45 protein-coding genes and 5 pseudogenes (2 of these 50 cut by a window edge) are annotated in these 57671 nt (G+C 35.6%); 12 read left to right on the top strand and 38 right to left on the bottom strand.

Going from position 1 to position 57671, the window contains the following annotated elements; all coding sequences use genetic code 11:
• The 4 genes and pseudogenes from NKG37_RS14025 to NKG37_RS14010 all read right to left on the bottom strand — a co-directional run.
• Positions 1-1048: the 5' portion of an iron-containing alcohol dehydrogenase gene (locus NKG37_RS14025; RefSeq protein WP_169188170.1), read on the bottom strand. The gene continues 104 nt to the left of window position 1, outside the view; 1048 of the gene's 1152 nt are visible here — the first part of the coding sequence; it begins with the start codon at positions 1046-1048; the stop codon falls past the left edge of the window.
• Between the two features lie 75 nt (positions 1049-1123).
• Complete coding sequence (gene rhaD / locus NKG37_RS14020) at positions 1124-1960, bottom strand: rhamnulose-1-phosphate aldolase (protein ID WP_169188169.1); 837 nt, start codon at positions 1958-1960, stop codon at positions 1124-1126.
• Between the two features lie 265 nt (positions 1961-2225).
• The gene (locus tag NKG37_RS14015) at positions 2226-2990 is read right to left on the bottom strand and encodes a DeoR/GlpR family DNA-binding transcription regulator (protein ID WP_101730280.1); all 765 of its coding nucleotides are present in this window, start codon (positions 2988-2990) and stop codon (positions 2226-2228) included.
• Positions 2991-3145: 155 nt separating this feature from the next.
• Positions 3146-3535: pseudogene (locus NKG37_RS14010) on the bottom strand (sugar ABC transporter permease); the annotation flags it as partial.
• Positions 3536-3741: 206 nt separating this feature from the next.
• On the opposite strand from NKG37_RS14010, the gene NKG37_RS14005 reads away from it, so the two are divergent.
• On the top strand, positions 3742-5058 hold the full coding sequence (locus tag NKG37_RS14005) for an ISLre2 family transposase (RefSeq protein ID WP_254414822.1): 1317 nt from the start codon (positions 3742-3744) through the stop codon (positions 5056-5058).
• A 117-nt stretch (positions 5059-5175) separates the two neighbouring features.
• Here NKG37_RS14005 and NKG37_RS14000 read toward each other — a convergent pair.
• The 16 genes and pseudogenes from NKG37_RS14000 to NKG37_RS13925 all read right to left on the bottom strand — a co-directional run.
• Positions 5176-6000 (bottom strand): annotated as a pseudogene (locus tag NKG37_RS14000) (sugar ABC transporter permease); the annotation flags it as partial.
• Positions 6001-6006: 6 nt separating this feature from the next.
• Positions 6007-7542, bottom strand: coding sequence for a multiple monosaccharide ABC transporter ATP-binding protein (gene mmsA, locus NKG37_RS13995; protein ID WP_169188167.1), 1536 nt, complete (start codon positions 7540-7542; stop codon positions 6007-6009).
• A gap of 32 nt (positions 7543-7574) precedes the next feature.
• Positions 7575-8657 carry a multiple monosaccharide ABC transporter substrate-binding protein gene (gene chvE / locus NKG37_RS13990; RefSeq protein ID WP_169188166.1) on the bottom strand — a complete coding sequence of 361 codons (1083 nt, stop codon included), beginning with the start codon at positions 8655-8657 and terminating at the stop codon, positions 7575-7577.
• A 216-nt stretch (positions 8658-8873) separates the two neighbouring features.
• Positions 8874-10103 (bottom strand): response regulator transcription factor, encoded by a 1230-nt coding sequence (locus NKG37_RS13985; protein ID WP_254414821.1) that lies wholly within the window; start codon positions 10101-10103, stop codon positions 8874-8876.
• Positions 10104-10109: 6 nt separating this feature from the next.
• On the bottom strand, positions 10110-11912 hold the full coding sequence (locus NKG37_RS13980) for a sensor histidine kinase (RefSeq protein ID WP_101730285.1): 1803 nt from the start codon (positions 11910-11912) through the stop codon (positions 10110-10112).
• Between the two features lie 19 nt (positions 11913-11931).
• Positions 11932-12933: a substrate-binding domain-containing protein gene (locus NKG37_RS13975; protein WP_254414820.1), complete on the bottom strand. Its 1002-nt coding sequence runs from the start codon at positions 12931-12933 to the stop codon at positions 11932-11934.
• Positions 12934-13350: 417 nt separating this feature from the next.
• Positions 13351-14604 carry an L-rhamnose isomerase gene (gene rhaA / locus NKG37_RS13970; protein WP_169188163.1) on the bottom strand — a complete coding sequence of 418 codons (1254 nt, stop codon included), beginning with the start codon at positions 14602-14604 and terminating at the stop codon, positions 13351-13353.
• Between the two features lie 15 nt (positions 14605-14619).
• Positions 14620-14814: a hypothetical protein gene (locus tag NKG37_RS13965; protein WP_254414819.1), complete on the bottom strand. Its 195-nt coding sequence runs from the start codon at positions 14812-14814 to the stop codon at positions 14620-14622.
• Between the two features lie 182 nt (positions 14815-14996).
• Positions 14997-15230, bottom strand: a complete 234-nt coding sequence (locus tag NKG37_RS13960) for a DUF5348 domain-containing protein (protein WP_254414818.1) — start codon at positions 15228-15230, stop codon at positions 14997-14999.
• Entirely contained in the window at positions 15227-16027 is an 801-nt protein-coding gene (locus NKG37_RS13955) for an ExeA family protein (RefSeq protein ID WP_367976433.1), read from the bottom strand. Before NKG37_RS13955 ends, NKG37_RS13960 begins: the two co-directional genes overlap by 4 nt.
• Positions 16020-17375 carry a DDE-type integrase/transposase/recombinase gene (locus NKG37_RS13950; RefSeq protein ID WP_254414816.1) on the bottom strand — a complete coding sequence of 452 codons (1356 nt, stop codon included), beginning with the start codon at positions 17373-17375 and terminating at the stop codon, positions 16020-16022. The genes NKG37_RS13955 and NKG37_RS13950 overlap by 8 nt, the downstream gene beginning before the upstream one ends.
• A 41-nt stretch (positions 17376-17416) precedes the next feature.
• The gene (locus tag NKG37_RS13945; RefSeq protein ID WP_254414815.1) at positions 17417-17881 is read right to left on the bottom strand and encodes a DUF6431 domain-containing protein; all 465 of its coding nucleotides are present in this window, start codon (positions 17879-17881) and stop codon (positions 17417-17419) included.
• A gap of 275 nt (positions 17882-18156) precedes the next feature.
• Positions 18157-19329: a rhamnulokinase gene (rhaB, locus tag NKG37_RS13940; RefSeq protein ID WP_254414814.1), complete on the bottom strand. Its 1173-nt coding sequence runs from the start codon at positions 19327-19329 to the stop codon at positions 18157-18159.
• Between the two features lie 513 nt (positions 19330-19842).
• Complete coding sequence (locus tag NKG37_RS13935) at positions 19843-20823, bottom strand: AraC family transcriptional regulator (protein WP_169188161.1); 981 nt, start codon at positions 20821-20823, stop codon at positions 19843-19845.
• Between the two features lie 220 nt (positions 20824-21043).
• Positions 21044-23113, bottom strand: coding sequence for a bifunctional aldolase/short-chain dehydrogenase (locus tag NKG37_RS13930; RefSeq protein ID WP_254414813.1), 2070 nt, complete (start codon positions 23111-23113; stop codon positions 21044-21046).
• Positions 23114-23608: 495 nt separating this feature from the next.
• Positions 23609-24214: a hypothetical protein gene (locus tag NKG37_RS13925; protein ID WP_101730291.1), complete on the bottom strand. Its 606-nt coding sequence runs from the start codon at positions 24212-24214 to the stop codon at positions 23609-23611.
• 223 nt (positions 24215-24437) lie between these two features.
• Here NKG37_RS13925 and pepT point away from each other — a divergent pair, with 223 nt between their 5' ends.
• The 4 genes from pepT (at position 24438) to NKG37_RS13905 (ending at position 29291) form a co-directional block, all read left to right on the top strand.
• Positions 24438-25673, top strand: coding sequence for a peptidase T (pepT, locus tag NKG37_RS13920; protein ID WP_101730292.1), 1236 nt, complete (start codon positions 24438-24440; stop codon positions 25671-25673).
• 547 nt (positions 25674-26220) lie between these two features.
• Positions 26221-26643, top strand: a complete 423-nt coding sequence (locus tag NKG37_RS13915; RefSeq protein ID WP_169188158.1) for a hypothetical protein — start codon at positions 26221-26223, stop codon at positions 26641-26643.
• Between the two features lie 210 nt (positions 26644-26853).
• Complete coding sequence (gene rpe / locus NKG37_RS13910) at positions 26854-27498, top strand: ribulose-phosphate 3-epimerase (protein ID WP_101730293.1); 645 nt, start codon at positions 26854-26856, stop codon at positions 27496-27498.
• A 299-nt stretch (positions 27499-27797) separates the two neighbouring features.
• Positions 27798-29291 (top strand): peptide MFS transporter, encoded by a 1494-nt coding sequence (locus tag NKG37_RS13905; protein ID WP_169189629.1) that lies wholly within the window; start codon positions 27798-27800, stop codon positions 29289-29291.
• A 142-nt stretch (positions 29292-29433) separates the two neighbouring features.
• On the opposite strand, the gene NKG37_RS13900 is transcribed toward NKG37_RS13905, so the two are convergent.
• The 8 genes from NKG37_RS13900 to NKG37_RS13865 all read right to left on the bottom strand — a co-directional run bounded on the left by NKG37_RS13900 (position 29434) and on the right by NKG37_RS13865 (position 38170).
• Positions 29434-29925 (bottom strand): RNA polymerase sigma factor, encoded by a 492-nt coding sequence (locus NKG37_RS13900; RefSeq protein WP_016204377.1) that lies wholly within the window; start codon positions 29923-29925, stop codon positions 29434-29436.
• Between the two features lie 426 nt (positions 29926-30351).
• Positions 30352-31161 carry a LamB/YcsF family protein gene (pxpA, locus tag NKG37_RS13895; protein ID WP_169188157.1) on the bottom strand — a complete coding sequence of 270 codons (810 nt, stop codon included), beginning with the start codon at positions 31159-31161 and terminating at the stop codon, positions 30352-30354.
• A 432-nt stretch (positions 31162-31593) separates the two neighbouring features.
• Positions 31594-33045, bottom strand: a complete 1452-nt coding sequence (gene nagE / locus NKG37_RS13890; RefSeq protein WP_016204375.1) for an N-acetylglucosamine-specific PTS transporter subunit IIBC — start codon at positions 33043-33045, stop codon at positions 31594-31596.
• 126 nt (positions 33046-33171) lie between these two features.
• Positions 33172-34080, bottom strand: a complete 909-nt coding sequence (gene murQ, locus NKG37_RS13885) for an N-acetylmuramic acid 6-phosphate etherase (protein WP_254414812.1) — start codon at positions 34078-34080, stop codon at positions 33172-33174.
• Complete coding sequence (locus NKG37_RS13880) at positions 34077-34802, bottom strand: GntR family transcriptional regulator (RefSeq protein WP_016204373.1); 726 nt, start codon at positions 34800-34802, stop codon at positions 34077-34079. The genes murQ and NKG37_RS13880 overlap by 4 nt, the downstream gene beginning before the upstream one ends.
• Positions 34799-35551, bottom strand: coding sequence for a glucosamine-6-phosphate deaminase (gene nagB, locus NKG37_RS13875; protein ID WP_169188155.1), 753 nt, complete (start codon positions 35549-35551; stop codon positions 34799-34801). The genes NKG37_RS13880 and nagB overlap by 4 nt, the downstream gene beginning before the upstream one ends.
• On the bottom strand, positions 35548-36756 hold the full coding sequence (gene nagA, locus NKG37_RS13870; protein WP_212120939.1) for an N-acetylglucosamine-6-phosphate deacetylase: 1209 nt from the start codon (positions 36754-36756) through the stop codon (positions 35548-35550). Before nagA ends, nagB begins: the two co-directional genes overlap by 4 nt.
• Positions 36757-37189: 433 nt before the next feature.
• Entirely contained in the window at positions 37190-38170 is a 981-nt protein-coding gene (locus tag NKG37_RS13865) for a LacI family DNA-binding transcriptional regulator (protein WP_254414811.1), read from the bottom strand.
• A gap of 290 nt (positions 38171-38460) precedes the next feature.
• Between NKG37_RS13865 and NKG37_RS13860 the strand changes: the two genes are divergently transcribed.
• Positions 38461-40011: a glycosyltransferase family 2 protein gene (locus NKG37_RS13860; RefSeq protein ID WP_101730302.1), complete on the top strand. Its 1551-nt coding sequence runs from the start codon at positions 38461-38463 to the stop codon at positions 40009-40011.
• Between the two features lie 118 nt (positions 40012-40129).
• Here NKG37_RS13860 and galT read toward each other — a convergent pair whose 3' ends face one another.
• The 3 genes from galT to NKG37_RS13845 are packed head-to-tail and all read right to left on the bottom strand — an operon-like array spanning position 40130 to position 43895.
• Positions 40130-41668, bottom strand: coding sequence for a UDP-glucose--hexose-1-phosphate uridylyltransferase (galT, locus tag NKG37_RS13855; RefSeq protein ID WP_016204369.1), 1539 nt, complete (start codon positions 41666-41668; stop codon positions 40130-40132).
• A 34-nt stretch (positions 41669-41702) separates the two neighbouring features.
• Positions 41703-42695 carry a UDP-glucose 4-epimerase GalE gene (galE, locus tag NKG37_RS13850; RefSeq protein WP_254414810.1) on the bottom strand — a complete coding sequence of 331 codons (993 nt, stop codon included), beginning with the start codon at positions 42693-42695 and terminating at the stop codon, positions 41703-41705.
• 24 nt (positions 42696-42719) lie between these two features.
• Complete coding sequence (locus NKG37_RS13845; RefSeq protein WP_254414809.1) at positions 42720-43895, bottom strand: galactokinase; 1176 nt, start codon at positions 43893-43895, stop codon at positions 42720-42722.
• 244 nt (positions 43896-44139) lie between these two features.
• On the opposite strand from NKG37_RS13845, the gene NKG37_RS13840 reads away from it, so the two are divergent.
• Positions 44140-45009 carry a helix-turn-helix domain-containing protein gene (locus NKG37_RS13840; RefSeq protein WP_101730304.1) on the top strand — a complete coding sequence of 290 codons (870 nt, stop codon included), beginning with the start codon at positions 44140-44142 and terminating at the stop codon, positions 45007-45009.
• Between the two features lie 3 nt (positions 45010-45012).
• On the opposite strand, the gene NKG37_RS13835 is transcribed toward NKG37_RS13840, so the two are convergent.
• Entirely contained in the window at positions 45013-45264 is a 252-nt protein-coding gene (locus NKG37_RS13835; protein ID WP_016204365.1) for a hypothetical protein, read from the bottom strand.
• 272 nt (positions 45265-45536) lie between these two features.
• Between NKG37_RS13835 and gntK the strand changes: the two genes are divergently transcribed.
• A complete protein-coding gene (gene gntK / locus NKG37_RS13830; protein ID WP_254414808.1) occupies positions 45537-47081 on the top strand; it encodes a gluconokinase in 1545 nt (514 codons plus the stop codon).
• 187 nt (positions 47082-47268) lie between these two features.
• Here gntK and NKG37_RS13825 read toward each other — a convergent pair whose 3' ends face one another.
• The 3 genes and pseudogenes from NKG37_RS13825 to gnd all read right to left on the bottom strand — a co-directional run bounded on the left by NKG37_RS13825 (position 47269) and on the right by gnd (position 49176).
• On the bottom strand, positions 47269-47712 hold the full coding sequence (locus tag NKG37_RS13825; protein WP_101730305.1) for a GyrI-like domain-containing protein: 444 nt from the start codon (positions 47710-47712) through the stop codon (positions 47269-47271).
• Positions 47713-47864: 152 nt separating this feature from the next.
• Positions 47865-48179, bottom strand: a pseudogene (locus NKG37_RS13820) (serine/threonine protein kinase); the annotation flags it as partial.
• Positions 48180-48279: 100 nt separating this feature from the next.
• Positions 48280-49176, bottom strand: coding sequence for a phosphogluconate dehydrogenase (NAD(+)-dependent, decarboxylating) (gene gnd / locus NKG37_RS13815; RefSeq protein ID WP_224427374.1), 897 nt, complete (start codon positions 49174-49176; stop codon positions 48280-48282).
• A gap of 180 nt (positions 49177-49356) precedes the next feature.
• On the opposite strand from gnd, the gene NKG37_RS13810 reads away from it, so the two are divergent.
• Entirely contained in the window at positions 49357-50202 is an 846-nt protein-coding gene (locus NKG37_RS13810) for a MurR/RpiR family transcriptional regulator (protein ID WP_016204359.1), read from the top strand.
• 99 nt (positions 50203-50301) lie between these two features.
• Here NKG37_RS13810 and NKG37_RS13805 read toward each other — a convergent pair whose 3' ends face one another.
• Positions 50302-51351, bottom strand: coding sequence for a C45 family autoproteolytic acyltransferase/hydrolase (locus NKG37_RS13805; RefSeq protein WP_254414807.1), 1050 nt, complete (start codon positions 51349-51351; stop codon positions 50302-50304).
• A gap of 197 nt (positions 51352-51548) precedes the next feature.
• On the opposite strand from NKG37_RS13805, the gene NKG37_RS13800 reads away from it, so the two are divergent.
• Positions 51549-52664 carry an IS4 family transposase gene (locus NKG37_RS13800; RefSeq protein WP_254414806.1) on the top strand — a complete coding sequence of 372 codons (1116 nt, stop codon included), beginning with the start codon at positions 51549-51551 and terminating at the stop codon, positions 52662-52664.
• A 305-nt stretch (positions 52665-52969) separates the two neighbouring features.
• Here NKG37_RS13800 and NKG37_RS13795 read toward each other — a convergent pair.
• Positions 52970-53428 (bottom strand): annotated as a pseudogene (locus tag NKG37_RS13795) (2-keto-3-deoxygluconate permease); the annotation flags it as partial.
• 152 nt (positions 53429-53580) lie between these two features.
• On the opposite strand from NKG37_RS13795, the gene NKG37_RS13790 reads away from it, so the two are divergent.
• A complete protein-coding gene (locus NKG37_RS13790) occupies positions 53581-54897 on the top strand; it encodes an IS1380 family transposase (RefSeq protein ID WP_254416399.1) in 1317 nt (438 codons plus the stop codon).
• A 178-nt stretch (positions 54898-55075) separates the two neighbouring features.
• Here the strand turns inward: NKG37_RS13790 and NKG37_RS13785 are convergent.
• A pseudogene (locus tag NKG37_RS13785) lies at positions 55076-55954 on the bottom strand (2-keto-3-deoxygluconate permease); the annotation flags it as partial.
• Between the two features lie 416 nt (positions 55955-56370).
• Here NKG37_RS13785 and NKG37_RS13780 point away from each other — a divergent pair.
• Positions 56371-57671 carry the 5' portion of a polysaccharide deacetylase family protein gene (locus NKG37_RS13780; RefSeq protein ID WP_254414805.1) on the top strand. It continues 124 nt past the right edge of the window, so only the first 1301 of its 1425 coding nucleotides appear in the window; its start codon is at positions 56371-56373; its stop codon lies beyond the right edge, outside the window.

Genomic DNA, 57671 nt, shown 5'->3' with positions numbered 1-57671 from the left:
AATCAACCTCTTCTACTCCTAACTCTGATAATCTTGCTGGAATTTCTACCGTTTGGCAAAGCTCTATAATTGCTGCAATGACTTCTTCTGCACACTGGCTATCTGTCTTTCCTTCAATGGAAATACCGATTGCTTTTGCTATTGCTGGAAATTTATGCGGGTCTCGCTTCGCATTTTCTCTTTCCACAATAGGCAAGAGCATTGCATTGCACACACCATGAGGTAAATCATATACACCCCCAAGTTGATGAGCCATAGCATGAACAAATCCTAATCCTGCATTATTAAATGACATACCAGCTAAAAACATTACATATACCATTTGTTCACGTGCTTCTATATCATATCCATCCTTCACTGCACGAGGTAAATAGGTGAATATTTTTTCTACCGCAGCTAATGCAGTAGCATCTGTTACTGCGTATGCTCCTGGAGTAACAATTGCTTCTATCGCATGTGTTAAAGCATCTATTCCTGTTGCAGCTGTTAATGCAGCAGGCTTATCCACCATTAGCTCGGGATCATTCACTGATATTGTTACAAGACAATTTTTATCAACCATTACCATTTTGACATGGCGTTCTTCATCGGTAATGACATAGTTAATAGTAAATTCACTTGAGGTTCCGGCAGTTGTATTTATCGCTACAATTGGTACTGATTTTTTTGATGTTTTTCCTACACCTTCATAGTCTTTAATATCCCCACCATTCGTTACATAAAGACCCATTGCCTTTGCTGTATCTTGAGGAGATCCACCGCCAACAGATACAATAAAGTCGCATCCATTTTCTTTATATACTTCTACTCCTCTATATACATTTGCTGTAGTCGGATTAGGATTTACTCCTGCATAAACAGCATAGTCTATTTGCCTATCATCCAATACTTTTTTCACTTTCCTCACAATCCCGCTTTCATTTAGGAAAGTATCTGTTACCACCAACGCTTTTTTTAATCCTAATTCTTCTATTTGTGGTCCTACTTCCTGTAAACAACCTCTTCCCATTAAATTTGTACTTGGAACATAAAAGACATGTGCACTCATTTTTATTTACCTCCTCTTATTTGTTCAACATTTCACATAATAATTTATAAAGAAAGGGCAATATGCCCACCTCTTTTATACACTTAATATACCTTCTCTAGGTACTACCTGAAATGCATCTGCTAAATCTTTAAGCTGCTGGTCCGTAATCGTTTGTTTTATCTTGGAGGCATCTCCGATAATCGTATAAATTTGTGCAGCTTTTTCTGCTGTTTCAATTAAACCAAATGTTTCGTCCATTGTGGAACCAGCACCGAAGATACCGTGATGCGGCCAAACTACTAAACGATGCTCCAACATTTTCTCCGCTGTTTTTTCGCCAATTGCATCTGTTCCAGGAACCATCCAAGGCAATATGCCGATCGCATCAGGAAAAACAACAATACATTCCGTACACATTTGCCAAAGGGTTTTCGTAAAGCTTGCTTCATCTAAGTCATGAATAAATGTCATGGCAAGTATATTAGTCGCATGATTGTGCATGATAATCCGATGATTAGGATCTACTCGTAAACGCACAATATGACTCATAAAATGGGAAGGTAACTCACTAGTAGGATTGGAACCATCCTCAAATCCCCATAGTAAGTGTACTTTTTCTCCACTTTCATCTACTTTTAAAATCCCAAGTGTATTAGAAGGATCTTCTTTCACATTTTTAAAATACTTGCCAGAACCTGTAACAATAAAATATTTTCCTGCTAATTCTGATACTGGAAACTTCAATGAAATGGAACGGATAATTTGCTTAACATCTAAATATTGTTCCACTACTTCCTCATCTAAAAGATAACTGATATTTCCCCCATTTCTTTCATCCCATCCCATATTCCACATGTTAAAAGTTGCTTCACACATTTCTTTTAAAAACGGTGCTTCGATAATATCTTTCTTTTGCATAGTCGCTACCATTCTTTCTCACTCCTTCATTCTCTAATTTTCTAGTATTTTATATTCTTGTTTTCTTATCTTTATATTACGCTCGAAACAAAAGTAAGTCAACAAAAACAAAAATAAAAACAGGGGATAAATGTGGAGTTTTTGTGAATTTTATTTGATTTGTTTTTGATTTTCTTTATTAACCCCATCATTCAAAACAAAAAAAAGATAGCGCCAACATTTTTTATCAATGTCAGTACTATCTTTTATTATTATAAATCTATACACTGCATTTCCTTTATGATTGAACAATTTGAAAGGATATATTCTTTTCTTGAAACCAATTTTCATATTCTGATGGAATCTGCTCATCTGTAATAACATGCTGTATTTGATCAAGGTTTGCAATATGAGCAAAAGTTTTTACTCCAAATTTACTTGAATCTACAAGGAGAGTAACCTCAGATGAAATATTCATCATCTGTTTCTTTAATAGTGCCTGCCATTCATTCGCATCACTTAAACCGCTTACCACATCTACCCCTTTACAGGATAAAAACAACTTGTTCACATAATATCTCTCAAGGGAGCGCTCAGCTAGCGGTCCTACATAAGATAAAGATTTTGACAGAAGCATTCCACCTGTCGATATTACTTTAATCTGTTCTTTCTTACTTAATTCCAATGCTACCTTAATAGAATTAGTGATAACAGTAAGAGGCATATCAGGTAATTGGGCTGCCATATACCAAGCAGTTGTACTGCCATCCAATATAATTTGTTCTCCTGGTTGAATATGTTTTACTGCTTCTCGAGCTATTGCTCTCTTTTGATCCGCATTCGTAACCTCTCTTACGATAAAAGGAGTATCTGCAGGTTCTTTTTCGACACTCACCGCACCACCATGACTCCTCATCAAGAGTTTTTCCTGTTCTAGCTTTTCTAAATCTCTTCTAATGGTTTCCTCTGTTACAGAGAAAATCTCACTAAGCTCTGTTACGCGAATGCTTAGTCTTTCATTTACAAGCTCCACAATTTTTCGTCGTCTTTCCGCTACAAGCACGTTTAAAGTTCTCCCTCCATTTTTGTTTTCTTGGGATTATGTTGTTATATGCTTATTACTATAGCATATTTGTCGTTTTATTTTCTATAAAGATTTTTTCCTCATAAAAAAAGACAAACTAGGTTTGACCTACTTCATCTTTTTATCCCCAAAATTTATTGAGCTTTGTTTTTGTTATAAATATCAAAGGCTACAGCAGCTAAAAGTACCAATCCTTTAATTCCTTGCTGCCAGTCTACTCCAAGTCCCATTAATGACATTCCATTATTCATGATTCCCATTACTAAACCACCAATAATTGCTCCAGGTATGGTCCCAATACCACCGTATGCGGACGCGCCACCAATGAAACATGCTGCAATAGCATCAAGTTCAAATAGATTACCCGCTTTTGGTGTGGCTGCATTTAATCGTGCCGCGAATAATAGACCCGATAATGCGGACAGCACACCCATATTAACAAACACCATAAAGGTCATCTTTTTCGTTTTTATTCCAGAAAGCAATGCTGCCTTCTCATTTCCACCGATAGCATAGATATGTCTTGTATGAGTAAAATGTTTGTGGGAGAATAAATATCCTTTTTGTCTAGTTGGGGGACGAGTCCCCCAACTAGACAAAAAGGCCACCAAGCGAAAGCGCGGTAGCTGGAAAAAATTAAGTATTAAAAAAGAGAGCTTCCTTTTGTAAAGTAGAGTTTGACTGAACACTACGAAAAGGAGAGGCTCTCATGAATCAATGTAACACAAAAATGCCATCATTAAAAGAATTGGAAAAAACTTTATTTCGAACACTACAAATGACGTTTCAAGAAATCCTTGTTCAAACGTTAGAAAATTGGGATCAAGAGATTGCCAAGCAACGAGACAAAAGAAGATTTGCTTTACGTGATAAACGAGAAATACGATTAGATACAGCGTTTGGAGCTGTGGAGCTGAAGCGTAATTATTATTTTGATCGTGTGACTAAAAAATATATTTGTCTATTAGATCACTATTTACAGTTTCAGGGGAATAAGGGATTTAGTCCGCTACTAGAAGAATGGGGGCTAGAACTAGCGACGAATGGCTCCTCCTATCGAAAGGCGGTGGAAACGTTCGAACAATTTTTAGGCTATTCGGCGATGAGCCACGAAGCATTACGGCAACATCTTCTTCAAACAAGCGTACTTCCCGCTAAGGAAAAACGCCCTTTTCAAAAGGTATTGTTTGTCGAAGTAGATGGATTATATGTGAAGAGTCAAGAAAAGAAAAAGCGTGGATGGGAGTTGAAATTCGCCGCTGTACACGAGGGATGGAAAGAAAACGGAAAGCGAATCAGGCTCCGAAATAAAAGGCATTTTCTTTATGAAGGAAAAGAACCCTTTTGGGAAGCCTTTGAAACGTTCTTACAGAATAATTATGCGTATGATCCTACCCAAACCTTGCTTATTATTAATGGTGATGGAGCAGGCTGGATAACGGCATGTCGGGAGTATTTTCGGGAACGCGCCTTTTTCACCATGGACCGTTTTCATGTCGCTCGTTCGATGAAGCAACTAATGAAGAGCCATCCTCGATACCGCTACATGAAAAGAGCGTTAAAAAACTACCAGGTAGAAACATTACTTCTAGAGTTGAATAGCGCAGTAGGAACAATGGATACACCAGAAAAAGAAGAAAAACTAGAGCATTTCCTTGCCTTTTTAACGCATCATCAGGAAACCATAAAAGATTACCGTAGTTGGTTACAGGAGAAAGGCGTGGACACGACAGCGTATCGTCCAATGGGAAGTGCAGAAGCAATGATGAATCAATTAGCCAAACGATTAAAAAATGGAAGAGCATGGAGCAAAAAAGGCGTCATGAGCATGGCGCGCTTGTGGATTGGATTGAAGGATGACCTATCCATCCAAACGATATATGGGAAATGGGAAAAAGCCACGGAAAAATCAAAGAAAGAGCATCGACCGAAAAGAAAAATACCCACAAAATTAGTAACAGAAACCGTGCGTCAGAACATGCCATACTTAAATCAAGCGATTGGAAAACCCGTTCACTTTGCCTTACAGGGATTAAAAGGTTTTTAAAAAATGAGAGAATCAACAGTTGGAAGAACAAAACCAATTGGAAAGCGGATACAAACTTAGAGGTTTTACTTTATAAAAAAGGGAGCTAAAAAAACTCCCACAAAAACTTGACTCAATCATATGTCTTCCGGCTTTTGTTTTATTTGTCACAAATGTATAAATTACAATAAGAACACCTAATACAATTAATATATTGGGGATTCCTTCATAGGTTGCTAGTACAAATGTAAAGATATTTAGAATGACTATCATACCTACTAACTTTAATACAAATAGCCCAAATGGTTGAACCTCAAATTGATGCTTTAATTGATTTCGTCTATTTTTCCATTGGAAGAAAATAATAACGATTGATAGAGCTATCCCAATTAATATTGTTAAGAGGTGTAAAGAACCACCACTAGTGAGGTCGGGAATAAATCCAGAACTGATTTTTTGAAAGGATTCGGGAAAAGGAGCAATTGATTTCCCTTCTAAAACAATCATTGTTAATCCCCTAAACAACAGCATACCTGCTAATGTCACAATAAATGCTGGGATTCGAACATATGCAATCCAAAACCCTTGCCATGCTCCAATAACTGCTCCAAGTACTAAAGAAATAACAATTGCCAAAAATGGTGACATTTCATAATTCACCATCATAATCGCCGAGATAGCACCAACAAACGCAGCAACCGAACCTACTGATAAATCAATATGCCCTGTAACGATAACAAGCAACATCCCAACAGCTAAGACCAATATATAACTATTTTGTAAGATTAAGTTTGTAATATTTAATGGTTTTAATAAAAGTCCATCTGTAGTAATTTGAAAAAATACCATAATAAATACTAAGGCGATAATCATACTATATTGACGGAAATTAATTTGAATAAGTGATTTACTGGAATTCTTTTTTTGTGAACCTATCGGATTCGTTTTTAATGGTGATTGTATGTATACTTACCCCCTTACTTTACTTTTGGTCATGTATTTCATTAATTTCTCTTGATCTGCTTCTTCTTTCAGAACTTCCCCTGTTATGCGACCTTCATTCATCACATATATGCGGTCACACATCCCTAATAACTCTGGTAATTCAGAAGAAATCATGAGAATGCTTTTTCCTTCTTTTACTAGTTCATTAATGATGGTATAAATTTCATACTTTGATCCAACATCAATTCCTCTTGTAGGTTCATCTAATATTAAAATATCTGGTTCTGAAAACACCCATTTACTTAAAACTATTTTTTGTTGATTTCCGCCACTTAAATTCCCTGCTTTTTGGAAGACACTCGGCGTCTTTATTCTAAATTTTTGACGATATTCTTCTGCTACCTTTATTTCTTGGTTCTTATTTAAAACAGATCGTTTGGAAATTCGGTCAAGGGTTGCCAGCGTAATGTTTTGCTTGATATCTTCCATTAAAATTAAGCCATCGCCCTTTCGATCTTCCGAAACATACGCTAATCCATTATTAATCGCTGATGCTACATCCTTTAATTTCAATTCTTTTCCATTTTTTACGATGTTACCAGTTATATTTTTTCCGTATGCTCTCCCGAATAAGCTCATTGCTAATTCCGTACGACCAGCACCCATAAGCCCAGCAATTCCAACTATTTCCCCTTTACGTATCGTAATGCTCACATTATCAATGACTTTTCTATCGATATGTTTTGGGTGGTATACATTCCAGTCTTTTACTTCAAATACAATTTCACCAATTTTAGGAATACGTTCGGGATAACGATTTGTAAGATCTCTTCCAACCATGCCTTTAATAATGCGATTTTCATCCACTTGATCGTTCTTGACATCCAATGTCTCAATTGTTTTTCCGTCCCTTAAAATGGTGATCGAATCTGCAACCTTTTCAATCTCATTTAATTTATGGGAAATGATAATGGCAGACATTCCTTGTTTTTTAAATTCTAATAATAAATTCAATAAGTTTTCACTATCGTCCTCATTTAATGAAGCTGTCGGTTCATCCAAAATAAGTAATTTAACATCCTTTGACAATGCTTTTGCTATTTCAACTAATTGCTGTTTTCCTACTCCAATTTCACTTACCTTCACATTGGGTGATTCCTTTAAACCAACCTTTTGCAGTAAAGCTTTGGCACGAAGAAACGTTTCATTCCAATTAATCACACCATTGTTAACGATTTCATTTCCTAAAAAAAGATTTTCTGCTATTGCCAATTCCGGAACTAATGCTAATTCTTGATGAATAATTACAATTCCAAGCTCTTCACTTTGCTTAATATTTTTAAATTCACAAATCTCATTTTGAAAAAGAATATCACCAGAATAGGCGCCATAAGGGTAAACACCACTAAGCACTTTCATCAATGTAGACTTTCCAGCTCCATTTTCGCCACATAGTGCATGTATTTCTCCTGCTTTTACCTTTAATTTAACTTCTTCTAATGCCTTAACCCCAGGGAATTCTTTTGTAATATTACGCATTTCGAGAATTATATTTGCCATATTCTTCACCACCAATATATTATTTCAATTATTCATTGGCCTAACTGTTCTTTCGTATAATAATTTGTATCTACTAACACCGATTGATAATTATCAATATCTACAGAAACTGGTTTTAAAAGATAGGCAGGAACAATTTTTTTCCCGTTATTATATGTTTCTTCATCATTTACTTCTGCTTCTTCTTCATTCAATAAAGCTCTTGCCATTTCTACCGCTTTTTTTGCTAATTCCCTTGTATCTTTAAAAATCGTTTGCGTTTGTCTTCCATTTATAATTGCTTTTATAGAAGCAAGCTCTGCATCTTGTCCTGTTATTATCGGCATCGGCTTATCTTTACTTCCATATCCAACACCTCTTAAGGAAGAGATTACGCCAATACTAATTCCATCGTATGGAGACAATACTGCATCAATTTGTTCTGTTGAATAATAAGCACTCAATAAATTATCCATTCTTGATTGAGCTAATGCACCATCCCAACGAAGTGTTGCTCCCTGGCTAAATTTTGTTTGTTTACTTCTTACTACTAGTTTTCCAGAATCTATATATGGCTGAAGGACGGACATTGCTCCATCAAAGAAAAAGTAAGCATTATTATCATCAGGAGACCCTGCAAAAATCTCGATATTAAATGGGCCCTCAGAATTTTTTAACTCCAGCTTTTCCTCAATGTACTGTCCTTGTAATTCTCCTACTTTAAAGTTATCAAATGTTGCATAGTAATCTACATATTCACTATGTTGAATTAAACGGTCATACGAAATGATTTTTATCCCATTATTATGTGCTCTTTCCAAAACACCAGTTAATCCAGAACGGTCATCAATAGGTGCAATGACTAAAATATCAACACCTTTGGTTATCATATTTTCAATCTGTGCTGTTTGGTTCTCAATTATATCCTCTGCATATTGTAAATCCGTACTATATCCAAGATCTTCAAACAGTTTTTTCATATTTTCTCCATCGTTTACCCATCTTTCAGATGATTTGGTAGGCATAGAGATCCCAATAAACCCCTTTGTCTCTGCACCTGTTTTTTGCACTCCACAAGCAGTTGTAATAAGTATTAAAACTACTACACTAATTATTGTAAGCGTTTTTTTAAACAAACAAACTTCCCCCTTCCCATATTTATTAGGTGGTTTTCTTTTTCTAAAACTAATATAGCATTCGCTATAAATCTGGTCTTTTTAAATAATTTACTATTTTTATACTTTTTTAACTTAATATAAAACGCTTTCATTTCTCTATAAAATTAAGTATTTGTTGCTAATTAACCCACAGCCAAATAAAAAAAGAAGCCCGAATATAACAGAGCTCCTGCTTTAACTATTTACGTTATTTGAATCATCTATGATATTTCTACGGTATTTATTTGGAGATAAGCCCATTACTTTTTTAAAGGCTGTACTGAAATAATGCTGAGTTTCATACCCCACTAATTCTGATATCGAAATAATTGGATAATCTGTTGATTGAAGTAAGTATACGGCCTGCTTCATTCTTCTGTGTGTGAGAAGTTGTACAAAGCTGACTCCTAACTCTTGTTTTATTAGCCGACTTAAATAAACCGGAGAAACCTGTAAAGCTACTGCAACCTTTTCAAGGGAAAGCGTTGAATCTGCATATTGATGTTCAATCATACTTTTTGCCCTTCTTACTATAGGTGAAATATTAATTTCTTTTTGTATAATTTCTTTGCACTTTTTATATAACAAGGAAAGATGCTTGTAGTCCTTTTCATTACTTTCCATGTAAACTGCTATAGACATTTTTAATTCATTCTTGATAATTTCCTCCAGTTGCACAAGACGATCATTTGTTATCTCATGCCAACTTATAAGAAAGATAAGCCCAGAGTCATCATAAAAGTAACCAACTTCTTCCGTTTCAAAGAACAAAAGAATGTGATATTTTAGTGATTCTTGGATTTCTTCTCTTTCCTTTTCCTTTAGCATTGATTTATTTTTAAGAAATTCTAAACAAGATATAACTATTAAGTTTTTGGGAATATTTTCATTTAAATAATATAACGCTAATTGACTCCTGATTTCTTCGTTATTTAACTTCCCTTCTACCCACTCTTGAAAAAAAGTATTTTTAAAAGTTGGCAAATTTTTAGTAAATTGTTCAGACGTTCTATCCAATAAATCCTTTTGATTATTATCATTCACTAATTCATTTTCCAACTTGTTTAGTAATTCTAATAAGTGATTAGGGTCAATAGGCTTTAACAAATAATCGGAAACATTGAGTCTGATTGCTTCTTGAGCATACTTAAATTCATCGTAACCAGTAATAATAATGATTCGACAGTCTGGTAGTTTTTCCTTAACATGCTTAATAACGTTTAAGCCATTTACAATCGGCATATTTATATCGACAAGAAGAATATCAACAGAATACATAAGTGAAAGTTCTATTGCCTCCTCCCCGTCTTCTGCTTCTGCAACGACATTCATCTGTAGAGACGGCCAATCAATTGAATTTCGAATGCCGTCACGAATAATGGGTTCATCATCAGCAATTAATACATTCCAGTTTTGTTTATTCATCCATTCTCACTCCTTACTTCCCCCTAAGTTCAATGGAAGTTTTATTACCACTACGGTTCCTTTATGTAGTTGACTATCGATCGATAATCCAAATGCCTCGCCATATGTTAGTTTAATTCTTGCTTGTACATTCATCATTCCATAGCCAAAATTTATTTGTTCTTTTTTATCCTTATTCAAAATGACAAGGCTGTTTAGTTCTTCTCTTAAACAACTTAAATCTTCTTCCCTTATGCCTATACCATCATCGATAATTTTTAACACAAGACAATTACTGTCTTGTTCTGCACTTATAAGAATTTCACCTGGTCCTCTTCTCTCTTTAATCCCGTGATAAATCGCATTTTCTACTATTGGTTGAAGGACTAATTTAAGTATTTTCACCTCTTCCAACCCGTGCTCAAAAATAATCTCATAATTTAATTTATCCTGATATCTTGCTTTTTGAATCGCCAAATAGCTTTGTATATGCTTCATTTCGTCTTTCAATGGAATAAAATCATTTCCCTTGCTTAAGCCAATTCTAAAAAAAGAAGACAGGGACGACACTACCTCAGCGACATCTTTTGCTCCATGCTTTCTTGCCATCCAATTAATAGTATCTAGTGTATTGTATAAGAAATGTGGTTTAATATGAGCCTGTAAGCTTCTTAGTTCCGCTTCTCGTTTTTGCCTCTCTTGTATTTCTGTTAATTTTATCAAGCTATTAAGCTTTGTAATCATATGATTAAACGTTTTCCCCAGTCTACCTATCTCATCCTTCCGATTCCCTACATATTGTATATCCATATTGCCATCTTCCAGTTTTCTCATCATCATCATTAATTTGATAATTGGATTGGAAATGGAGTTTGAAAAATAATAGGAAGCGCTTATACCAACGAAGCACAGAAAAAAAACAAAAAGGAATAGATATAACTGAATTTCCCTTACTTCTGCTACTGATTCTTCCACGTGAAAGATTCCCACTGTTGTCCAATTGGTAAAAGGTGTTCTCTGATAAATAAACTCCATTTTTTCCCCATTAATCACCTTTTTATAAGAGCCCCAATCATTCTCCAATAAGATTGCTTCTGGAATGGCTAACGATTCCTTATGAGAAGTCGAATATATCTCCTTTCCGCTTTCATCGATAACGGTTAAAAATCCAGATAGTCCAATTTGAACATTATTTATTGCTTCTCCTATTACTCTTAGTTTCAAATCTATTAAGATTACGCCTGAGATTTCTTGTGTATCTCTATTAACAATTGCCCTTACAACCGTAACCACATCATTGTCTTTGTAATTAATTTGACTAATAATATTGCGTTTTTGAGGTTTGCCGATTATTTTGAAGATCCCTTTGTTTTTTACTGCTTCTTCATACCATGCTTCCTTCGTTAAGTCCACATCCTCTTTGGCATAAAGCTCATTGCTAATATATTGTCCATCTCTATTGATGAGTAAAATTCCTGCAATTTCTGGGTACAAAGATGTAAACCCTTGCATTTTTTGACGAATCGAATAAATCTGTTCTTTCTCTTTATCTTCACTCAGTCCATGAGAAAAAAACGAATTAATTTGTGAATCCATTGAAATTAGATAACTAACATTTTGTACATTTGTAATAGATGATTCCAATGTTGTGTTCACTTGATCAATCAACTGCAGGGTATTTTTCGTAGCTTGCTCCCCTAAAATTTTCTCAACCGTAACACCTACTAGCAATCCTAATCCAATAGCTGGGAGAATACTAATTAGCAAAAACAAAGCAATCAGCTTATCTCTAATGGAGAAATCATTGATTTTATCTAATTTCGGAAACATTTGTCATAGCCTTTCTTCTTTATTTAGTATATTCTGCATAATATTCTTTTACATTCTCCTTTGTAACGATTGTTATTCCTGTGTCTACATACGGGGGAAGAGAATGATCATCATTTTTCGTTTTCTCATTATCTAATTTAAATAAGAACTGCATCGACCAATATCCCATATTCCAAGTCCCTTGAGCCATTGTCGCAGAAATAGATCCGTTCTCTATATGATCTAATGTTTTCCTATCAACATCAAAACTAATAATCTTTAAATCTACCTTTTTGTTTTTGGTAGCAGCATCAGCCACTCCGACTCCGCCGTTTGCTTCTGTTACAAATATCCCTTTTATATCTGGATACTTTTGTATAATCTCGTTCGCTACTTTTTCCGATTTAAGTTGATCACCTTCACCATCAAGAACTTGTACAACGTTTATTTTCGGATATTTTGTTTTCATTGTTTCCATAAAGCCTTTAGTTCTTTCTTGATGGTTTAACTGCTCTGGTAAAGTAATAGCAGCTACTTTTCCTTGGTTATTAATTAAGGAAGCCATTTTATCTGCTGCTTCTGCCCCTGCAAGATAATTATTCGTTCCTAAAAATGATGACGCATTACTTAACGGGGCATCTGAATCAAATAAAACAATAGGTATTCCCATATCAACCGCTTTATTAATAGTAGCATTTAAATCATTCGGATTTATGGCAGAAATCGCAATCCCAGCAGGCTTCTTCGCTATAACTTGCTCTAGAATTGTAATTTGTTCATGTAAGTCATATAAAGCTCCACCTCTATATACAACGGAAACATTTAATTCATTAGCGGCATCCTCAAATCCTTTTAAAACAGACTTCCAATAATCGATACCATCCATAAAGGTTACCATTACATATTCATCATTCACCACACCTTGTAACCGCTCTCTTTTTATTCCATTCGTATTCTCCAATGCAGCATTTAAATGGGAATGATAAAAATAAATACCAAATAATAAAAACACACTTATATACACATACAGTAACTTCTTCATACAGACACCTCCTAAAGGAAAAAACTGTATGTTCCATTATACATGGAAATACTTATAGTGAAAAGAAAAATTCAAGTTTCTCTTTTCCATGTGCTATTAAAAAAGCAATCACTCAAAATAGATAGAGTGATTGCTTCAGTTTGTCGACAAAAATGGAATTTTCATGCGTTGCTTGGAGTGGAAGAGGTGAGACTCCTGTGGGATTAGCGAGACAGCTGAGACCCTGCAGGCCAAAGGCCGAAGCGGCTCAGCGCGAGCCCCACGGAAAGCGAACCCCTGAAGCGGAAAGCAACATCCCTATTCAAAGAGACTAATAAATATACTATAGACAAACCTCTATATCTAAAATTCAGGGATTTGTCTACGGTCTGAAGCAATCACTCAAAATAGATAGAGTGATTGCTTTTTATATTTCCCTTATCTCTTTAAAAGGACTTCTTCTTCATAAATTTTCACTTCATTTAGCCAAGATTCACGCACTGGTACATTCATTTGTTCACAATAATAATCCCAAATAGCTCCAAATGGATATGTTTTAAATTCTTCCATTAATGCTAATCTCTCTGTGAAATTCCCTTCCTCTTGTAATTGTTTTAATTTTTCATTTGGAAGTAATAATGCATTCAAAAGTGCTTTAATCATATTTCTTGTACCAATTGTCCATGCAGCTACTCGATTAATACTAGCGTCAAAGAAATCTAGACCGATGATTACTTTATCTAATGCATCATTCCGGACGATTTCTACGGCAATTTCTTTTAGTTCATCATCTAAAATAACGACATGATCGCTATCCCATCTCACTGGTCTAGATACATGCAATGCTAATTTATCACTAAATAAAAGCATGGAAGAAATTTTATTAGAAACAGTTTCTGTTGGATGATAGTGACCAGTATCCATTAAGCACAATTTATTATTTTTCAATGCATAACCTAAGTAAAATTCATGGGAGCCGACTACATAAGATTCTGACCCAATTCCGAAAACTTTGCTTTCTACAGCGTCTAAGTTATATCTTTCATCTGTTTCTACAGCATAAATTTCATCTAATGAATCCTTTAATCTTTTTCTTGGTGTTAAGCGGTCGCTTGGAATATCTTTATAGCCGTCTGGAATCCAAATATTTGTTAGGGCTGGTGAACCAAGCTCCTTACCAAAATATTCAGCAATTTTTCTACTTGCGATGCAATGTTGAATCCAAAAATCACGAATTTCCTTATTTGGATGTGCTAATGTTAAACCATCTGCTGCTTTTTCATGGGAGAATAAAGTAGGATTAAAATCTAACCCTAATCCATTTTCTTTTGCCCATTGTACCCAATTTTCAAAATGCTTCGGTTCTAGCTCATCTCTCTCTACTGCTACCCCATTTGTTTCTGCATATATAGCATGTAGATTGACACGATGTTTACCAGGGATAAGCGAGAGTGCTTTCTCTAAATCGCTTCTTAATTCTTCTGGATTCGTTGCTTTCCCAGGATAATTTCCTGTTACATCAATTCCCCCGGATAACTCTCTTTGATTCACTTCAAATCCAGCGATATCATCTCCTTGCCAGCAATGAATCGAAATGGGAATATTTTTTAGCTTTTCTAATGCTTCTTGTACATTTACTCCCCATTGTTCATATTGCTTTTTTGCTAACTCAAAATTTTCTCTAACAGACATAATTATTTCCTCCTTTTATTTGGTTACATCTTCGGTTGCTTTAAACGTTTTAATTTCAAAAGATTTCTTTATCATTTGTCTTGCTTCCGATAAATTTTCCACTTCTACTAATGCAATAAATTGAGAAACGATATTCCCAATAGCTGTCGCTTCTATTGGTCCAGCATATACATCTTTCTTAGTAGCTTCTGCAAGTAATTGGTTTAACATTTCATTTTGGCAGCCACCGCCAATAATATTAATACTTGGAAAAGATTTTTCAAAAATTTCTTCTATTTCTGTTAATGCTAAACTATATTGTCCAGAAATTGACGGTATACTTTGTCCCGATTTTGATGGAGAAAATGACCAAAAAATGGAGGCTGCGAATCACTAAGCCTCCATTTTCAATATCAAATTCCAATTTTATATATCTCATTTTCCTTTAAATCAAGCTTTACACCTTCAGATCCCATTACAATATACCACTGCCTATCTAATTCCAACCGACAAGGAATTCCAATGTCTCCTTCAATACAAAGTTCAAAAAACTCACCACAATGTATCATGTAGTTATCATCATCCATTACCACTGACCAGCAATCTAAATCCTTCTCATAGATCATATTCAACCACAGTCTGCTCATGACAGTTCCCCCTGAATGACATGCTTAACCATATGATCATCAATGATACGACGTCCATTTTGGGCTCCATACAGGAGACTGTGTGTGCATAATTTATTTATAAGTCTTGGCGTTCCACCAGAAAACCGATGAATTTCCTCCAAAGCACCGTCTGAAAAGATTTGTTGGTCTACCCCAGCATAATCTAGATGTCGTGAGACATATTCATTAACCTGAGCCTGATCATAGTGACTTAATCTAAATTGAATATCAATTCTTTGGCGAATGGCTGCGTATGATTGAAGACGCAGACGGTCCCATAATTCACTTTGTCCCACAAGGATAAGAGCCATCGGACTTTGCGCATCCATTTTAAAATTCAGTAAAAATCTAACCTCCTCAAGCATCTCACGGTCTAACAGGTGGGATTCATCTATTACAACTACGGGTTGGATCCCATGAATGCCTCTCATTAACTCAATTTCCCGATGTAGCTGCCGTTTTGCATCCCCTCGATAAAATTTCGCTTCCGACCCCAACTGCTCTAATAATCCTTTATAAAAATGCCGGGGAGTTAGTTTTGAATCGGATAAATATAGTACTTGAAATTTGCCGCCATCAAGGCCATCGACAAATTTCCGAATTGTTGTGGTTTTCCCAGTGCCACAATCTCCGGTTAATACGGCAAATAACTGTCTTTCTGCCGCATACTTTAACCGGCCCAAAACTTCTTGCATCGTAAACGATTCATAAAGTTGAGTTGGAGGAACATCCCGAGTAAAAGGGGTATGTTTCATTCCATAAAAGTCCTCAAACATCTTCGCCATCCTCCTTCCAAATAGCACGGAAAGAAACGGCTGGAGCTTGCTCAATTTTTCGTTCTTGATGCTTCTGTTCGGCTGCTTTAAGAAGTCTGGAAGAATCAGTTTTATGTGATTGGAGATGTGAAGGCAATGTTGGACGTTTCCCAGCTCTTTCACCAATCACAAGCTTTTTGGCTTTCCACGGGGAATGCCCCTCGTATTCAATTGTTAGCTCATCCAAGTACGCAGGGTCATAAACAACATCTACTTGACGACCAATAAAGGATAGGCCAACCTCATATTTCTGATCCATAAAACTAATGCATCCCGACTTATCTACTTTCCGCGTCTCACAATGCAAGAATGCATTCGCTAGTTTGTCAGGATCAATAAATCGAAGGGCTTTTTTATCGCTTCGAAAAGCAGTTTCAGGGCTAATGTTCTCCCCAAGACCGGAATGTGGTTTATTTTGATAACACTCTGATAACCATACTTGAAAGAGCTCATTCAAGCGATCTAATGAATTGGGCTTTTCAAGCGCTGCTTCACCTAAGAAAGAGTCTACCACTCTATTAAAGCGTTCAACCTTTCCTTTTGACTCAGCCGCATACGGTTTTGCATAGATTAGCCTTGTGCCTAATTTGGAACAAGTACGAGACATCCACCTAGTTCTGTACTGTTTACCGTTATCAAAATAAACAGCATCAGGGACGCCGTATTTTTGTATAGCGTTTCGAAAAGCATCTTCTATAATCCTGGAATCTAGGGTAGGATAGAAGGCACCATGCAGAATAAATCGGGTTGCGTCGTCTATTATAGCTACTAAATAGACCTGCTTCTTCGTGCCGTTTGGTCCAATGGGCAAATAAGGTCCATATTTAATATCCGATTGCCACAGCTGGTTACGATGACGCTTTTGAAATCGTCTAGCCGCTACTCCTGTTTGAGAGTAGAGCCTCATTTGCCTAGAACTATATCCTCTTTCAGTTAACTTTTCTTGAAGGGTTGAACGTTTTAGCTGCCCTGGTTTAGCCAAGCCCTCCCACTCTAGTATTTGAATAATTTGGGCAACACTTCTAGTAGGGGCTTCTTTTCGAAGAAGAATCGCTTGATCCAATAAATGCGAGGGAATGCCCTCTTTTTTCATTTGTTCTGAGATTCCTTTTGGCTTTAGCCCTTCAAAACTTTCATTACGATACTGCTCAAGGTAACGTCTGATTGTCCTTTCAGAAAGACCGCTGGTCTTACATATATGGTTTTTCAATTCCTTTGCTTTTCCAGCATCTAGCCCTTCCGCCAACAAAGGGGCAATGAGTTGGAACCTTTGTACTGCAATCTCTTCTGCCTTTTTTTGATTTCTCATGATAACACTCCTTTTACAAATGTGATTATCATGAGTGTAAATCAGCTTTCTTCGGACAAGAATGCAGAACGGGTATGTAGCCACAAATTAAAATTCACAATTGGCCGGACAATTCTCTCCAGCCATCTGGGGGCATTCCCCACCAGCCGTCCTATTCTTTGAAGTGCAGGCTCTGAATTTGCGGACGTCAAATTCAAAGGGACCTCGCCTTGTTTAGTTCGAAGCACAATAGACATAAGACAATTAGCCCAGTAATCTACAAAATAATTAAACCAATTTAACCAACGAAATAGGGTAGACTCATCAGCTGGAACATCATGTGAAGAAGGGTTCGAAAGAACCGACTCAATACACTCTGCCTTATACCTCTTATATGGAACTAAGAAATCTGGTAATTCATGATGAATCCGGCCGCATTGATCACAACCTAATCGCCGAATGTTGTATACTTTTGTCTCTCCAGAACTTTCTCTTGATTTTCTATCTCTAGTACCAATTACGCTCATGCTTTTCCCGCAACAGGGAGAAGGAATCCTCCCCGCACCTCTAACTAAAAACTCCTTTGTTTTCAATTAGTTTATAATCTGATACAATAATCATATGGTTTTTTAGGGGACGTCTCCCGTATATCTGTTGGCGCAGGTATACATAATGGGAGGCGTCTTTTCCTTTCTCCAGAATCATAATCATAAATGTCGAAATGTTTCGAATCATGTACATATGGACATTATAACCGTCTAATTCTGGACAGGCAACACCGTCAACTTTCGGTCATTTTGAATTAGCAAAAACATATTTCATCTATAGCTGTAATATAGCTTTCTACTAAACTATCATAAACACATTTTGCTATCTCACCTGGTGTTGCTGGAACTTGTTGGCCTGTTTCTACACAATAGTGCTGAATTTCTTCCACCATATTGTCAGGCTTTAAAAAACGATTATCATTTACATTTACAGTGCTTGAAAAATCATGTGCTGCTTTTGCTAATTCAACAAACTCACTAAAAGAGTATTGATTCTGATAATTACGTCTCACTTCCTGTATCATCCAAAGCCCCATAATATTTTTCAAGAAACGAAAACGATAATCAATTCCTCCTTCATTCGTAAAGTTATAATCTAACGCCTTCGTTACACAAATAGGAAAACTATTTTCAACACCAATCAATGACCATGTCCCAGAACTGATATAAATCGTCTCATTTAACTCTGGAACAGAAATGACTGCAGAACCTGTATCATGTGTTGCCGGAAGGATTATTTTCATATCAAAACCAAATTCCTCTACCAATTCTGGCTTCAAATTTCCAAGAATCGTATTTGGCTTTTTAATTTCTTGGAACATTTCCCTGTTTATTCCTAATGTATCGAGAATCGTTTTGTCCCATTTTTTTGTAAAAGCATTTAATAATTGTGTGGAAGAAGCATTGGTATATTCATTTGCCGATATACCTGAAAGTAAATAATGTAAATAATCAGGAATCATCAAAAAGGTTTTCGCCTTTTCTAATACTTCTGGCTGCGTCTTTTTTAAAGAATATAATTGATAGATCGTATTAAATTTTTGGAATTGAATACCCGTTTCTAAGTATAATCTTTCCTTTATGATATTTTGGAAAACTTCTTCCATCATCCCATCCGTACGATCATCCCGATAAGCAACGGCATCTGTTAAAAGTTCTCCATTTTCATCTAGTAAAACAAAATCTACCGCCCATGTATCAATGCCAATACTTTCTGGCTTAATACCTAGATCGTTGCACTTTTTTATTCCTTTTTTTATTTCAGAAAAAAGCCGATTAATATCCCAACAATAATGCTGTCCTTTTTTGATCATCTTATTTTCAAAACGATGAATTTCATTGAGCTCTAATTTTTCTTGCTGAACAGACCCAAGAATAAGCCTTCCACTTGAGGCTCCGATATCTACTGCTAATGCATATCTTGTCATTTCCACCTCTCCTTAAAAAGGAATTAGAAAACGTTTCCTTGAATTCATTGTAATGGGTTTCATTCTTCAATAAAATAACGTAATTTTTCTTTTTTATTGTCCTTATTTTCCAAGCATATAACAGCTATTTTCTAATTTTTCTACTGTATTAACAAAAGAAAAGTGTTATGACAAAGAAAAAGAGACAAAACAAAATATCTAATGGGTAAAGACGAACAATCTCTCATTTAGTAGCGAAACCAATAAGTTGCCTGATTCTTTTCAAAAAAAAATATAATTAGTAGAAAAAATGGAGCAGACTGAATACACGTAGACTCCTATGGGAGCTGCGAGAAAGTCCGAGACCCCGCAGGAACGTAGTGACGAGGAGGCTTGGCGCTCGCCCCATGGAAAGCGAAGTGTATTCAGTCTGCGGGTAATAAGCACAAATTTTCTTTTTTAAAATTAATAAAAAACCCAAACAATTATACGGAAGTTTTATCAACATCTACGTATAATTGTTCGGATTTATATTTAGTTGGAATACTTTTGTCCCAGCCTCTTCGACCGAAATGCTTTCGGTGTCATTCCATATTTTTCTTTAAATATCCGATAAAAATAGCTAATATTATCATATCCTACTTCTTCAATAATCCACTTAATCGAAAGATCTGTGGTTTCCAATAAGTTTTTTGACTTACTTAGCCGCTTCTCTTGAAGCAATTCCTTAAAAGTATAGCCTGTTGCTTTCTTAATATTTTTGCTCAAAGAGGATACGGATTGATGGAGCTGCTCGGCTAATTCATTTAGCGTTCCATTTTTATAATTCTCTTCAATATAGGTCAAAGCCTCGATAACGAGATACTGATTTTGCAACACACCTTCATTTTGTTGAATTTTATCTGTATTTTTTATTAGTTCGATAATCAATAACCCCATATACAACTTCATCGTCGATTCTGATAAAAGAGAGTTATTTGCTTCTTCCTTTAATAATTTCCCGATTATGTCCTGAATTTCTGTCACATCAGAGACCTTATAATATAAATATTGGCCACTTTCCGTATGGTTAAACAAACTATTAATTAGAAAATCTGTTAGTTTATTTTCTTCATGTAAATATTGAAAAATAAATTGAAAAAAAGGTGGCTGAATGATGAAATTAACTACGATATCTTCCCTATCACATGCCTGAATTTCATGCTCCATATGCTGATTTAAAAATAAAAGTTCCCCTTTTTTTAACGAAATCTGGTCATTGCCAACCTTTTGCTTCAATCCCCCATTCACTACATAATTAATCTCAATATAATTATGTTTATGTTTCGGAAAGTCAATAAAGCGAGTGTGCTTTCTCACCGTTATCATTTTATCTTTACGCAAAAATTTTTCACTTTCTATAATAAAATTACTTTGACTAGTATAGATATCTTTTATTACACCTTGCTTTTGCTGGACAATGCTTTTTTCTTCTTCTGTTAACTCCATTAATTGTTTTAATAAATTTTTATCCAAGAAGGTCAGCCCCCCTGCTTCAACTATCTATTATTATGAGAGGGAAAGGGTTGTTTAGCAAACATAGTATATAATACGGAGAAATAGTTTTTTCTCTTAACTATTCTTTCACTCTTCAAAAGTTAATTTTAATTTAGAATCGGTCTCTACTCTTTTCCGCTTTTATTCTATTAACACAAAAAGCGGGGATAAAATAATCCCCGCAACTCGAAAGTTAGCTTTATCTAGTGAAGGCAGCAGGAACTCCTCCATCAACTGTCAGCATGCATCCTGTTGTTTTCTCTGCTTTCGAAGAAGAGAAATAGCAAATCGCTTCGGCAATATCCTTAGGAAAAATATTTACTAATAAAGTAGTACGTTTTCGATAGTGTTCTTCTAATTGGTCTGGTTCTATTCCATAATTAGCTGCTCGCTCTTCACGCCACTTTGATCCCCAGATTGCCGAGCCTTGTAACACAGCATCTGGTAATACAGTATTAACACGAATACCAAATTCTCCACCTTCTGCAGCAATACATCTTGCAAGATGTGCTTCCATTGCTTTCACAGAGCTATAAGCCGTAACATTTTTCCCTGCGTATACAGAGTTTTTAGATCCAATGAATACCATGCTTCCGCCTAATCCTTGTTCTTTCATTTGTTTGAATGCTTCTCTTGCAACTAGAAAATATCCTGTCCCAAGAACGTTTAAGTTTAGATTCCATTCTTGTAAAGACGTTTCATCAAATGGACTAGAGGTGGCGAGCCCTGCATTATTTACAATGATATCTACACCTCCAAAAGTAAGAGCAGTTTTCTTATAAGCTTCTTTTACAGCTTCTTCTTTCGTTACGTCCATTTTCACCGCTAGCGCTCTATTGGAACCATACTTTTCATTTATTTCCAGTGCTACTTTTTCTGCACCTTCTATATTTAAATCTGCAATAACAACATGTGCACCTTGCTCTGCAAATAGTCGGCATGTTTCACTACCTATACCTCCAGCGCCTCCCGTAACAAAGGCAATTTTACGAGAAAATTCTGCTTCTGTTGGAGCAAGAGATAATTTATATAATTCTAGTGGCCAATACTCTATTTTAAATGATTCATTTTCATTTAAAGAGACGAAATTACCTAGTGTTGTAGCGCCCTTCATTACAGAGATAGCGCGATGATATAAAGCACCGCTCACCTTAGCCATAGCAAGGGTTTTCCCTGTGTTAACCATACCAATTCCAGGTATTAAAATAACCCTCGGAGCCGTTTCAGAAATCTGATCTCCAGCCTCTTTATTTCTTTCAAAATAAGCTGTATATTCCTTTTTAAAGTTCTCTATACCTAATTTTATCTTTTCTTTCAAACTAGCAATATCTTTTGTTACCGGATCCCATTCAATATATAAAGGTTGCCTTTTCGTATGTACAAGATGATCTGGGCACGCTGCACCTATTTGTGATAAGCTCTGAGCATCTTTACTATTTACAAATTGAAGTACATCTTCTTCTCGATCGTAAGTTAGCAGCATTTGTTTTTCTCCACTAACCGCTCCCCGGATTACTGGCATCACTTGACTTAAAATCTCTTCAGCCTCTTCTTCTTTTAAAGCAGGATATTTTTCCCCGCCAAAAACCTTCTCTTCTTCTATTTTATTATGAATATAGCTTTCCGCTTCATTAATGATTGCGATTGTTTTGTCATAGCTTTCTTGTGCTGTATCTCCCCAAACGACAAGGCCATGCTTTTCCATCAATACTAATTCTGCATTAGGATTATTCTGTACACCTTCTGCGATCATTTTCGATAAAGTAAAGCCTGGTCTAATATAAGGAACCCAAACAAAACGATTACCATAGATTTCTTCGGCAAGTTGTTTCCCATTATCTGCACAACAAATGCTAATAATGGCATCCGGATGAGTATGATCGACATGTTTATATGGTAAAAATGCGTGTAATAAGGTTTCAATAGACGCTCTAGGGTGGTTACTATCAATCATACAATGAGAGAGATAGGCAACCATTTCCTCATCAGACATTTCTTCTCTTTCAATCAATGGTTTAATATCTTCTAGCTTAAGACCAGTGAAATTATGCGCTTTCATTGTTGCTAAGTCTGAACCGCTTCCTTTCACCCACATTACTTCTATATCTCGTCCGCGGAAGTCTTTTTCGATTGTTTTCATGGACGTATTTCCGCCACCCCAATTACATACAGCTCGATCTGTACCGATTAAATTGGATCGATAAACCAATTCATCTAAACCTTTATTTAATTGTGAAGCCTTTTCATTATTCCATAAATTCTGTACCATCATAATTCTCCCTTCACAAACTGTTTTTTTATACCCCAAATACATTATATAATATGTTTGTTTATTTTTGAAATAGTTTATTTGTTTTTATTTATAGTTATTTTGCAAAGATTAATCCAAATCACGACAGTTTATATCGGCTACCATTGCAAAGAATGTGAGGTGCTCCTTTGTTACGCTTACCTTTAATCTTTTGTGGTTCGCTTTATGAAAATTTTTTTTACCTATGCAGTAGCTTTTTCAGTTTTCATTTGCTTAATGAACGCCTCTTTTCGCTTAGGAGCTCTCCTTTTTGGTTTTCATTTCCTCGATGAACGCCTCTTTTCGCTTAGGAGCTCTCCTTTTCGGTTTTCATGTCCCCCATGAACGCCTCTTTTTGCTTAGGAGCTCTCCTTTTCGGTTTTCATCCACTTAATGAATGCCTCTTCAGCTTTGTCCGTTTTCATCAAAAAAAAAAGCCTAGACAGGTCTCCCTATCTTCAGCTTCTATCCCTTTTATTTCCCTAGCATGTCTAATGTTTCTTCTACACCAACGGCATAATCATCAAACTGGCCATTTTTAATTTTTATCATCGTTGGTGTTCCAGTAATTTCGATTTCTTCTGCGTTTTCTGGTGCTTCATTTCCATATGCTGTATTATGTGTTGCGATAATTTGGTTTTCTTCGTTCGCAACAATTCCCCAAGCAATATCTTTATCATTTTGGAAATTTTCTATGTTTATTCCCTCATTCCATACTTCTTTACCGTCTTCTATTTTACCAATTACTTGATCATACTTTTTATGGTGTGCTTCCCAGTCATACCAGCTAGATTCATTCTTTTCCTCCTGCATATCTACAACATAAAGAGGAATGTCTCCACTATTGCTAAATGAAATAACATCTTTCTCAATTTGTTTACAGTATGTACAAGTAGATTGCCAAAAATAAACAATATATTCTTCCTCTTGCTGATCAAACGTATCGGATGCATTTATTTTTTTTATGTCTTCAATCGCGTTAATACTCTTACTATTTAACCACCATATTGCTGCAATGCAAATAATAATAATTACCGCAATAGTACTAAACAAAATCATTGCTCTATTCTTTTTTTTCATTCCAAATCTCCTTTTTTTAACATTATTACCTCTATTCTATCTAAAATCCTCTCCAAATAAAGCAACAATCCTGCACCAAATCCAACATAATTGTGAACATACCTTTTCGCTTTATAACTAAAAACGCTGAAATTGTAGACTTTATCGTTTTAAATTCACTATATTCGTATTATTCATTCTTCCTATGATAAAATCAAAATATCTGATAAAGGAGTTGAATAGTGTGAAAGAAAATATGATAAATCGTTTTGTGTCGTATGCTGTTGTCGATACACAATCAAATGAAAATAACTTAGAATGCCCGTCTACTCCAGGACAGTTAATATTAGCCAATTTATTAGTGGAAGAACTAAAAGAAATTGGGATGGAAGAAGTTTCTATTGATGAATATGGTTACGTAATGGCCACTTTGCCGGCAAATACAGATAAAAAGGTGCCAACAGTCGGCTTTCTTGCGCATTTAGATACTGCTACTGATTTTACAGGCAAAAATGTACGTCCGCAAAAGGTAGAAAACTATGATGGACAGGATATTGTATTAAACGAATCGTTACATATCGTATTATCTCCTAAGGATTTTCCCGAATTAAAGAATTATGTAGGGCATACTTTGCTAACTACCGATGGTACAACCTTACTTGGGGCAGACAACAAAGCAGGTATTGCTGAAATTGTCACTGCTCTTATTTACCTAAAAGAAAATCCAGACATTAAACATGGAAAAATTAGAGTGGCCTTTACTCCTGATGAGGAAATCGGCAGAGGACCTCATAAATTTAATGTAGAAGCCTTTAATGCTGATTTTGCTTACACTGTTGATGGTGGGCCATTAGGTGAACTACAATATGAAAGCTTCAACGCTGCTGGAGCAAAAATTACGATAAGTGGAACAAATGTACATCCAGGTACGGCAAAAGGAAAAATGGTCAATAGTATCAAAATTGCGATGGAACTACAAAGCCGCTTACCTGCAAGTGAGTCACCTGAATTTACAGAAGGCTACGAGGGATTTTATCATCTACTTTCCTTTGAAGGGGATGTAGAAGAAACAAAACTATCTTATATTATCCGTGATTTTGATCGTGCTTCTTTTGAAGAAAGAAAAAGTATTCTTCAAACAATTGTAGTAGAGTTAAATGAGAAGTATGGTACCGACACAGTGAAGCTCGACTTAAACGACCAATACTACAATATGCGTGAAAAAATTGAACCAGTAAAAGAAATCGTGGACGTTGCATATCACGCAATGGAAAATCTCGGTATTACACCAATTGTCCAACCAATTCGTGGTGGTACAGACGGATCTCAGCTTTCCTATATGGGACTGCCAACTCCAAATATCTTTACTGGTGGAGAAAATTTCCACGGTAAGTATGAGTACATTTCTGTGGATAACATGGTAAAAGCAACAAATGTAATCGTAGAAATTGTTCGCTTGTTTGAAGAGCGCGGGGAATAAGAAAAGAAGGCTGTGACATAACTAAATAGATACTTTGTGAAGACGAACAATCTCTCATTTAGCTAGTAAATAGCGTCTGCTTTCGCATACTTTTTACAATAGAAAATATAATTAGTTGGGAAAACAGAGCAGCCGGAATACACGTAGACTCCTGTGGGATTAGTGAGACAGTCTGAGACCCTGCAGGCCAAAGGCCGAAGCGGCTCAGCGCGAGCCCCACGGAAAGCGAAGTGTATTCCGGCTGCGGATAACAGCAACAAACTTCGTAGAGCATCCTTTTTTAAAATGAAAAAAAACCTAAATAATTATACGAACTTTCCATTAACGTTTTCGTATAATTGTTCGGATTTAACTTTAGCTGGAATACTTATGGCCCAGTCTCTTTAAAAGTTTACTAGTTATTAAACATCGCTTTTTTCTCTAAAATTAATTTTGATACACGAAACAAATTTTGTGCTTTTAACAGTTTAGTATATAATGATTCAGTGCCAAAATCCCTATATTCCATGGATTTAGTGGTGAATGAAAAGATTAGAGGAGTTTTGCAATGGATACAATCAGTAAAATGCAAGAAGAAGTTACACAAAATACAGAATTACATCACTATATATTAGAAACATTTGGACTTCAATCGAAGAAAAAAAGAGTTCGTAAAAAACTTTTTAAACAAGTAATCTCGCAAGAAAAAGTCCTAAAAAAAGTAGTGAAAGAATTTAAGCAAACAGATCAAGAACAGACTATTCCTTCTGGGCAACAAGTAGAAAGCACATTTTCCTTTGATAAACTACCAATTACTACCCTATTAAAAATTGGGAAAGAATTCTTTAAAGAAGAAGAAAGTGTTCGTTTTTACTATAATAAAAATAAAGAACCTTTTTATAAGAATAAAGAGATGCTGATTGCATGTATTTCAACAAATTATGCAGGTGCACCAGCTGATATCCAAAAAGAAATCATAACTAAACTATAATTCTTCTACATGACGAAACTCATTTGTGGATAGCCACTTCTATTAATCCTCTTGTTTTTACGAAGTGGCTACTTTTTTATCTTGCCATCTACTACAAAATAAGCAAGCGCATTCAACTCGCTTGTTCGCTATCTCACATTCTGCTATAATTTTGATGTAATACATATCAAATACTATTATTTTAATCGATTAAGAAAGGGAGGCATACAAATGATTAAAGTTGCACCCTCCATTCTCTCCGCTGATTTTGCTAAGCTTGGGGATGAAGTGAAAGATGTAGAATTAGGTGGCGCAGATTACATCCACGTTGATGTAATGGATGGTCATTTTGTACCAAATATAACTATCGGCCCGCTTATTGTTGAAGCAATCCGTCCAGTTACAACATTACCTTTAGATGTTCATTTGATGATTGAAAATCCAGATGCTTACATTCCACAATTTGCTAAGGCTGGTGCGGATATCATTACCGTACATGTGGAAGCATGTCGCCACTTACACCGTACGATTCAATTAATTAAAGAACATGGGGTAAAACCTGGGGTGGTATTAAATCCAAGTACTCCGGTTGAAATGATTAAGCATATTATCGAAGATATTGAGATGGTTCTATTGATGACCGTTAATCCTGGATTTGGTGGACAAGCTTTCATCCCTAATGTACTTCCAAAAATAAGAGAAGTTCGTCAATTAGCAGATCAATTAAATCCAACACTTGAGATTGAAGTAGATGGTGGCATTAATGCCGAAACTGCAGTATTAGTAAAAGAGGCAGGAGCAAATGTGCTAGTTGCCGGGTCATTTATTTATAATAATTCCAATCGCGAAGAGGCCATTAAAGCGGTACGAGGATAATATGGGTAGTTAGGAGTCTAAAATACATTTAGATTCCTTTTTTATTTCCCATAATTTAAACAAAGTCCATAAAACAATGCTGATGGCTTTATCAACTCCCATAAAACGACTTATTCACCTATAATCTACCAAAAAAATAATTATATTAAAAACATTTAAATTTTTCTTAAAATATTCAAAATTATGAACTCAGGCTCAAAATTTCAACATTTTTGCTGTTTTTTATAGGAAACAAAAATTTTTTTGACAAGTCTAGCATCTTTTCAGTATTATATTAAAATACTAGAGGAGGTTTCATGATGTCAGAATTAAATAAACAGAAAATTGTGGACAGTGTTCCCCAAAAGGGATTCTTTGGGCACCCTAAAGGATTATTCACACTTTTCTTTACAGAATTTTGGGAGAGGTTTTCCTATTATGGAATGAGAGCCATCCTGGTTTACTATATGTACTACGAAGTATCTAAAGGCGGATTAGGTATCTCAGAAGGAACGGCAATTGCCATTGTATCTATCTACGGTTCGCTTGTTTATATGTCCGGTATCATCGGTGGATGGTTTGCGGATAGAATTTTGGGAACTTCGAAGGCCGTTTTCTATGGTGGTATATTCATTATGCTCGGGCATATTGTATTAGCCATCCCAGGTAGCATTTCCATGTTCTTTGTTTCCATGTTTTTAATTGTTATCGGAACAGGATTATTAAAACCGAATGTATCAAGTATTGTTGGTGAAATGTATAGTGAAGAGGATGCTCGTCGTGACGCAGGTTTTAGTATCTTCTACATGGGTATCAACCTTGGTGGATTCTTAGCACCAATTATCGTCGGAGAAATTGGAATGAATTATAGCTTCCATCTTGGTTTCGGTCTTGCAGCAGTTGGTATGTTATTAGGACTAATTGTATTTATGATGACAAAGAAGAAAAATTTAGGACTTGCTGGTACGGTTGTGCCAAATCCATTATCTAAAGAAGAAAAGAAAAAAGTATATTCTTCCATAGGTATTGCTATCGTTGTCCTTGCCATTATTCTAGCAATTACTATACCTTTAGGATTTTTAACATTTGAATCATTTATTACAATTGTCGGAATTCTCGGTTTCTTAATTCCAGCTATTTATTTCACTGTTATGTACCGCAGTCCAAAAACAACTCGTGATGAGCGTTCTAGATTGATTGCGTATATTCCATTATTCTTAGCTGCAGTTATGTTTTGGGCTATTCAAGAACAAGGTTCAACTATTCTAGCTACCTATGCTGATAAACGAACTCAATTAGAGTTTGCTGGATTCCATCTTTCACCAACAATTTTCCAATCCATCAATCCGTTGTTCATCATTATTTTTGCACCAGTATTTGCATGGATTTGGGTGAAACTAGGTAATCGTCAGCCTTCTGTTTCTAAGAAATTTTCGATTGCTTTATTATTTGCCGGTTTATCCTTTATTATTATGATGTTACCTGCTTATTTAGGCGGAGAAAATACATTAGTAAGTCCGTTATGGTTAGTATTGAGCTATTTCCTTGTCGTAGTTGGGGAGCTATGTTTATCTCCAGTCGGCCTATCTGCAACAACAAAACTTGCACCTAAAGCCTTTTCGGCACAGACGATGAGTCTTTGGTTTTTATCAAGTGCCGCTGCTCAAGCACTAAATGCACAAATTGCTCCATTATTTACAAAAATATCTGAGGTTGCCTACTTCGGTATTTTAGGTGGAGTAGCTATTCTCTTAAGTATTATCCTTTTCTTGTTATCACCAATGATTCAAAACAAGATGAAGGGGATTAAATAATCATTAAGACAAGTGGGGGTTCATCCTCCACTTTTTTATGCTGAAAATTCTATTCACAACTCAACTAGGGAAACTAATATCAATTAGTTCCACCTCTATCCAAAAATCCTCACCTCTCCTTTTATTTCTCATAAAAGTTGTTTTACGAACTTACTAGACTTCTTTTTAATAACTTTAACGCCCGATGCTGTGTCGTCTTCACTTTGCTTTCAGACCATCCTAAATTCATCGCTGTCTCATCAATAGACATTTCTTTCAAGTATCTGCAGTAAATGACTTTTTTCTGATCTGCTGTACAGCATCGTAATATTTGATGAATCCAATCCAGCTGTTCTTTCTGCATTGCAACTTCGTCAGGAAGTGCCTGTTCATCCTTTATATGAATCGGAATTTCACTATTGAATGAATACGAATTCTTTTGCTTTCGAAAATGATCAATAGCAATATTTTTAGCAATTGTATATAACCAAGTTCTTTCACTGCTCTCTCCCTTAAAAAGGCACTTAGTTTTTAGAACTCTAATAAAGACTTCTTGAACTAAATCTTCTGCTTCCCCCTTCTTCACTCCTAAATATATTAGAAAATGATTTAACTCTTGATGATATTTTTGATAGAGCTCTTCAATCGAACCCATTTCCCCCACTCCTAACAAAAACCAGTGAATCAATGAAAGGATAGTACTCTCAAAGACTTCTATACTCAAATAATGAAAAGCCTTTTTTACTAAGAAATAGTAATGGAACAAATCTTAAAGTATTTAAGTTATTACTACGTTTATAGTGTTTTTTCGTTAGATTTGTTACAAATCAGTTACGAGCATACGATTTGTAACATTAATGAAATATATTATACATCTTAATGTAATAAAAGTCCCATTTTTTTCTTTAAATTTCTGTTGTTTTTCTATTTTCTTAGAAAATCTTATTTGAGTGTTTGTTATGATAAATCTCTTCCAGTCTTTAGGGAATCCTTTTTATATCAAAACCTAGTATAAACATTTGGTTTATTTGACCTGTATAAGGAGAACTTCCAGCAGTGAAGTTTTTTCCTTATCCCCCACTTAGCTTCCTCGATTTTCCAAGCTTGAGGTGGGGGTTTTACTGCTCGTTAAGAGTGGGATAAAATTTTGGATATTTATATTGGCTTGTAATAACGTGGATGAAATTTCCTTAACGATGGCTAAACTATTATTTGAATCTCCATGGATACATACTGTATCTGCTTTAATCGGTACTTCTTGTCCTTGGACAGAGATAACCTTTTTCTCTTTAACCATTTGGAGTATCTGCTCGGCTGCTTGTTTTGGACAATGGATAATCGCTTGCTCCTGTGTGCGTGATGTTAAGCTACCGTCTGATTGATAGGTGCGATCTGCAAATACCTCATTAGCGGTTTTTAAACCATAATGTTTACCAGCTTTAATCAATTCACTGTTTGCTAAACCAAAAAGAATATACTCTGGATTTACTTTATAAACAGCTTTAGCAATCATATCTGCTAATTGGCTATCTTTTGCCGCCATATTATATAATGCACCATGGGGCTTAACATGCTGTAAGATTCCCCCCTCCGCCTTTACAAATGCTTCTAAGGCTCCAATTTGATAAATAACCATATCGTATACTTCATTAGCAGCTATTTTTATTTCTCTTCTTCCGAAACCAAGTACATCATTAAATCCTGGATGTGCTCCAATAGCCACTTTATTTTCGAGCGCTAGATTAACCGTGTTTCTCATTGTTGTTGGATCGCCTGCATGAAAGCCACAGGCAATATTAACACTTGTTACAAAGGGAATAATGGCCTCATCATTCCCTATATGATAGGGACCATAACTTTCTCCTAAATCACAATTTATATCAATAGACATATAACTCCTCCCAGTAAATCAACACTTTTTAAATGGCGCTTCTCATACCTTCAATTAAACTTTAAAGCTCTTATTATCTTACCAGCAGTTCCAAGTCCTTTTTCTTATGTATAATGATTCTAGATAACGAATAGATAAACCTGCTCCCTTATTCTATTTTCTTTCTATATAAAAATGCGGCATCCCCTGAAGAGTGGACTACCGCATTTCTCAATAAAATTATTGTTTTCCTTTAGATTATGGTTACAAGTTATCTGAAACATAATAATTTCTTATAAAAAAACTTTCATCAGCGGGAGTTTTCCTCCTCCCCCATTGACGGTTAGTTCCACTTATCAGACCTTTACGAGAGAGTTTGAACACCTAGAGCTTTCTCGATTTTCTTCAGCTTGTGGTTGGGTCTTGCTATCCGTTAAGTGTGGGATAAATTTGTTACACCTTTCTAATCTTTTCAATTTCGTCTGCAACAAATTGAACTTGAGTTCCTACAATTACTTGGATGCTTGTTTTGCCAATAACATTAATTCCAGGTACGCCTGTTGCTTTAATTTTTTGTTGGTCTACCACATCCATATCCTTTACTTCAATTCGTAAACGTGTAACACAGTTATCGACAGATGTAACATTATCGTCTCCGCCAAGACCTGCATAAATTTCAGAGGCCATTACTGCAAATTTATTATCCGTTGTAACCGCAACTTGATCTAATGATTCATCAACGATTTCATCATCTTCTCTTCCAGGTGTTTTAAAATTAAATTTAGTAATAAGGAAACGGAATAAAGTATAGTATATGACAGCAAATACTAACCCTTGAACTATTAGCATATATGGATTATTTGCTAATGGTAAACGAGAACTTAATACAAAATCAATTAATCCACCACTAAATCCGAAGCCTGCCGTCCAATGAAAACTTGCTGCAAGGAAAAGGGAAATACCGGTTAATAATGCATGCACAACATAAAGGGCTGGCGCTGCAAACATAAAGGCAAATTCAATTGGTTCCGTAACCCCTGTTATAAATGCTGCAATCCCTGCTGCAAGCATTAAGGAAGCCACTTGTTTTTTACGTTTTGTTTTTGCTGTATGATACATCGCTAGTGCTGCTGCTGGAAGACCAAACATCATCACAGGGAAGAAGCCTGCCTGATACATTCCAGTTACTCCTTTTACCCCATTATTAGACCAGAAATTATTGATGTCGTTTATCCCTGCAATATCAAACCAGAATACAGCATTTAGAGCATGGTGCAGACCGGTTGGAATCAACAAACGGTTAAAGAAACCATATATTCCCGCACCAACTGCTCCTAGTTTACTGATTCCTTCGCCAAAGCTAACAAGTCCTGAGAAAATAGCCGGCCAAACAAACAATAAGATAACAGAAATTAAGAGCATGGAAACAGCACTGAGAATTGGTACGAGCCTTTTCCCACTAAAGAAAGCAAATGCCGTTGGAAGCTGAGTCTTACTAAAACGATTGTATAGTGCTGCTGCAACAGCACCTGCTAAAATACCAATAAATGCATTCTCAATCTTAGAGAACGCCAAACTTACATCTTCTACGTTAATTCCTTGCAACATGGCAACAGAAGCAGGAGATAATAATGTTTTAACAACTAAATATGATACCAATCCACTAATCGCTGAAGCGCCGTCTTTATCTTTTGACAAGCCTAATGCGACTCCTACTGCAAATAAGATTGCTATATTGTCTAATATTGAAGACCCTGCTTTAATAAAAAACGAAGCAATTGGACTTCCTTCTCCCCATCCACTTGGATCAATTGCATAGCCAATCCCCATCAGTAATGCTGCAGCTGGTAAAACAGCTACCGGTAGCATCAATGCACGCCCTAGCTTTTGTAAGTACGATTTCATTTAACTTCCCCCTATAAGATAAAATAAATTAAAAAAAATGCCATCCTCAACCTGCTAACATATATAAGAAACCATATATTCATCTCTTCTTTTTGGGCATCCCTCCTTTTAAGATTCTTAAGAATGTTACTCATTTTTTTGAAAATACAGTTGAACCGCACGCTTTATATGACCATCTGCCTTACGAAGTGATTGAATCGCATCCTCTATTGTCCCACCCGTTAGAACGCGAAAAATAGATACTTTCAAATCATGATTATTCTCTTTAAGTACTTTTATAGCTTCTGCCTCACTAATTCTTGTAGCATTTATCAATGTTTGTACAGCTCGTTGTACAAGTTTTTTATTAATTAACTTCATATCTACCATTTCATTACTATAAACCTTCCCAAGTTTCACCATAGAGGCAGTAGATAGCATATTTAACACCATTTTTTGGGCTGTTCCTGCTTTCAAACGCGTAGATCCCCTGATAACTTCTGCTCCTGTTATTGCTTCAATTCCATAATCACAGATAGAGGAAAGCTTCGTACTTTCATTATTACTTATCCCTATTGTCAATCCATTTCTTTCTTTTCCATAATGAATAGCTGAAAGAACGAACGGAGTGGAACCACTTGCTGTAACACCAATGATCACATCAGTCGCTGAAAAGTCAGCTTTCTCCAATGTGGCTTGTATTAGCTGTTCATCATCTTCCGTCTCCTCTAAAGAAGTCCACATGGCATCATATCCCCCTGCAAGGATTCCATTCCATCTATCCTGTTCAATGGAAAAAGTAGGACCAAGCTCAACAGCATCCACGATTCCTAGTCTCCCACTAGTACCCGCTCCAACCACAAACACTCTACCGCCCTGTTTCCATCGGTTGACAATGCCATCAACGGCTAAGGAAATGGTTGGTAATGCCTCTTTTACCGCATTTGCGATTCCTGCATCTTCTTGGTTCATAAATCGGACTATTTCTAATGAACTCCATTCATCTAACTTCCTGCTTTTTTCATTACCATTTTCTGTTGTTCTCTGTTTTTTCATGATTCGGACCTCTTCATATCAATAACAAATTTATAGCGATCTCCACGATAAATAGATTTAACGTATTCAAAAGGAGTTCCATTTTCTAAATAACTAAATCGCTCCATCAGTAACACTGGCGCACCATCTTTAATCCCAAGAGATGTGCTTTCATTTTTCTGTGATAAGGTCGATTCAATAGTTTGTGTAGCATGACTAATCTTTAGATGTAAGTTTTGCTCTACATACTCGTAGATAGAACCATGTAAGGTCTCCTCCTGAAGCTCTTTTACCAATGCAGTTGGGAGATATGAGGTTTCAAGCGCCATTGGGATTTCATCCGCAATGCGCAAACGACTAACCTCATAAACCAGCTCTCCCTCTTCTATCTTTAATTTAGTGGCAATTCCTCTTGGACAAGGAATTGTCTTAAAATCCAAAATTTTTGTTTTTGGTGTTAACCCTCTTGATCGCATATCTTCTGAGAAACCAGTAAGTCCAGAAAGTTCTTGCTCTACTTTTGGTGCAGCCACAAAGGTTCCTTTGCCCCGCTGGCGAACCAGTACTCCTTCTGCTACTAAATTGTTAATTGCTTGGCGTACCGTCATCCTACTAATACCATATTTTTCGGAGAATTCCCGTTCTGAACTAATTGGATCGCCAGGTTTTAGTTCTTTAATGATTTCTTTTATCTCCATCTCCAATTGATAATAAATAGGAATATGTGAATCTTTAATGATCAACTATACACACTCCCTTTATTTTCTTTTAAAATAGATAAAGCTTCTTGATCAGCTATAATCGTAACATTAGGATGCTTTTTCAAAATGGATGCAGGTAGATCCTCGTTTATATCTGAATGAAATAGCTGATTTAATACAGACGCTTTTTTCACCCCAGAAACTAGCAATACAATTTTTCGACTTTTCATTATTGTAGCTATCCCCATAGAAATAGCGTGTGTTGGTACCTCATCCATCGTAGCAAAATATCGTGCATTTGCTTCTCTCGTAGAATCCGTTAATTTCACAATTCCTGTTGTAGAATGGAAAGAAGTACCTGGTTCATTAAAACCGATATGTCCATTTTCACCTATTCCTAATATTTGCAAATCCATTCCACCTAATGAATCAATGAGTTTTTCATAATTTCTTCCTGCCTCTTCATCATCTATGTTTTTAGCTGATGGCAAATAAGTGTGGTTTTCTGGAATATCAATATGGTTAAATAACTGTTCTTTCATATAGTAACTATAACTTTGTGGATTATCTTTTTCTAAACCAACGTATTCATCTAAGTTGACCGTAATAACTTTTTCATAGGAAGTTTGATTTTTAGTAAAATCTGCAATTAAATACTGATAGGTTCCTATCGGTGTCCCTCCAGTTGCAAGTCCTAGAACACTGTTTGGCTTCGTCTGAATTTGCTCCATTATTGCTTTTGCTGCTACTTTACTCATTTCGTCATAGTTTTTTACTTCAATTAGTTTCATGCTTTTACTCCTCCATTCGAATATACGATTTGTCCTTTACAAATTGTTAGTACAACTTGATTATTTTCATCTAATACAACTAAATCTGCATCTTTACCTTTTGCAATACTTCCCTTTTTATCCAAAACGCCAATTTGCTTGGCTGGATTATAGGAAGCCATCTTCACAACATCCTGTAAAGAACAGCCTGTAAAGTTCATCATATTGTTTATTGCATCATTCATTTTTAATGTACTCCCCGCAAGAGCACCATTTTCTAATAACGCCTTTCCATCGCGAACGATTACCTTTTGCCCGCCTAAGGAAGAAATGCCATCTTCCAGCCATTTCGCACGCATGCTGTCTGTGATAAGGATGATATGATCAACACCCTTTTGTAAAAAAGCAAGTTTAACAATTTCAGGATGGATATGAACGCCGTCTACAATCATTTCTGCCATTAACTCAGAATGAAGCAACGCAGCACCAGCAACGCCTGGATCTCGGTGATGCAAGCCTCTCATTCCATTAAAGAGATGTGTAACATGACTAACGCCTGCTTGAATGCTTGATAGTACTTGCTCGTAAACAGCATCCGAGTGCCCTATTGATGGGACAATTTTTTCTGCCTTTAAATAACGGACAAGTTCGAAGTTCTCATCTTCTTCAGGTGCCATCGTAACAAGCTTGATTTGATTATTTGATAAGTCTTGCCATTTTTTAAATAATGCTACATCTGGCTTTTTAACGGAGTGGATTGGTTGAGCCCCAACTCTTTTTTCTGAGATAAATGGACCTTCTAGGTGGATTCCGATAACTTCCGCTTTTCCAGATTGATCACTAGCTTCGATATACTGTGCAATAGAAGAAAGGGCTATTTCAATACTTTCTTCGTCTTGTGTCATGGTCGTTGCTAAAAAGCTCGTTGTTCCTTCCTTTGGTAAGGTAGCAGCCATAACTTTTAAGGAATTTAGTGTCCCATCCATTGCATCTGCATCATTGGCTCCATGTATATGAATATCAATTAATCCTGGTATCAGATTCATCCTCTTAGGGAAATCTATTATATGTGCATTTTCCCAATCTTCTTCATGAAAGGATTCCATTAAACCAATCGAGTCGATTTTTTCTCCCCTCACTACTACATATCCTTTTGGATTAATCTCTGTTTCCGTGTAAATACACAAATTTGTTAATACTAAATCTTGTGGTTCATCTGTTATCATGATTATTTCACTCCTTCATACTATATATATCATCTATATATCTAGATGTCTATACCAGTTGTTCCGTGCTTAATTATTATTTCATATAATACTAAAAATATGCTTATAATTCTCTAGTCTTGTCAGGAAATTTAACAAACTATTTTGATGTTTTTACAAAAGGCTGTTTTCGTGTATTCCGGCTGCTCCATTTTTCCAACTAATTCTTTTTTTCGATTGAAAAAACAACAATCCTTTAGAAAACAATCTAGACAACAGTAATCGCTTTCATTTTTGATTATAAATTATTTCATGGACCTGCGTCAACCTCCATGTGTCCTCTCTATTTTCTTTTTCTGAATCAAAAGGTTATATCAGCCAAAGATTAATTTGGCCAGCTTCAGCTGATATTAGCAAGGTAAAAAGTTCTTAGATCAACCCTAATTCAATTAATTTAAATCTTTCTAACACTTTCCCGATAAATAATTTCAAATCCAGATACTGTTTTCATCGGAGTATCCTCACCTCTTATTAGACTAAGCATCTTTCTAGCTGCAAGATTACCAGCATCTTTATAAAAAAACTTAGCCGTTGTTATACCGGGGTGAATCATTTCCGTCATTTCATATCCGCCAAAACCAGTAATGGAAAGATCATTCGGAATCGAAATGCCCCTTGAATAAACCGCTTTCATTGTTTTGATTGCAAGATTATCTGTTGCACAAACAATTATACTCGGACTGAATGTATCCATTATTTCTGAAACAATAGAAAACGACTCTGAACTATTTCGATTTGTTTCAAAAAATTTTACATCCATCCCTTCACCATCCTCTATACTTTTTTTAAAGCCGTCTTTTCTTTCGATTCCAATCGCAACATTTTTTTCATTAACTCCAAGGAAAGCAATTTTTTTATGTCCTTGAGATATAACATATTTCCCTACTTCATAGGCTGCTTCGTAATCATTATGAATTAAACTAGGAATCTCCTTATGCTGCTGTCCTACTATTAGCACTGGAATACCTACCTGCTTTATAATTGCTAAGTGATGTTCCGTTATTTCCGTCGCTAATAAAATAATTCCTGCTACCTTCTGTCTAACTAAAGAGTGAATATTTTCAATTTCCCGTTCTAAGTCAAGATTGGAATGGGAAATTAACATTTGATAATTCATAGTCTTTAATTCTTCATCTATACCAATTAATGTTCGTGAGGAAGCATATGAATCTAGTCGAGGAACAATCGTCCCAATGATATTTGTTTTCTTTGCCTTTAAGCTTTGAGCGAATGCATTAGGCATATAGCCCGTTTCCTTAATAATATGTTGTATTTTTCGTTTTGTGGCCTCACTTACAGAACCATCATTTAAATAACGAGAAACTGTACTCTTCGCTACACCTGCAAGTTTTGCAATATCACCAATCGTTGTCACCTATAAACCTCCTTATAAATTGCATTAACAAAAATAAAGGGTAAATGCCTCCTATTTCCCTATCATCACAACAATAGAAAACCCTTTCATTTACTGGTACTTATGTATCTAATTTCCTTCTAGCCGCTTCCACTCTTGCCTACTTCTTTTCTACCTTTATTATACAGGATAATAATAATAACGTATTAACTATTTTTTCTACTTATGGAAGTATAGCTTTTTGCTTGTTGATTCATAATGATTGCTAGTAGGATCTTCATTTAGCTTTAATTATAAAGGTAGGGTAACCAATGAAAAATATATCACCACTTCCAAAAAAACATAAATATAACTATGATTTATATCAAAGTGATCGCTATTTAAATCAGCCTCTTATTTCTGTTATTACACCCGTATATAATAATGAAAAAACGATCAAGCACACCATTGAATCGGTATTACAGCAATCTATTATGCCACAAATTGAGTATATAATCGTTGACGATGGTTCTAAAGATCAGACTCGTTCCATTTTGAAATCATTTGTTAAAGAACATCCAAATATTAAACTCGCGCTTCTTGCCAAAAATAGCGGGACCCCTGCCTATCCTAGAAATTTAGGAATCGAGCTTTCATCTGCCCCCTATTTAACTTTTTTAGATGCAGATGATTGGTTTGAGAAAACCGGCTTAGAAAAGCTTTATAGTGTTTTGAATGAAACCGACGATGATTATGCCGTCGGAAAGACAATTAGAGTTACATCTAATAAAAGCGCGATTGTAGCAGAACATGAATCATGGAAAGAAAGACGAAGTATACATCCAACAAGTATCCCACATATTTTTCATCATCTAGGACCTAGAGCAAGATTGATGAAATCTAGTATTATTAAAAAAAATCAAATTAAGTTTCCAGAGATGAAATATGCAGAGGATAAGCAGTTTTTCATGGAAGTCCTTACTAACTGCAAGAAAATTTCTACAACGGAGTCGATTGTCTATTATTTAAATCGCTTGGATGACAATCACGAATCTTTGACCAGAAGAACAAACGCTTTAAATAAAATGCGTTGTAATAGAAAAGTCATTCACTATTTTAAACAGAAAGAGATGGATGAAGAAGTAAAAAAAATGATTTTTAATCGGCTTTATGAATTTGATTGCTTTAATGGTTTTATGAATCGATATCATACACTAAGAAGTGAGGCTGCTCAAACTTATAAAGAAAAAATGGATGAATTTTTAAAAAGAAAAGCATATATTTCAACCATGAAAAAAATGTTACGGACGACTTCTTCTTTGGATTATGAAATCAGTGACCATTTCTTTCATCCCTATAATAAAGTTTGTTATCAATTATTTCTTCAAAAGCGCTATAAAGATATCGAAACATTATTTAAGTGGATGAATCTAGAAAAAAGTAAAAAGCATATTGTAAAAGATGGTATCGCTTACTGGGTTTCCCCTTTAAGCACACCGTATAACTATATTAAAGTGCCGATGTATGCAGAATTAGTAAATTGCGAATACGCTAACGGCTTCTTTCGGTTCGATATTGGCATAGCTGGTGATTATCCAGAAGACATGGAGCAGATACTTTTCCGGGATCGAAACAATATGCATAAACAGTTTTCCTTTCAGCTTGAACCATATGAGGGAGCTTTGAAAAGAATTTTGATACCCGAAGCATTCTTTGCTCCTTTTGGAAAATCCGTTTACACTATTTATTTATCGTATCGAGACTATCACAAAATGCAGTTACATATTCCGAATCCAAAACTTCGGTTAAAAAAACAGCAAACAGATAAGCATCATTTTTATAAAACGATTCATAATCATTTGGCATTAAAGGTACTTGGATAGACAAAAATTAAGAATAAATTAGTTTGAAAGTAGATTTTCATACAGTGAAAATTGTATTCCAAGACGGACAATCACATTCTTTCCAAGTAGTGAACGTCCGTCTCTCTAAACCAATTTTTTATTTTTTCATTGGATTTTTTTGCAGTGTCTCTATAAATCGATGAAAGGCTTTTGTACCTTCGTTATCCCTTTTAAATACACCTGCATGATGCAAAATGGTTTCAAATACAATTCCTATTTCCATTTGTAAAATGGAGTGTACATTTTCTTTTGTTATCTGTGGGTTTTTCTCTTTTACTGCTTTTGCCCAGTTTAAATGTTTTATAATGGTAGGTTCTTCCTTGATGCTTTCTTCAAAATTAGCATATAAGATTTTGTCTGCAAGCAGGCTCATTTCTTCTTTTAAACGGCCTGGCAACACTGCTAACCCCATCACTTCAATAAGACCGATATTCTCATGTTTAATCGCATGGACCTCTTCATGTGGATGGAATATACCGAATGGATGGTCCTCATTTGTGCGGTTATTGCGCAACACTAAATCGATTTCATATAATCCATTTTGCATTCTGGCAATCGGGGTAATTGTATTATGGCGTGTACCATCTGTGTAAGCAATAATATCTACCTTTTCATCACTGTAGTTGATCCATTCCTTTAAAATACAATCAGACGCTTCCACTAATTCTTGTATATCTTCTCCTTGTAATCGAAGAACAGACATTGGCCATTTGACGGTTCCTGCTTGTATAGTGGGAAAACGCTCAAGGGTAAAGACTGTTTCTATTTCAGCCTTTGCCATCGGAAAATCATGAAATCCCCCTTGAAAATGCTCATGTGTGAGAATCGAACCCCCAACAATTGGAAGGTCTGCATTGGAACCAATGAAATAATGTGGATATTGTTTAACAAAGTCTAATAATCTTGCAAATGTCCTTTTGGAAATAGTCATTGGTTCATGCTGCTCGGAAAAGCATATAGCATGCTCATTATAATAAACATATGGCGAAAATTGCAGAAACCATTGTTCCCCTTCTAATGTTACTGGTACAATACGATGATTTTGTCTAGCAGGGTGATTGACTCTTCCTGCATAACCAGCATTCTCTTTGCATAGCAAACATTTTGGATAAGACCCCTGCTTTAGTTTTTTCGCTGCAGCAATTTCTTTCGGATCTTTTTCTGGTTTGGATAAATTAATCGTAATCTCTAGTTCCCCGTAACTTGTTCCTGCCAACCATTCTTCATTTTTGGCAATTCGATCGGTTCGAATATAATCTACCTTTTTCGAAAAATCATAAAACCAACTTGTTGCTTGCTTTGGTCCCTTTTCTCTATATAACATTTCAAACCTATTATTTATTTCAGATGGCAATGGGACAAAGGATCCCATTAATTTTGTGTCGAATAAATCCCTGTTCGTAATCGTATTTTCTTCTAAGCGATTATTTTCAGCCGCCCAATCTAAGATATTATCTAAAATAATGCGCAAATCTGTATCCATTTCTGAATTCTGTTCAGATGGGATAAAATCATCCAATTCTAAGATTTCGAGTAATTTATTTCGTACTACATCTATATCCCAATTTGTTATTAAGTTTGATTTTAGTCCATAATGAAGCAATTGTTCTACAAGATGAAAAATAGTTGTTGTCATCTACCATTGCTCCTTTCTTATTCGTTATTCCTCATTATCTACCCTTATAGCCTTCTGGATTTTCTTGGAACCATCTCCAGGCACTACCAATCATTTTTTCTAAAGAAGTATATTGTGGTTCCCAGCCTAATTCAGCTTTTGCTTTTTCTGATGAAGCAACTAATCGGGCAGGATCCCCTGCTCTTCTAGGTGCTATTACAGTTGGGATAGGATGTCCTGTTACCTTTCTAGTTGCTTCAATTACTTCTTTCACTGTAAATCCTGTTCCACTACCTAAATTGTATATTCCGCTTGTCTCATCTTTTTCTAATTTTTTCAAAGCAAGTATATGGGCATTTGCTAAATCAGTCACATGAATATAATCCCTTATACATGTGCCGTCATGTGTATCATAATCATCGCCAAAGATGCTAATAGCTTCTCTACTTCCTAATGCCACTTGTAAAATAATCGGAATAAGATGTGTTTCAGGAAAATGATCTTCTCCTATTTTTCCGTCCAGATGTGCTCCAGCAACATTAAAGTATCTTAGCGCAACATAATGAATCCCATATGCTTCTTCTGTCCACTTTAACATTTTTTCAATCGCAAGCTTTGTCTCACCATATGGATTTGTTGGAATGGCAGGGTCACTCTCTTGTATCGGGAAATTCTCCGCTTCACCATAGGTTGCTGCAGTCGAAGAGAAAACAATTTTCTTCACATCATTTGCATGCATGACCTTTAATAGAGACATAGCACCATATACATTATTGTCATAATACTTCAATGGGTTCGTCACACTTTCCCCAACTAAGGAGTCGGCAGCAAAATGGACAACCGCATCAATCGTATGTTTCTTAAACACATCGTCTAAGAAATGTTCGTCTCGTAAATCGCCAATATAAAGAGTTGCATCTTCTAATACGGCTGCTTTATGCCCGGTTTGAAGATTATCAACAACAATTACTTCTTCCCCTCGGTCTAATAATTCAGAAACCATATGACTCCCGATATAGCCTGCACCACCACATACTAAAATTGCCATTTCTTATTCCTCCTTTATTAACTCCTACTCTCCAATAATTTCTTTTGCGCCATCTCCAACTTGAACAACATAAAAGTCTGCCTTTAATCCTGTCTGCTCTTCGTACTTCCCTCCTACTGTTTCGATAAAGGCATCAATATATTCGTTATTCACAATACTGATCGTACAGCCACCAAAGCCTGCACCTGTCATACGAGAACCAATGACACCTTCTTGCTCCCAAGCTGCCTCCACTAAAGCATCCAATTCTTTTCCGGTAACTTCATAGTCATCTCTCAAGGAAATATGTGATGCATTCATCAATTGTCCAAAGGCCGCTATATCACCATCTTGTAGTTTTTTAACCGCCTCTATAGTTCTAGCATTTTCATATACAGCATGCTTCCCTCTCCGTCTATCAACATCTTGCTTGATTAGATGTGCATTCCTATCAAATTCAACTGGCGTTAATTCTCCTAATGAACGAATATCTAAATCTTCCTGCAAGTCTTTTAACGCTCTTTCACATTCTCCTCGTCTCTCATTATATTTAGAATCAGCTAAGCCCCTACGTTTGTTAGTATTAGCAATAATTAACGACGCATCTTCTAAATCAAGTGGGCTGTAGGTATAATCTAGCTTATCGCAGTCTAGTAAAATAGCATGTTTTTCTTTTCCCATCCCAATCGCAAATTGATCCATAATGCCACAGCTTACACCAATAAATTCGTTTTCTGCCTGCTGACACATTTTCACTAGAGAGATTCTGTCAATTGATAAAGAATATAACTCATTTAACATAATAGCCGTCACTACTTCAATGGAAGCAGAGGAAGATAAGCCTGCACCGTTTGGAATTTCCCCTTCATATAAGACATCAAATCCAGAATCTAGTTTATACCCATGCTGTTCTAGTATCGCAATAACTCCTTTTGGGTAATTCGCCCAATCATCTGCTTGATCATAAACTAATTTATCTAAGGAAACCTTTAAAACACCTAATTGCGTAAAATTAGTGGAATAGAACTGAATCATTCTATCCTTTCTTTTTCGAACGATCGCTGTTGTACCAATTGATAAGGCACAAGGAAAAACATGCCCTCCATTATAATCTGTATGTTCCCCTATTAAATTCACACGCCCCGGCGCGAAAAAAGTACGTATTTTTGTTTCTCCTTCGCTAAAAATATCTGTAAAAGTTGCAAGTAAATTCTTTGTCATTTTTATCTCTCCTTTATATATGAACGATTATTTACTATCACGTTATTATTGAACCGTTTACATTTTTATTTTATGCTTCAATCCTTACACTCTCAATGGTAAAATAAGAAAGGATAAAGGGTAATAATTTGCTGTTTCATTTTATTATTTCTTATAAAATTCAATTATGAAACCATTTTCTAAATTACAATATCAAGGCAAGTATCTACCTATGTAACCTTCACTTAAGAAAGGGGCTTTCTCTTTGCCTAAAAAAGATAATAATGTATTTGCATATAGGTTTACGGAAAAAATTACAAAAGAGGTTGCACAAATTTGGTCGATTGGATGGGAGAACCAGTCCTCGCATCTTTATAATTGGAAGGGAAAAAAGCGTAAAGAAGAAAGTATGTATGTTTTTCAATATACCATTTCCGGAATGGGAGCTATTGAAATTGGCGGGAAAGATCATAAATTGACTGCTGGAAAGGCATTTTTAATTGATATTTCAGAGGAATACAGATATTACCTTCCACCATATAGTGAGCATTGGGAATTCATTTTTATTACCCTATATGGGGAAATGGTAAAAAAATGTTGGCATTCCTTTACCGAAAATAACCAATTCATTATACAATTAGGTTCTGACTCTTCACCGATTCAGCAACTTCTACACATTTATCAACTAGCAAATGAAAAAAATATAACGAATGCTTACCAAGCTTCCAGCCTTGCTTATGCATTTGTAATGGAAGTATATCAATATAAGCAAAACATGGGAGCCATTCCATTACCGGAAAGTATATTAAATGCAACACTATTTGCGCAAAATCACTATGATAAACAAATTGGGCCTGATGATATGGCTGAGGCTGCTAAACTTTCCCGCTTCCATTTCACCCGTTTATTTAAAAAAGTTCTTGGTATTACACCAATCCAGTATTTAACGAATATCAGGATTATAAAAGGAGCAGAGTTATTATATCAAACAAAATATTCCATCGAGGATATTTCCATTCAAATAGGCTTTGCGAACGCAAACTATTTTACAAAGGTATTTCGAAAATCAACTGGCATGACACCTGGCCAATTTCGCAAGAAGAATATTCGTCCAAGTGAGGATATTCTTCTCTAAATCTTATTTTTCATCAAACATTTCCAAGCTGAACATCCCTTTTTCATAAATAAAGTTCAGCTTCTTCCCCGGTGTCAGCATATTTTCAAGAATATCTTTAGAAGCTTGAAGAGCAAAGGATATGCGAATAAACTGCTCTTGATCCGCTTCTTGCATCGCATCTGAATTTTGACTATAAATGGTTTCTAGCTGTTTTTGATAATGGAGTATTTGATTATAAATAGCCTCATATATCGTTTCCATTTCGTTATTCATTCAAAAAACTCCTTACACGTAAGATGATTTTATCTTAGCATATTTTTGCTTTGCTTTTACTAAAATTGAAGCAAATATTTACAACTAATCATTAGATTAGGGAATCAAATCCCGACAATCCAAAAAAATCGACAAATTAATTTAAAATAATTCATGAAAACAGTTTCAAAATAAATATATATCCATTAAAATATAAATAAAGAATTTTTTTTCTAAATAAAATAATTTTTATGAAATATTTTTTTACATTCTCGCATAAAGGAGTTTTTATAATGAGCTTATCATCCCTATATTTAGGTGTAGACATTGGTACAACAAGTACAAAATCTGTTCTATTTGCTGAAGCTGGAAAAGTATTGAGCATGCATCATGTAGAGTATCCATTACATAGCCCTGCACCAGCCATTGCAGAGCAGGATCCTGAGCAAATTTTTCAGGCAGTATTGGAGACAATGAAGACTGCTATAAAAAAGGCTAAGGTTGATACGAAAAATCTAAAATTAGTATCCTTTAGCTCTGCCATGCATAGTGTCATTGCATTAGACGAAACTGGAAAGCCTTTAACGCGCTGCATTACTTGGGCAGATAGCCGTGCTTCTTCTTGGGCGAAAAAAATCAAAGAAGAACATAATGGCTTAGAAATATATCGTAGAACAGGAACACCGATTCATCCAATGTCCCCTTTATCCAAATTAACATGGCTAAGAAATGATCAACCAGACATTTTCACAAAGGCGACTAAATTTATTGGAATTAAAGAATATATCTTCTATCGCTTATTTAACGAATTTGTCATTGATTATTCCATTGCTTCTGCAACTGGAATGTTTAATCTAGAACAATTAAATTGGGATACAGAAACATTAGAGGTTGCTGGTGTTAAACCTAAGCAATTAGCAAAGCCTGTTCCTACTACCCATTATTTAACGGGACTAAAGGATAAATATGCAACAGAAATTGGCATCCCGGCAGAAATACCATTTGTTGTAGGGGCAAGTGATGGTGTTCTTTCTAATCTTGGAGTAAATGCTATTGACCCAGGCGTTGTGGCAGTGACAATCGGTACAAGTGGTGCGATTCGTACTGTAACCGATAAACCAGTAACAGATCCAAAAGGAAGAATCTTTTGCTATTGCTTAACAGAAGATCATTGGGTAGTTGGAGGCCCTGTAAATAATGGTGGTATGACTTTCCGATGGGTGCGCGATGAATTGGCCTCTTCAGAAGTGGAAACAGCAAAAAGACTTGGAATTGATCCATATGAAGTTCTAACAAAGATTGCTTCCCGGGTCACACCTGGTGCGGATGGTTTATTATTCCATCCATATCTAGCTGGAGAGAGAGCACCATTGTGGAATTCTAATGCAAGAGGGTCCTTCTTTGGCCTAGGCTTACATCATAAAAAAGAACATATGGTTAGAGCTGTATTAGAAGGAGTTATTCTAAATCTTTATACAGTTATGTTAGCCTTACAGGAAGTGATTGGAGCACCAAAGCAAATTCAAGCAACAGGTGGATTTGCCCGTTCTGAATTATGGAGACAAATGATGGCAGATATTTTTGATCAAGAAGTAGTCGTTCCAGAAAGCTTTGAAAGCTCTTGTCTTGGGGCCATCGTTTTAGGCATGTATGCACTGGGAGAAATTGAAGACTTCTCTATTATGAAACAATTAGTTGGTAGTACACACTCCCATCAGCCAATTCAAGAAAATGTTGATATCTATCAGGATTTAACAGCTATTTATATACGTATATCTCGAGCATTAGAGCAAGAATACGATGCAATAGCATCGTTTCAGAATAAATGGGTGAAATAAGGTTTTCTGCAGCTAGTAGGTAGCTAAGATAATTTGGAGAAAAGGTTACATTCTATTCAAAAACAATTTTATTAGCACGCTAAACGACATGCAAAAACGCTTGGCCTGGCCAAGCGTTTTTATATTTTTCTATTATCTTTTTGAACAAAAGCACCCGTTTGTTGAATAAGGATTTTGAGCTGTACTTTTATGCTTGAATTGGTAAGTAAATCTGTACTTCTTCTTCTCCTCCCATAGGGTGATATGTCTCGACAATATAAGAATCGAGGTCTCTTTCATAACCTTGCTTTTCTGCCCAATTCAATAAATTCAAATGAAGTTCTCTCAAATTAGATATATTCCCTCTTGTAGTTATGTAACTTTTATTTGTTTCGATATATTCCATTCCTGTTGGTACTTCATTTAATTTCTCATTCACAATTAATCCTACATAATAATGACCTACCCTATGCTCCTCAGCCTTTTTAGGCTCAAATAATGCAATTTCGGTTTCTGTCGGATTTAGGATTTCATTTGAGCGACTTAATAGTTGCTTTGCAAGCAAGGGTACTTCATTACCATAGTTAACAAACTCCCCACTACCTTTTAACCCAACAAGCTTAAATTCCTTTTTAACCATCATAATCGACATAATAACTTCTCCTATTCACATAAAATTCCAAAATATTGTAATTTTACTTATTCAACAAAAAAACCTTACTTCCTGCAATTAAGTAAGGATTTCATACTGAATTATGCAACGGTTATTCAACTAAACTGCCTCGTTAGTTTAAGTATACTTTTTCACACTTCCTCTTTTGATATGACATTCCAAACAGATAGGAACTCTTCTATTGTCGAATATCTATCTAATTTAACAGCTTTACTTGCTTCTTGATAAAGTTCCTGTCCTGAATCCTGCTTTGAAATGGATCGGTCAAGTTCTCCACCTAACATCCCAAATGCGTTTGCTGCCATGTTAAATACATTTGATTTTTCGTCTATTCTAGCACCTAATTTAAATTCTTCTGGTGACATGAATCTTGATGAACCCCATATTCGCCCCATTGTATTAGTAAATGGTTTTTTCTTATATAAATCAATATCACAAATCTTTGTAACAATAATGTTTACCTTCATAATCTAACAACAACTATAGACTGTCTTTTTTCTATAAAAAAGTCCTTCAGCAACCATACATGCTAAAGGACTTTTGGTTTTATTTTGATTCTACACTATGTCCACCAAATTCATTTCGTAAAGATGCAACAACTTTACCTGAGAATGTATCTTCTTCTAAAGAACGATAACGCATCATTAACGATAATGCTGTAACTGGCATAGCAGTTTGTAAGTCTAATGCTGTTTCTAACGTCCATTTTCCTTCCCCAGAGGAATGCATTACTCCTTTAATTCCTTCAAGCTTTGGATCCTTAGAAAAAGCATTTTGCGTTAATTCCATTAACCAAGAACGAATGACAGAGCCGTTATTCCAAACCTTTGCTACACATTCGTTATCAAAATCATACTCACTTTTTTCTAACAGCTCAAAACCTTCTGCAATAGATTGCATCATGCCATACTCAATTCCGTTATGAACCATCTTTAGAAAATGGCCGCTTCCAGATACGCCAGCATACGTATATCCATTTTCCACACATAAATCTTTAAATAATTCTTCTACTGTATCAAATATTTCTTTATTCCCACCGATCATCATACAAGCGCCATTTCTAGCCCCATCTACCCCGCCGCTTGTGCCAACATCTAAATAGAAAACACCAAGTTCTTCTAAATCAAGTCCTCTTCTTTTTGAGTCCTTATAATGAGAATTTCCACCATCGATAATAATATCTCCCGCTTCCACATATTTCTTTACTTCACGTAAAACATTTTCCGTTACTTCTCCAGCAGGAACCATTAGCCAAATTACTCTTGGAGCTGGCAAATTTCTTACTAAGTCCTCAATTGTATTTACTCCTGTTACATTTTTATAGGAAATTTCTTTTACAGCGCTTTCATTTATATCAAAAGCTGTTACACTATACTTATGGCCCACCATATTTAAAGCCAAGTTGTATCCCATTTTTCCTAATCCGATAAGACCGATATTCATGCGTTATTCTCTCCTTTTGAAAAAATATTTCTCTCTATATATCATTATATAGAAATTTTTTTCGAAAATATACCCCTTTACGAAATTTTTTCGAAAAAAAATATTAAAATAAGAAATTTTTTTTCAAGAGACTAATTGTGTTATACTACAACTATATTAATTTGGAAAGGATAGAAGTCAATGGCGCAAAATTGTCTTGGGAAAATTCGTTCCTATTACGCTAGATTGAGTGAAAAAGAAAAAAAAATCGCTGATTATATTCTTGAGAATCCAGAAAAAATCATTCATTCAACAATCAACGAACTAGCAGAGGATTTAGGTGTTGCAGATGCAACTGTATTTCGTTTTTGTAAACGAATTGGTTTTAAAGGCTATCAAGCAATGAAAATAGCATTAGCTTCAGAAGTAATTGAACCTATTCAACAAATACATGAGGAAATTAGTGAAAATGATAGTGTTAAAACAGTAACTGAAAAAGTATTTAAGTCCAATGTCCGAACACTAGAGAATACATTAGAAATATTAAATGGACATTCAATTGAAAAAGCAGTTGAATTCCTATTACAAGCAAATCGTGTCGAGTTTTATGGGACAGGTGGTTCAGCAGTAATTGCAATGGATGCTTTCCATAAATTTGTTCGAACTGGAATTAAAGCGTTTTCATTCGTTGACTCTCATTTTCAGCTAATGTCTTCATCGCAACTTTCAGAAAATGACGTTGCGGTTATCATTTCACACTCTGGCACTAACAAAGATACTATTAACATAATGAAAACAGCGAAAAATAACGGTGCTAAAACGATTGGAATTACTGGATATCCAAAATCACCGATCGCGCAGAATGCTGATGTCGCTCTTTTTACAAGCTCTGAAGAAACTGAATACCGTTCAGAAGCTCTATCATCAAGAATCGGTCAGCTTAGCTTAATTGATGCATTATATGTCAATGTGATGATTTCCAATAAAAATGTTGCCAACCAGTCATTAGAAAGAATAAGAAATGCTATATCCGATACAAGAATATAAGGTAACAACTATATTTTCTACTGCCCAGTTTCAACAAAGCCATAAAAGGGAGTTAGTTATGGTTGATCCGTAATTAACTCCCTTTCCCTACTCAAGCTGTTATATTATCTCCATATTAATAAAAGGAGTTTCATAATCAAGCTGTCCTTTAACTCTTTTTATGTTTATTTTTTGGTTCTTCAAAAATGAATCAAAATCAATGATTACAGGCATCCGATTACTGCCAATTGCAAACCATGCTTTTCTTTCATTTGGGAGATATGCTGCTGTGTGTAGCGTACCAGACCATGCATTATACTTGTTTGAAAAAACCTCTTTATCCTTATCATTCAATATTTGAAAAGCTTCATACACATTGGAATGACTATCTTGCTGTCCTTCGATTTTCTCTTTTCTTCGTATCGAATCATCCATTTGATAGCGATTTTCTTCCTTTAACATTTCAAAGTGATTAGTACTTATATTCGATTTTCTCGCAATGACCGACCTTGGGGTTGCTTCAACCACATATGCTTCTCCACCTGGATCCAATAACACATAGCTAAAAGAAGTTCGATGAGGTATTTCTTTTAATAAACCAATGGCTTCCTCTACATTTGCACATGTTTCTAAGATCATTCGACCTATCATATTACATATAAAACCATCCCCAGAACCAACTCGATTTATAAAATTATAGCCCATTGCTAGACCTTTTTCATTCATGCCATCGATTCTTCCAGTTATTTGCATAGATGGACCAATAACTGCATAACCAGTGTCTGTTGGCTGATAGATCATATATCGTCCTTCATATGAACCAGGATGGCTATCATAGTTTCTAATTAAGTATCGCGTGCCTGCTAATATAGAACAGCCGCTTCGTCCATATTCGACGTAATGTCCGCCAAATTCCCTTAAAGCATCTTCTATTTTCCATTGAAGAGCATCCGCTAATCCATGGATTTCCGCTAGCATTCCAGGAATAAACTTGTTAAGAAGCTGAATGGATTCTTTTTCATTTATGGTAAAATAACGTTTCCGCTTAGATGTCCAGTGCTTTATCCGATTAGGCAAAATGGGAGAATCCTTCAATAATTGCCCTTGCATATATCCAAAATCATAATGACTTCCCCGAAACTGAATGAAATCACTATATACTTGTTTCATTAACATTTCCCCTTTAAATAACTTCGATATGGAGAGTTATAACTATACTATATTTTTCACTAGTGTTGCATTAATTTAATTTCACTATTAAAAATACTCAAAATGTTCAACTTTATTATATTGTGCAAAGAAAAAGTCCTTTATAATGGATAAGTCAGGTGGTAACCCGTCCAAATCCACTAAAAAGGACACATCTCATGGACAAGATTACACGAAAAACTTCATTTGGACAATGGTTTTCACCAATTAATATTCAATTATTTGAAGAACAGGTGAAAACGATGAAATTAGATTACTATACGAAAAAATTAACGACAGAGTCTTTCCTAAAATTACTACTTTTTGCCCAGCTAGAAGAAATCGAAAGCCTGCATGCGCTAGGTGATTGTCTATTCGATGACCAACTTCAAAAAGGGATTGACCTTGATTCGATCAGTATTTCTCAGCTGTCACGGCGATTAAATGGCATGAACCCAGATCTATTTCAAAGGCTTTTCCTTGATTTGGTCGTACAAATTCATGCCAAGACACACTATACGAAACTGGTCATGCCGTTAAAAATCATTGATTCAAGCACATTGCCACTTAATTTGACCAATCATAAATGGGCAAAGTTCCGTAAGACAAAAGCCGGTGTGAAGTTGCATCTACGCCTTGTGTTTATGGAAAAAGGTGCGTCCTATCCCGAAAAAGCAGTCATAACAACGGCAAACGAACATGATCGTGGTCAACTTGAAATCATGGTCGATGACAAGGAATGCATGTATGTGTTTGACCGTGGCTATCTAGACTACGAGCGCTTTGATCGCATGACAGATGGCGGTTACTTTTTTCTATCAAGGCTAAGAAAAAACGCCGTTATACGGGAGGTTTATGATTTTAAACTACCCGAGGATTCCACTGTTTTATCAGATCAAATGGTCCTGATTGGTACAACCCAAAACCGTGCTGAAAATTACTTTCGCCTTCTAAAAGTGCTTGATTCCAAAGGAAATGAACTCCATTTAATCACCAATCGCTTTGATTTGAACGCTGAAGAAATTTCAGAGATGTATAAATCAAGGTGGGCCATTGAGTTGTTTTTTAAATGGATCAAACAGCACCTTAGCATCAAAAAGTTCTACGGACAAAGCGAATGGGCCATTCAAAATCAAGTGTTTATCGCACTTATCGTTTTTTGCCTACATGTTCTTGTTCAACTTGAGACAAATAGTAAGCGAAAAACCTTAAAAATTAGCCGTTATCTACGGGCTGCCCTTTGGAAACCAGCCCATATTTGGCTCCGAAAAATTGAAGGAAAAGCCATTCCTTGATAAGAAAGTTGTCGTCGTCACACAGGTCTAATTGTAAATAAATTTCCAAATGGATGGAGCCACCTTTGTTGGGTATTTACTTTTTTGGCTCTAAATAGAGAATATAATTAAACTGAAAATTACGAAATTATTTATGCAACACTAGTGTATATTTTTATTTAATGACAAGTAAATTGCTTTTGGTAAATATTTTCGAAATTAGGAGCGTCTATTGTTTATAAACAATAGACGCTCCTAATTTTCTTTAAACTAAAAAGAGGCAAGAAAGGAAATGATCCTTCTTGCCTTCACTATAGGCTTTTCTATTAAACAATTAAATCTAATATTAACACTCCTGCAAATGCCACGAATGATAATACCGTTTCTAGAACTGTCCATGTTTTAAATGTTTCTTCTACTGTTAATCCTAAGTATTCTTTTACCATCCAGAATCCGGCATCATTTACATGAGAGAACATTAGGGAACCAGCACCTGTTGCGATAACTAATAGCTCCACATTTACTCCAGACATTCCAGCAATGATTGGAGAAACAATTCCTGCAGCGGTTGTTAATGCTACTGTTGCTGAACCTGTAGCGATTCGAATTAATCCAGCAATTAGAAAAGCTAATACTAATGGTGATAATGATAAGCTTTCTGACATAGCTCCAATCGTACTTCCTACTCCACTATCAATCAACACTTGTTTGAACGCTCCACCTGCTCCGATGATTAATAAAATCGAACCAACTGGTAAAAAACAATCTTCTGTAAATTTTTTAACCTAGATTATTCACCAACCAACACGAAATCCCACTGAAAAGCTGACTTATCGGCTTTTCAATGGGATTCTCTTTTTCACTTAAAAGATGAAAAAAGAATCCTTTTCTGTTAAGGTTATTGCGACTTACAAATACCAAAGAAAGGATTCTTATGATGACAACTTTAACGCAAAAACCTTTACATTTCAATCGTTCTATTAAATTATCCAATGATGGAGGTGCACTTTCTTCTGACACAGGTGAATTGATCTTCCGTGAGTTTGATGAAAAAATCGGCTTTTCTCAAACTATTGCCAAGCATCTTTGTTTGAAGGATACACGCACGTATTGTATTCATGAAAACGAACAACTTCTTCGTCAAAAAATCTATCAGCTCATCGCCGGCTATCACGAGGACGATGCAGCGGACCGTTTGACACATGATCCGGTTTTTACACAAATTCTTGGTACCCCTGCACTCGCTTCTCAACCGTCGTTATCTCGATTTTTTAAGCGCTTTGACACGCAAGCACTGGACCAACTTCAAGAGGCAAATCAGAAGTTACTTGATCGGGTTCATCATGCCCGACAATCCAAGACACTGATTTTTGATTTAGATTCAACACATGCCGATACATACGGAAATCAAGAAAATTCGTCCTACAACGCGCATTATCGCACAATGGGCTTCCATCCACTTGTCGCATTTGATGGGCTAACCGGCGATTTCTTGAAAGCTCAATTGCGCCCGGGGAGCGTTTATACTTCCAATGGTGTAGTGGATTTTATGCGCCCACTCATCGAACACTATAACGAAGTTTTTCCTGAAAAGTCTTATCTTGTCCGTGGGGACAGTGGCTTTGCGGTGCCTGAGCTATATGAATTGTGCGAAAAGGAATCGGTATACTATATCATTCGTTTAAAAGCGAACGCCAAGTTAAAAGCACTTGCGGAAGAACTGCATCCAATACATGAAATTCGTGATGTGTCCGTGACAGAAAGCTATGTGGAAGAATCTATTTATCAAGCATCGTCTTGGTCAAAGCCTCGTCGTATTGTTATTCAATCGACCCGCCCAGCAGGTGAACTATTCTTTTTACATGCTTTTTTTGTGACGAGTCTCGGTGAAAGCTTTTCGCCTCAAGCGATTGTCACGTCCTATCAACAGCGAGGCACAATGGAAAATTTCATCAAAGAAGCAAAAGATGGCTTTGGCTTGGATCAGATGAAAAGCCATCATTTCCTCGTCAATGAAGCTCGGATGATGTTAAGTCTGCTTGCCTATAACTTCACAAACTGGCTACGTACACTAAGTTTTCCAGCTGCCTATAAAAGCATTCAAATTCAGACGATTCGCACACGTTTGATTAAAGTAGCGAGTAAATTGGTGAGATCCGGACGCTCACTGTATTTCAAAATGTCCTCGAGCTTTGTTTATGAACGCTTCTTTTGGGACGTACTGACTCGGGTGCAGCAGCTAAAATTCAACTAAATAGCCTTTTTAAAAAATCGAACCCGTACCAAGGGAGGAGTCTGTCTAAAAATCAGTTTTCTCCTAAGACTCGTTTCAAACCTTCTCTAACTAGGCTATTTTCTTGGTACAAATTTACCTTAGCATTACTAATCTAATGAAATCCTTAAAAATTTTAGATTGCGGTGAATAATTCAGGTTTAATACTATCTTTATTCATTCCCTGACGTATACCAAGGAAGTAGAAAGCAAAGAAAACAGCAATTAATAATGCTAATAATGGGCTACCTAGAAGGGCAAGTACATTTCTTACCCCTTCAGAGAAAATCGTCAAATAAGGTGCAGCGGTTCCAATAATCATTAAAATAACCGGTAGTAAGATAGACAGAAAAGATACGCCCGTACTTGGCAATTTATCTTCTGCTAATGGTTCTGCTGTGATAAGAGATGATTCTCCCTTTGGAAAAACACGCTTATTAATCCACTTCGCAAATAACGGTCCACCAATGATTCCAGCGGGTAGTGCAATAATCAAGGAATATAATAAGACAGTTCCTAAATTAGCATCAAAAATTCCGATTGCAGCAATCGCTCCTGGATGTGGAGGAACAAGTCCATGTACAATAGACAATCCAGCAATACCAGGTAATGCTATCAATAGGATATTCTTCTTTGTTGCTTTTTGAATAGAAATAACTAGTGGTAATAATATTAAAATACCAACCTCAAAAAATACAGGAATTCCAATAATGAAGCCAGAGAAAAACATTGCCCAAGGTAATTTCTTTTCTCCAAAAACGTTTACAAAAAAGTTAGCAATTCTTAATCCTGCTCCAGATTCTGAAAGCATTTTCCCCAAAATCGTTCCTAATGCTAATATTCCAACTAAGTGACCTAATGTCCCACCAACACCAGTTTCATAAGCGCTTACAATCTTATCAAAAGATAATCCTGAAAAAATGGCTAGAAATAAACTTGCAACTGTTAAACTAATAAAAGCGTGCCATTTTAATAATGAAACTCCTAAAATAACAATCACAATGGAAAGTAATGCAATAATCAATAAATAGGCATCCATCTTTATACCACCTTTTCTATTACATTCGAAAGCGTTTTCATTCGATAGCCTTATTATACGAAAAAATTTTTCTTTTATCAAGCTATAATTAAAGAAAATTTTTTATTCATAAAAAACAAAATAAATTGAAACCTCCATCAAGGGATTCTTCTTCATTTTTCACTGATGGTTAGTTGAACCAGTCGTACCTTTATGGACAGTTGATCTCCCCCCTATCTTCCTCGAATTTTCATAAGCGTCTTACTGCCTTTTAAAAGTGGGACAAACAGAGTTCACTACTAGGTATGCAGGGCATCTTTCCATCTTTTGAAAAGTTTTTTCCAAAAATACGTGATAATGTAAAACAAATTCATCCTCCATTACGTCTAAATAATGGAGCATCTACTTTTTATTATAGAAACAAGGAGTTAAACAGCATGAACAGCCTAAAATGGAGAAACTTTTTAATCCCCCTTTTTTGTTTTAGCCTTTTATTAATCGGATTCAAATTTTGGGGAAATGAAAAAAAGCAAGCAGCTGAGCCACCAGAAAAAAAGCCAGAGATGGCAATACAATACGATAAAAATTATAAAACGATTGAAATAAATTCCTATATAAAAGATGAAAAATATGGGGGCTACTGGACGAGTTACCCACTTCTTCCAGATCAATCAATTACAAACGTCTTAAAAGAGTATATTACAACCAAAATTAGTAATTATAATCAACATATCCAAAAAGAAAATATTTCAAGAACACAGGAGACTTCCTTACATATTTCCTACACCATAACCCATTACAGCAAACAAACAATCTCTATTCTTTTTGAAACCTTTGAATATATTACAGGTCCAAAGGGAAATACCACAACCGAAAGCTTAACTTTCGACTTACAGACACATAAGCAACTTACATTAAAGGATCTTTTCCAAGAAAACAGTAATTATTTATTTCTCCTTTCTAAAATAAGTTATGGTGAATTAATGAAGGATAAAGAAATAGCAGAGGACGAAGTATTAGTTAAACAAGGGACATTACCTAATGAAAATAACTTTCAAAACTTTGCAGTTCTTAATGATTCGATTCTTTTTTACTTTCCTAAAAATCAAATTGGAGCAGACGATTTAGGCGTTCAAGAACTAGCTATCAAAAAAGAGATAGTAAAAGATAAACTCTTACCAACCTATCTAGATGAAGAAGAAAATAAAAATTTGCTTGCAGAAGCAACACCTAAAAAAATGGTGACAGAATTACCAGATGTAGCAAAAATTGATCCGTCCAAAAAAGTAATTGCTTTGACATTTGATGACGGTCCAAGTAATAAACCAACCAAAAAAATACTAAAAGCTTTAAAGAAGAATAACGGTCATGCTACGTTCTTTGTTCTTGGTGAGCGTGTTCAATATTATCCTAGCATCATTCAGCAGACGATAGAGGAGGGTCATGAAATTGGAAACCATTCTTGGGATCATCCTCTCCTTACTAAAATGAAGAAGAAAAAGGCTTTAAAAGAATTTCAAGATACAGATGATTTAATTAAAGAAATAACAGGAAGGGAATCTACACTTATTCGCCCACCTTATGGAGCCATACAGAATGAACTAAAAAAAGAACTAGATAAAGAGATTGTTCTTTGGACAATTGATCCAGAAGATTGGAAACAACCAACGAAAAAGAAAATTGTGGAGAAAGTCATGAAAGAGGCAAAAGATGAAAGCATTATTCTTTTGCATGATAT

It is taken from the genome of Niallia sp. RD1 (assembly GCF_024219955.1).
GTDB lineage: Bacteria > Bacillota > Bacilli > Bacillales > Cytobacillaceae > Niallia > Niallia alba.
The sequence above is the reverse complement of the archived record's forward strand: the minus strand, read 5'-3'. Positions and strand labels throughout refer to the sequence as shown.

Bases quoted from the DNA above. Each gene is read 5' to 3' on its own strand.
- rhaD (WP_169188169.1), bottom strand. From the start codon at position 1,960: ATGGTAGCGACTATGCAAAAGAAAGATATTATCGAAGCACCGTTTTTA.
- NKG37_RS14005 (WP_254414822.1), top strand. From the start codon at position 3,742: ATGCCATCATTAAAAGAATTGGAAAAAACTTTATTTCGAACACTACAA.
- mmsA (WP_169188167.1), bottom strand. From the start codon at position 7,542: ATGGCAAATATAATTCTCGAAATGCGTAATATTACAAAAGAATTCCCT.
- NKG37_RS13985 (WP_254414821.1), bottom strand. From the start codon at position 10,103: ATGAATAAACAAAACTGGAATGTATTAATTGCTGATGATGAACCCATT.
- NKG37_RS13980 (WP_101730285.1), bottom strand. From the start codon at position 11,912: ATGTTTCCGAAATTAGATAAAATCAATGATTTCTCCATTAGAGATAAG.
- NKG37_RS13975 (WP_254414820.1), bottom strand. From the start codon at position 12,933: ATGAAGAAGTTACTGTATGTGTATATAAGTGTGTTTTTATTATTTGGT.
- rhaA (WP_169188163.1), bottom strand. From the start codon at position 14,604: ATGTCTGTTAGAGAAAATTTTGAGTTAGCAAAAAAGCAATATGAACAA.
- NKG37_RS13965 (WP_254414819.1), bottom strand. From the start codon at position 14,814: ATGTTAAACCAATTACTTGCAGAAGCTACTAAGAAAGATGTATATGCT.
- NKG37_RS13960 (WP_254414818.1), bottom strand. From the start codon at position 15,230: ATGAGCAGACTGTGGTTGAATATGATCTATGAGAAGGATTTAGATTGC.
- NKG37_RS13955 (WP_367976433.1), bottom strand. From the start codon at position 16,027: ATGTTTGAGGACTTTTATGGAATGAAACATACCCCTTTTACTCGGGAT.
- NKG37_RS13950 (WP_254414816.1), bottom strand. From the start codon at position 17,375: ATGAGAAATCAAAAAAAGGCAGAAGAGATTGCAGTACAAAGGTTCCAA.
- NKG37_RS13945 (WP_254414815.1), bottom strand. From the start codon at position 17,881: ATGAGCGTAATTGGTACTAGAGATAGAAAATCAAGAGAAAGTTCTGGA.
- rhaB (WP_254414814.1), bottom strand. From the start codon at position 19,329: ATGACAAGATATGCATTAGCAGTAGATATCGGAGCCTCAAGTGGAAGG.
- NKG37_RS13930 (WP_254414813.1), bottom strand. From the start codon at position 23,113: ATGGTACAGAATTTATGGAATAATGAAAAGGCTTCACAATTAAATAAA.
- NKG37_RS13925 (WP_101730291.1), bottom strand. From the start codon at position 24,214: ATGAAAAAAAAGAATAGAGCAATGATTTTGTTTAGTACTATTGCGGTA.
- NKG37_RS13915 (WP_169188158.1), top strand. From the start codon at position 26,221: ATGGATACAATCAGTAAAATGCAAGAAGAAGTTACACAAAATACAGAA.
- rpe (WP_101730293.1), top strand. From the start codon at position 26,854: ATGATTAAAGTTGCACCCTCCATTCTCTCCGCTGATTTTGCTAAGCTT.
- NKG37_RS13905 (WP_169189629.1), top strand. From the start codon at position 27,798: ATGTCAGAATTAAATAAACAGAAAATTGTGGACAGTGTTCCCCAAAAG.
- NKG37_RS13900 (WP_016204377.1), bottom strand. From the start codon at position 29,925: ATGGGTTCGATTGAAGAGCTCTATCAAAAATATCATCAAGAGTTAAAT.
- pxpA (WP_169188157.1), bottom strand. From the start codon at position 31,161: ATGTCTATTGATATAAATTGTGATTTAGGAGAAAGTTATGGTCCCTAT.
- nagE (WP_016204375.1), bottom strand. From the start codon at position 33,045: ATGAAATCGTACTTACAAAAGCTAGGGCGTGCATTGATGCTACCGGTA.
- murQ (WP_254414812.1), bottom strand. From the start codon at position 34,080: ATGAAAAAACAGAGAACAACAGAAAATGGTAATGAAAAAAGCAGGAAG.
- nagB (WP_169188155.1), bottom strand. From the start codon at position 35,551: ATGAAACTAATTGAAGTAAAAAACTATGACGAAATGAGTAAAGTAGCA.
- nagA (WP_212120939.1), bottom strand. From the start codon at position 36,756: ATGATAACAGATGAACCACAAGATTTAGTATTAACAAATTTGTGTATT.
- NKG37_RS13860 (WP_101730302.1), top strand. From the start codon at position 38,461: ATGAAAAATATATCACCACTTCCAAAAAAACATAAATATAACTATGAT.
- galT (WP_016204369.1), bottom strand. From the start codon at position 41,668: ATGACAACAACTATTTTTCATCTTGTAGAACAATTGCTTCATTATGGA.
- galE (WP_254414810.1), bottom strand. From the start codon at position 42,695: ATGGCAATTTTAGTATGTGGTGGTGCAGGCTATATCGGGAGTCATATG.
- NKG37_RS13845 (WP_254414809.1), bottom strand. From the start codon at position 43,895: ATGACAAAGAATTTACTTGCAACTTTTACAGATATTTTTAGCGAAGGA.
- NKG37_RS13835 (WP_016204365.1), bottom strand. From the start codon at position 45,264: ATGAATAACGAAATGGAAACGATATATGAGGCTATTTATAATCAAATA.
- gntK (WP_254414808.1), top strand. From the start codon at position 45,537: ATGAGCTTATCATCCCTATATTTAGGTGTAGACATTGGTACAACAAGT.
- NKG37_RS13825 (WP_101730305.1), bottom strand. From the start codon at position 47,712: ATGTCGATTATGATGGTTAAAAAGGAATTTAAGCTTGTTGGGTTAAAA.
- gnd (WP_224427374.1), bottom strand. From the start codon at position 49,176: ATGAATATCGGTCTTATCGGATTAGGAAAAATGGGATACAACTTGGCT.
- NKG37_RS13810 (WP_016204359.1), top strand. From the start codon at position 49,357: ATGGCGCAAAATTGTCTTGGGAAAATTCGTTCCTATTACGCTAGATTG.
- NKG37_RS13805 (WP_254414807.1), bottom strand. From the start codon at position 51,351: ATGAAACAAGTATATAGTGATTTCATTCAGTTTCGGGGAAGTCATTAT.
- NKG37_RS13800 (WP_254414806.1), top strand. From the start codon at position 51,549: ATGGACAAGATTACACGAAAAACTTCATTTGGACAATGGTTTTCACCA.
- NKG37_RS13790 (WP_254416399.1), top strand. From the start codon at position 53,581: ATGACAACTTTAACGCAAAAACCTTTACATTTCAATCGTTCTATTAAA.